Origin of the sequence: Bradyrhizobium sp. SZCCHNRI3043 (assembly GCF_032377735.1) — a bacterium.
In the GTDB taxonomy this organism is placed as follows: domain Bacteria; phylum Pseudomonadota; class Alphaproteobacteria; order Rhizobiales; family Xanthobacteraceae; genus Bradyrhizobium.
In genome coordinates this window covers 578467-635389 of record NZ_JAUHID010000001.1, presented here as the reverse complement: position 1 = coordinate 635389, position 56923 = coordinate 578467, and the positions used below count along the sequence as shown (strand labels likewise).

53 protein-coding genes (2 of these 53 running past the window's edge) are annotated in these 56923 nt (G+C 65.8%); 30 read left to right on the top strand and 23 right to left on the bottom strand.

Annotation, left to right across the window (positions count from 1 at the left end):
• The 5 genes from QX124_RS02980 to QX124_RS02960 all read left to right on the top strand — a co-directional run.
• Positions 1-289: the 3' end of a sugar ABC transporter substrate-binding protein gene (locus QX124_RS02980; RefSeq protein ID WP_315796193.1), read on the top strand. It extends 851 nt beyond the left edge of the window; the window shows 289 of its 1140 coding nt (coding positions 852-1140); its start codon lies off the left edge, out of view; it ends in the stop codon at positions 287-289.
• A 76-nt stretch (positions 290-365) separates the two neighbouring features.
• Entirely contained in the window at positions 366-1907 is a 1542-nt protein-coding gene (locus QX124_RS02975; protein WP_315796191.1) for a sugar ABC transporter ATP-binding protein, read from the top strand.
• A complete protein-coding gene (locus QX124_RS02970; protein WP_315754908.1) occupies positions 1904-2884 on the top strand; it encodes an ABC transporter permease in 981 nt (326 codons plus the stop codon). Before QX124_RS02975 ends, QX124_RS02970 begins: the two co-directional genes overlap by 4 nt.
• Positions 2881-3861, top strand: a complete 981-nt coding sequence (locus QX124_RS02965) for an ABC transporter permease (protein WP_315736679.1) — start codon at positions 2881-2883, stop codon at positions 3859-3861. Before QX124_RS02970 ends, QX124_RS02965 begins: the two co-directional genes overlap by 4 nt.
• A gap of 372 nt (positions 3862-4233) precedes the next feature.
• On the top strand, positions 4234-5289 hold the full coding sequence (locus QX124_RS02960) for a phosphatase PAP2 family protein (RefSeq protein ID WP_315736678.1): 1056 nt from the start codon (positions 4234-4236) through the stop codon (positions 5287-5289).
• 84 nt (positions 5290-5373) lie between these two features.
• On the opposite strand, the gene QX124_RS02955 is transcribed toward QX124_RS02960, so the two are convergent.
• The 7 genes from QX124_RS02955 to QX124_RS02925 all read right to left on the bottom strand — a co-directional run bounded on the left by QX124_RS02955 (position 5374) and on the right by QX124_RS02925 (position 13274).
• A complete protein-coding gene (locus tag QX124_RS02955; RefSeq protein WP_315796189.1) occupies positions 5374-6069 on the bottom strand; it encodes an ABC transporter ATP-binding protein in 696 nt (231 codons plus the stop codon).
• On the bottom strand, positions 6069-6818 hold the full coding sequence (locus QX124_RS02950) for an ABC transporter ATP-binding protein (protein WP_315796187.1): 750 nt from the start codon (positions 6816-6818) through the stop codon (positions 6069-6071). Before QX124_RS02950 ends, QX124_RS02955 begins: the two co-directional genes overlap by 1 nt.
• Positions 6815-8107, bottom strand: coding sequence for a branched-chain amino acid ABC transporter permease (locus QX124_RS02945; protein ID WP_315771339.1), 1293 nt, complete (start codon positions 8105-8107; stop codon positions 6815-6817). The genes QX124_RS02950 and QX124_RS02945 overlap by 4 nt, the downstream gene beginning before the upstream one ends.
• On the bottom strand, positions 8104-9051 hold the full coding sequence (locus QX124_RS02940) for a branched-chain amino acid ABC transporter permease (protein WP_315736674.1): 948 nt from the start codon (positions 9049-9051) through the stop codon (positions 8104-8106). Before QX124_RS02940 ends, QX124_RS02945 begins: the two co-directional genes overlap by 4 nt.
• Positions 9052-9168: 117 nt before the next feature.
• Positions 9169-10401, bottom strand: coding sequence for a branched-chain amino acid ABC transporter substrate-binding protein (locus QX124_RS02935; protein ID WP_315754896.1), 1233 nt, complete (start codon positions 10399-10401; stop codon positions 9169-9171).
• A 244-nt stretch (positions 10402-10645) separates the two neighbouring features.
• Positions 10646-11917: a serine hydrolase domain-containing protein gene (locus QX124_RS02930; RefSeq protein ID WP_315771337.1), complete on the bottom strand. Its 1272-nt coding sequence runs from the start codon at positions 11915-11917 to the stop codon at positions 10646-10648.
• A gap of 136 nt (positions 11918-12053) precedes the next feature.
• Positions 12054-13274, bottom strand: a complete 1221-nt coding sequence (locus tag QX124_RS02925; protein WP_315771335.1) for an ABC transporter substrate-binding protein — start codon at positions 13272-13274, stop codon at positions 12054-12056.
• A gap of 282 nt (positions 13275-13556) precedes the next feature.
• Here QX124_RS02925 and QX124_RS02920 point away from each other — a divergent pair, with 282 nt between their 5' ends.
• Together QX124_RS02920 and QX124_RS02915 are read left to right on the top strand one after the other, a co-directional pair.
• A complete protein-coding gene (locus tag QX124_RS02920; protein WP_315771333.1) occupies positions 13557-14249 on the top strand; it encodes a TetR/AcrR family transcriptional regulator in 693 nt (230 codons plus the stop codon).
• Positions 14250-14300: 51 nt separating this feature from the next.
• On the top strand, positions 14301-16346 hold the full coding sequence (locus QX124_RS02915) for an acetoacetate--CoA ligase (RefSeq protein ID WP_315771330.1): 2046 nt from the start codon (positions 14301-14303) through the stop codon (positions 16344-16346).
• A 21-nt stretch (positions 16347-16367) separates the two neighbouring features.
• On the opposite strand, the gene QX124_RS02910 is transcribed toward QX124_RS02915, so the two are convergent.
• Together QX124_RS02910 and QX124_RS02905 are read right to left on the bottom strand one after the other, a co-directional pair.
• Positions 16368-17273 carry a ribonuclease Z gene (locus QX124_RS02910; RefSeq protein WP_315771329.1) on the bottom strand — a complete coding sequence of 302 codons (906 nt, stop codon included), beginning with the start codon at positions 17271-17273 and terminating at the stop codon, positions 16368-16370.
• Complete coding sequence (locus tag QX124_RS02905) at positions 17266-17577, bottom strand: hypothetical protein (protein ID WP_315771435.1); 312 nt, start codon at positions 17575-17577, stop codon at positions 17266-17268. Before QX124_RS02905 ends, QX124_RS02910 begins: the two co-directional genes overlap by 8 nt.
• Between QX124_RS02905 and dinB the strand changes: the two genes are divergently transcribed.
• From dinB to QX124_RS02810, 19 genes are all read left to right on the top strand, one after another.
• On the top strand, positions 17510-18619 hold the full coding sequence (gene dinB / locus QX124_RS02900) for a DNA polymerase IV (protein WP_315771327.1): 1110 nt from the start codon (positions 17510-17512) through the stop codon (positions 18617-18619). The two genes, QX124_RS02905 and dinB, sit on opposite strands and share 68 nt — an antisense overlap.
• Before the next feature lie 170 nt (positions 18620-18789).
• Positions 18790-19068, top strand: a complete 279-nt coding sequence (locus QX124_RS02895; RefSeq protein ID WP_315736666.1) for a metal/formaldehyde-sensitive transcriptional repressor — start codon at positions 18790-18792, stop codon at positions 19066-19068.
• Positions 19069-19075: 7 nt separating this feature from the next.
• On the top strand, positions 19076-20137 hold the full coding sequence (locus QX124_RS02890) for a nickel/cobalt efflux transporter (RefSeq protein WP_315796182.1): 1062 nt from the start codon (positions 19076-19078) through the stop codon (positions 20135-20137).
• A 181-nt stretch (positions 20138-20318) separates the two neighbouring features.
• Positions 20319-21140: a sulfurtransferase/chromate resistance protein gene (locus tag QX124_RS02885; RefSeq protein WP_315736664.1), complete on the top strand. Its 822-nt coding sequence runs from the start codon at positions 20319-20321 to the stop codon at positions 21138-21140.
• Positions 21137-22528 (top strand): chromate efflux transporter, encoded by a 1392-nt coding sequence (gene chrA / locus QX124_RS02880; protein ID WP_315796180.1) that lies wholly within the window; start codon positions 21137-21139, stop codon positions 22526-22528. The genes QX124_RS02885 and chrA overlap by 4 nt, the downstream gene beginning before the upstream one ends.
• A gap of 51 nt (positions 22529-22579) precedes the next feature.
• The gene (locus QX124_RS02875) at positions 22580-23494 is read left to right on the top strand and encodes a DUF1259 domain-containing protein (protein ID WP_315796178.1); all 915 of its coding nucleotides are present in this window, start codon (positions 22580-22582) and stop codon (positions 23492-23494) included.
• 265 nt (positions 23495-23759) lie between these two features.
• Complete coding sequence (locus QX124_RS02870) at positions 23760-24428, top strand: Crp/Fnr family transcriptional regulator (RefSeq protein WP_315796611.1); 669 nt, start codon at positions 23760-23762, stop codon at positions 24426-24428.
• A gap of 89 nt (positions 24429-24517) precedes the next feature.
• On the top strand, positions 24518-24721 hold the full coding sequence (locus QX124_RS02865) for a DUF2892 domain-containing protein (protein ID WP_315796176.1): 204 nt from the start codon (positions 24518-24520) through the stop codon (positions 24719-24721).
• Between the two features lie 69 nt (positions 24722-24790).
• Positions 24791-25678 carry an MBL fold metallo-hydrolase gene (locus QX124_RS02860; RefSeq protein ID WP_315796174.1) on the top strand — a complete coding sequence of 296 codons (888 nt, stop codon included), beginning with the start codon at positions 24791-24793 and terminating at the stop codon, positions 25676-25678.
• Positions 25679-25830: 152 nt separating this feature from the next.
• Entirely contained in the window at positions 25831-26172 is a 342-nt protein-coding gene (locus QX124_RS02855) for a hypothetical protein (RefSeq protein ID WP_315796172.1), read from the top strand.
• Positions 26173-26350: 178 nt separating this feature from the next.
• A complete protein-coding gene (locus tag QX124_RS02850) occupies positions 26351-28465 on the top strand; it encodes a protein-disulfide reductase DsbD family protein (RefSeq protein WP_315796170.1) in 2115 nt (704 codons plus the stop codon).
• Positions 28462-29100 (top strand): DsbA family protein, encoded by a 639-nt coding sequence (locus QX124_RS02845; protein ID WP_315736657.1) that lies wholly within the window; start codon positions 28462-28464, stop codon positions 29098-29100. The genes QX124_RS02850 and QX124_RS02845 overlap by 4 nt, the downstream gene beginning before the upstream one ends.
• Before the next feature lie 166 nt (positions 29101-29266).
• Positions 29267-30169, top strand: a complete 903-nt coding sequence (locus QX124_RS02840) for a LysR substrate-binding domain-containing protein (protein ID WP_315736656.1) — start codon at positions 29267-29269, stop codon at positions 30167-30169.
• Between the two features lie 134 nt (positions 30170-30303).
• Positions 30304-31248, top strand: coding sequence for a 5-dehydro-4-deoxyglucarate dehydratase (gene kdgD / locus QX124_RS02835; protein WP_315796168.1), 945 nt, complete (start codon positions 30304-30306; stop codon positions 31246-31248).
• Between the two features lie 69 nt (positions 31249-31317).
• A complete protein-coding gene (gene gudD / locus QX124_RS02830; protein WP_315796166.1) occupies positions 31318-32673 on the top strand; it encodes a glucarate dehydratase in 1356 nt (451 codons plus the stop codon).
• A 54-nt stretch (positions 32674-32727) separates the two neighbouring features.
• Positions 32728-34176: an aldehyde dehydrogenase family protein gene (locus QX124_RS02825; RefSeq protein WP_315778942.1), complete on the top strand. Its 1449-nt coding sequence runs from the start codon at positions 32728-32730 to the stop codon at positions 34174-34176.
• 225 nt (positions 34177-34401) lie between these two features.
• Positions 34402-35943, top strand: a complete 1542-nt coding sequence (gene garD / locus QX124_RS02820) for a galactarate dehydratase (protein ID WP_315796164.1) — start codon at positions 34402-34404, stop codon at positions 35941-35943.
• Positions 35944-36117: 174 nt separating this feature from the next.
• The gene (locus QX124_RS02815) at positions 36118-36912 is read left to right on the top strand and encodes a class II aldolase/adducin family protein (RefSeq protein WP_315796162.1); all 795 of its coding nucleotides are present in this window, start codon (positions 36118-36120) and stop codon (positions 36910-36912) included.
• 94 nt (positions 36913-37006) lie between these two features.
• A complete protein-coding gene (locus QX124_RS02810) occupies positions 37007-37585 on the top strand; it encodes a hypothetical protein (protein ID WP_315736650.1) in 579 nt (192 codons plus the stop codon).
• A 166-nt stretch (positions 37586-37751) separates the two neighbouring features.
• Here the strand turns inward: QX124_RS02810 and QX124_RS02805 are convergent, their stop codons facing one another.
• Positions 37752-39200 carry a PLP-dependent aminotransferase family protein gene (locus QX124_RS02805; protein ID WP_315796160.1) on the bottom strand — a complete coding sequence of 483 codons (1449 nt, stop codon included), beginning with the start codon at positions 39198-39200 and terminating at the stop codon, positions 37752-37754.
• A 64-nt stretch (positions 39201-39264) separates the two neighbouring features.
• Here QX124_RS02805 and QX124_RS02800 point away from each other — a divergent pair, with 64 nt between their 5' ends.
• A complete protein-coding gene (locus tag QX124_RS02800; protein WP_315796158.1) occupies positions 39265-39987 on the top strand; it encodes a pyridoxamine 5'-phosphate oxidase family protein in 723 nt (240 codons plus the stop codon).
• A gap of 177 nt (positions 39988-40164) precedes the next feature.
• On the opposite strand, the gene QX124_RS02795 is transcribed toward QX124_RS02800, so the two are convergent.
• The 7 genes from QX124_RS02795 to QX124_RS02765 are packed head-to-tail and all read right to left on the bottom strand — an operon-like array spanning position 40165 to position 46761.
• Complete coding sequence (locus tag QX124_RS02795) at positions 40165-41211, bottom strand: ABC transporter substrate-binding protein (RefSeq protein WP_315796157.1); 1047 nt, start codon at positions 41209-41211, stop codon at positions 40165-40167.
• Entirely contained in the window at positions 41208-42380 is a 1173-nt protein-coding gene (locus QX124_RS02790) for an FAD-dependent oxidoreductase (protein WP_315796155.1), read from the bottom strand. Before QX124_RS02790 ends, QX124_RS02795 begins: the two co-directional genes overlap by 4 nt.
• Entirely contained in the window at positions 42364-43758 is a 1395-nt protein-coding gene (locus QX124_RS02785; RefSeq protein ID WP_315796154.1) for an FAD/NAD(P)-binding oxidoreductase, read from the bottom strand. The genes QX124_RS02790 and QX124_RS02785 overlap by 17 nt, the downstream gene beginning before the upstream one ends.
• Positions 43751-44044, bottom strand: a complete 294-nt coding sequence (locus QX124_RS02780; RefSeq protein WP_315796152.1) for a (2Fe-2S)-binding protein — start codon at positions 44042-44044, stop codon at positions 43751-43753. The genes QX124_RS02785 and QX124_RS02780 overlap by 8 nt, the downstream gene beginning before the upstream one ends.
• A 4-nt stretch (positions 44045-44048) precedes the next feature.
• A complete protein-coding gene (locus QX124_RS02775) occupies positions 44049-44843 on the bottom strand; it encodes an ABC transporter permease (RefSeq protein ID WP_315736643.1) in 795 nt (264 codons plus the stop codon).
• A gap of 5 nt (positions 44844-44848) precedes the next feature.
• A complete protein-coding gene (locus QX124_RS02770) occupies positions 44849-45706 on the bottom strand; it encodes an ABC transporter permease (RefSeq protein WP_315771291.1) in 858 nt (285 codons plus the stop codon).
• Complete coding sequence (locus QX124_RS02765; RefSeq protein ID WP_315796150.1) at positions 45703-46761, bottom strand: ABC transporter ATP-binding protein; 1059 nt, start codon at positions 46759-46761, stop codon at positions 45703-45705. Before QX124_RS02765 ends, QX124_RS02770 begins: the two co-directional genes overlap by 4 nt.
• Positions 46762-46940: 179 nt before the next feature.
• On the opposite strand from QX124_RS02765, the gene QX124_RS02760 reads away from it, so the two are divergent.
• On the top strand, positions 46941-47762 hold the full coding sequence (locus QX124_RS02760; RefSeq protein ID WP_315796148.1) for an IclR family transcriptional regulator: 822 nt from the start codon (positions 46941-46943) through the stop codon (positions 47760-47762).
• A gap of 223 nt (positions 47763-47985) precedes the next feature.
• Here QX124_RS02760 and QX124_RS02755 read toward each other — a convergent pair whose 3' ends face one another.
• From QX124_RS02755 to QX124_RS02730, 6 genes are all read right to left on the bottom strand, one after another.
• Complete coding sequence (locus QX124_RS02755) at positions 47986-48999, bottom strand: CobW family GTP-binding protein (protein WP_315796146.1); 1014 nt, start codon at positions 48997-48999, stop codon at positions 47986-47988.
• A complete protein-coding gene (locus tag QX124_RS02750) occupies positions 48996-50618 on the bottom strand; it encodes an amidohydrolase family protein (RefSeq protein ID WP_315796145.1) in 1623 nt (540 codons plus the stop codon). Before QX124_RS02750 ends, QX124_RS02755 begins: the two co-directional genes overlap by 4 nt.
• A 217-nt stretch (positions 50619-50835) precedes the next feature.
• Complete coding sequence (locus QX124_RS02745) at positions 50836-51666, bottom strand: ABC transporter permease (protein ID WP_315778968.1); 831 nt, start codon at positions 51664-51666, stop codon at positions 50836-50838.
• An 81-nt stretch (positions 51667-51747) separates the two neighbouring features.
• Positions 51748-52779 (bottom strand): PotD/PotF family extracellular solute-binding protein, encoded by a 1032-nt coding sequence (locus QX124_RS02740; RefSeq protein ID WP_315736636.1) that lies wholly within the window; start codon positions 52777-52779, stop codon positions 51748-51750.
• A gap of 31 nt (positions 52780-52810) precedes the next feature.
• Positions 52811-53875: an ABC transporter ATP-binding protein gene (locus QX124_RS02735; protein ID WP_315796142.1), complete on the bottom strand. Its 1065-nt coding sequence runs from the start codon at positions 53873-53875 to the stop codon at positions 52811-52813.
• Positions 53875-54699, bottom strand: coding sequence for an ABC transporter permease (locus QX124_RS02730; protein ID WP_315736634.1), 825 nt, complete (start codon positions 54697-54699; stop codon positions 53875-53877). The genes QX124_RS02735 and QX124_RS02730 overlap by 1 nt, the downstream gene beginning before the upstream one ends.
• Before the next feature lie 460 nt (positions 54700-55159).
• Between QX124_RS02730 and QX124_RS02725 the strand changes: the two genes are divergently transcribed.
• Entirely contained in the window at positions 55160-56050 is an 891-nt protein-coding gene (locus tag QX124_RS02725) for an ABC transporter substrate-binding protein (RefSeq protein WP_315754808.1), read from the top strand.
• Between the two features lie 311 nt (positions 56051-56361).
• Positions 56362-56923 carry the 5' end (the start) of an amino acid ABC transporter permease/ATP-binding protein gene (locus QX124_RS02720; RefSeq protein ID WP_315796141.1) on the top strand. 1064 nt of this gene lie beyond the right edge of the window, so the window shows 562 of its 1626 coding nt (coding positions 1-562); its start codon is at positions 56362-56364; its stop codon lies off the right edge, out of view.

Below are 56923 nucleotides of genomic sequence, written 5' to 3'. Positions count from 1 at the left end.
CAAGTTCTGCGCCGCCAAGGCGTCCGAAGGCCTGAAATGCTCTTCCGCCGGTACCGGCCCTGCGCAGGTCGCGGTCGCGATCAAGGTCGCGCTCGCCGCCCTCGAAGGCAAGGTAGTGCCGCAATCGGTCAAGCTGCCGCTCGCCGTCGTGGAAGATCCGAGCTTCAAGAAGGATCAGGACTACTTCCCGGCACAGTCCGACAACTTCTTCGTCGGCAACTCCTTCCCGACCTGCGGCATCAACTTCACGGCGCAGGAGATCATGGGCCAGTCGAAAGAAAACCAATAGGCCGGTGCGATCGCTGGTCCGCGAGTTCTCTCGCGGCCAGCCCGTCCCTATTGCCCAAACGACTGAGGGAGCAAGCATGATCGCGGCCGAGCCGCTGTTTCGCGCCGAAGGATTGTCCAAGCGCTATGGCGGCGTGATCGCTCTCGACGGTGCGGACCTGGAGGTCCACCCCGGCCGCATCCACGCGATTCTCGGCGAGAACGGCGCCGGCAAGTCGACGCTGATCAAGCTCATGGTCGGCGTGGTCACGCCGGACGAAGGCCGCATGACGCTTGCGGGACGCGAGGTCGCCTTCACCGGTCCTTCCGCGGCAAACGATGCCGGCGTCGTCTGCATCTTCCAGGAGCTGTCGCTGATTCCCGACCTGTCGGTCGCAGACAACATCATGATCTCTCATCCGCCGACGCGATTCGGAATGATCGATCGGCGGGGCCAGCGTCGACTTGCAGAGGAGGCGCTGCACCGCGCCGGCGCCGGCGACATTCATCCGCGTGCGCTGGTGAAGGACCTGCCGCTGTCGCGCCGCCAGATGGTCGAGATCGCGAAAGCGCTGTCGCGGCAGCCCAAGATCCTGATCCTCGACGAGGCAACCTCGGCGCTGACCGCTTCCGACGTGACCAAGGTGTTCAAGGTGCTGAAGCGCCTGCGCAGCGAGGGGCTGGCGCTGCTCTACATCTCCCATCGCATGCACGAGATCGCCGAGCTCGCCGACGACTGCAGCGTGTTCCGCAACGGCCGCCGCATCGCGACTTTCCCGGCCGGTACCAAAACGGATGCCGAAGTGATCGAGCTCATGATCGGCCGTGAGTACAAGCATGCCTTCCCGGAAAAGCCGCCGCGGAAAATCGATGGCCGGCCGCCAGCGCTGCAATGCAAGAGCCTCGGCTGGGGCGACCGGCTGAAGGACATCTCGTTCTCGCTGCAGGCCGGCGAGATCATCGGTCTCGGCGGGCTCGACGGCCAGGGCCAGCGCGAGCTGCTGCTGGCGCTGTTCGGCGTGCTGCGGGACTGTCGCGGCGACATTCTGATCGACGGCAACAAGGTGACGATCGACAGCCCCGTCACCGCCAAGTCGGAGCGCATTGGTCTCGCGCTCATTCCGGAGGACCGCAAGACCGAAGGGCTGATGCTGCCGATGTCGGTGCGCGACAATCTTTCGGCCGCGGCCTTCGACCGGTTCGCGACATTCGGCATCATCGACCGGCAGCGGCAATCGACGCTGATCGACGAGATGATCCGCCTGATCGAGATCAAGACGGCCTCTCCAGATCTCGCCGTCAGCGCGCTCTCCGGCGGCAACCAGCAGAAGGTCGTGATCGCGAAATGGCTGATGAACAAGCCGCGCATCATCCTGCTCAATGATCCGACGCGCGGCATCGATGTCGGCACCAAGCAGGAGATCTACCGGCTGCTGCGCCGGCTTGCCGACGAGGGCGCCGCGATCCTGCTCTATTCGACCGACTATGACGAGCTGATCGGCTGCTGCGACCGCGTGCTGGTGATGTACGATGGCGCGATCAGGCGCGAGCTCGCGGGGGCCGAGATCACCGAACGTGCGCTGGTCAGCAGCGCGCTCAACGTCGACGAGGGCGAGCGAGCGGAAGCGAGTCTGGCATGACCGAGTGGCGGTACTGGCTCTCCGAACAGCGCGGCACCCTGCTCGCGATCGGGATCTTCGTCGCGATGTTCGTGCTCTATGCGACCAATCATCCGGCCGGCTTCAGCGCCAACATGGTGCAGACCGCCGCCAACAAGGCGACGCTGCTGGCCTTCGTCGCCATGGCGCAGGCGATCGTGGTGATCACCGCCGGCATCGATCTGTCCGTCGGCATGATCCTGACTCTGACCAACTGCCTCGCGTCCTGGATCGTGGTCGGAACCGCCACCGAGACGGCGCTCGGCGTGGCCGGCGTGCTCGGCACCGGCATCGTCTGCGGCATGATCAACGGCGCGATCGTGATCTTCGGGCGTCTGCAGCCGATCGTGACCACGATCGCCACGGGCGCGATGTATTACGGGCTCGCGCTGTTCCTGCGACCCAATCCCGGCGGATCCGTCAACGAGACGCTGGCCGATGCCCTGACCGGCAGGCTGTTCGGCGTGCTGCCCACGAGTCTCGTGGTTCTGGCTGTGACGGCGCTGCTGATCTGGGTGCCCTATAGCCGCTCGGTCGTCGGCCGCGCCGCGTTCGCGACCGGCTCCTCCGAGGTCGCAGCCTACATGTCCGGCGCGCCGATCCGCGCGGCCAAGTTTGTCGCCTACACCTTGGCCGGCCTGTTGTCGGCGATCGGCGGCCTGTTCCTGACGTTCTTCTCGTATACCGGCGAGGCCGCCTATGCGAGCGGCAACGCCTACACCCTGTTCTCGATCGCGGCCGTGGTGCTCGGCGGCGTGTCGCTGATGGGCGGGCGCGGCAGCGCGATCGGGGCGATCTTCGGCGCCCTCGCGTTCCGCACCATCGGCGATCTCCTGTTCGTGTTCGATTTCGATCCGCTGTGGCAGCCGCTATTCCAGGGCCTCGTGCTGATGCTCGCGGTCTCGATCGGCGCGTTCGGCCTGGTGCGGGTGCGCAATCGCCTGGAGTGGTTCGGATGAGCGACGCAACGGCATCACAACCGGCCCGTCGGGGGATCGCCATGCTGCGCCGGATCGATCCGGCGGTGGCCGCCTCCTTCGGCTGCATCCTGCTGTTGCTGCTCGTGGGCAGTCTCTATTCGCGCAGCTTCCTGTCGCCGGACTATCTGCTGCAGCAGTTGAAGGTCGCGAGCTTCCTGGGCGTGATCGCCACCGGGATGATGCTGGTGATCCTGCTCGGCCAGATCGATCTGTCGGTGCCGTGGGTCGTCACGACCGGTGCGATGATGGCCTGCGCGGCGGCCGCGCATGGCACGACCGGCGCCATCATCGCGATTCCCTGCGGCATTCTCTGCGGCGCCGCCATCGGTCTGTTGAACGGCATCGGCGTCGCCTATCTGCGCATCCCCTCGATGATCATCACGCTGGCGACCAACGCGGTCGCGCAAGGGCTGATGGTCGCCTACACCGGCGGCTTCGCGCCGCAGGATTCCGCCTCCAAGGCGATGCGCTATCTCGCCACCGGCACCATTGTTCCCGGCGTTCCGAACGCGGTGCTGGTCTGGGCGATCATCGGCGGCGCAGCGATCTGGCTGCTGTCGCGGACCACGTTCGGCCGCGCCATCTACGCCATCGGCAACCGCGAGCGCGCCGCCTATCTCTCAGGGATCGATACACGCCGCATCACCATGCTGGCGTTCGCGCTGTCGGGCGCCCTCTCCGCCTTCGGCGGCGTGCTGCTCGCGGGCTATGCCTCGAAGGCAGCGCAGTCGATGGGCGACGCCTATTTGCTGCCCTCGATCGCCGCCGTCGTGCTCGGCGGCACGCACATTCTCGGCGGCCGCGGCAGCTATCTCGGCACCGTCGCCGGCGTCGTGCTGATCACCCTGCTGCAGTCCATTCTGTCGGTGATGCAGATCAGCGAGGCCGGCCGCCAGCTGATCTACGGCGCCGTGATCATCCTGATGCTCCTGATCTACGGCCGCCAGAAACTGTGATCGCACGCGACATCGCGACGGGGCGATCGGACGGAAGACGGCTGCACGACAGCGACCGCGGCGACCGGCCCTCCCGCAAGCCGGCCTGCGAGCTGCGGCGCATGCGACAGCACTACCACGGGTGGCTTCCCATGATGAATGGTGAAGACCCTTTAAACGAGGGCTGTGTCGACGCGAAAGCGGCTTCGTTTTCCGGACATGAATGCGGTCTCGACACAACCGATACAGGATTCCAGGCTACGTTCAGTTAAGCATCTCATCACGGTATCCCCGTATTTTACCCGCAAAGGTTGATTTGTTGGCCTGATTGGCCGTAACAAGACACCGACGGGAAACAAGTCGAAATCCATTGAAACGTGAGAGCGGACGACAATGTCGGACACCGCCGCCGGTGGTCTATTGCCTGATCTCAGCCGCCGCTGGCTCGCCTGGACAAAGAGCGTCTTGCAACGGGCGCATGACAGCGGGGATGCAGCGACGGCCTGGGCCGTGTTCCGGTTCAACTGGGCTGTCATGACAGCACTTTGGGTGCTGTTCGGACTGTGCCTGATCTTTACGGACTTTCGCATCGAACCAATCGGCTACGTCGTCGTGCTGTCGACATCGGCCGCCTATGGTCTCATCGGCTACGCCAATGCACGGTCGGCCCAGCGTGCCAAACCCTGGATGTTCTCATTCCTGACCGGGATGGCCCAGACCACCCTGGCATCCACCGTGCTGGCGTCACTGTCCTACATTGCGACGGCCGCCAATCTGCCGCTTCAGGACGCCAACCTGCTCGCCCTCGATCGCGCCCTTGGCTTCGACTTTCGCGAGTACTTGTCGTTCGTCAATGACCGTCCGTGGGCCGTCTTGACCCTCGCGTTCGGCTATCGATCCATTTCCTGGACGATCTGCATCATCGTCGTGGCCCTTCCCTTGTTGGGCCACTATCGCCGGTTTGCAGAGTTCAACCTCGCGATCAGCCTGACGCTGGCGCTGACATGCATCATCACCTTGTTTGTTCCTGCACTCGGCGTGTACCACGCGTTGGAGCTGCCGCCGTCCGCCTACGCAAACCTCATCCCGCAGGCCTATTTCGACACGGCGCGCGAGGTGCCCCTGGTTCGCGATGGGACGCTGCGCCTGTTGGACACCAGCCATCTCGCGGGGATCGTGACCTTTCCGAGCTTTCACGCGGCGGCCGCGGTTCTCGACGGCTGGGCGCTGTGGTCGTTGCGCTGGTTGCGACCATTCAATGTCCTGATCCACGGCGCGATGCTGCTCTCGACCCCGATCGGCGGCGGACATTTCCTCGTCGACATGATCGCCGGCATCGCGATCGCGACGGCGTCGATCTGCATCGCGCGCCTCGTTGCCCTGAGGCTGCGCGAGCGCCACGCCGCGTTTCCGCACCGCATGCTGCGACATCCATTGCCTCAGACCTGAACTGATGGATTCGGGCACGGCAGGATGTCTGTTGCACTTCTGCCCGAGCTGCATCGGCGAACGCGTGCCCGCAGTCCGCGCACCTCACACTTCGAGCCACTCCTGCCGGACCGCGGTGTTGGCCTTGAGCTGATCCGGCGTTCCTTCGAACACGACACGGCCATGGCCCATGACGTAGACGCGCTTCGAGATCCGCATGGCGATCGAGAGCTTCTGCTCGACCAGCAGGATCGCGACGCCCGCCGCTGCGATCCGGGCGATCAGATCGCCGACCTGCTGCACGATCAGCGGCGCCAGACCTTCGGTCGGCTCGTCGATCATGATGAGGTCGGGCTCGCCCATCAGCGTCCGGCAGGTGGTCAGCATCTGCTTCTCGCCGCCCGACAAGACGCCGGCCGGCGTATCGGCGCGCGCCGCGAGATTGGGAAACATGTCGAGCATGTCCTGAAGGCGCCACTTCCCCGGCCGCCGCGTGTCCTTGATGCCGAGCACGAGGTTTTGCCGGACGGTGAGGCTCGGGAAGATATCGCGATGTTCGGGCACATAACCGAGCCCAAGGCGCGCGATCTTGTAGCTCGGCAGACCTGCAATGTCCCGGTCCTTGAAGCGGATCGTCCCCTGCGGGCTGACCTCGCCCATGATCGCCTTCACGGTGGTCGAGCGGCCGACGCCGTTGCGGCCGAGCAGGCTCACGACTTCGCCGGCGGCGACGTCGAGGTCGACGCCCTGCAGAATATGGCTCTTGCCGTAGTAAGCGTGGAGGTTCCTGACTTCGAGCATCAGTGGGCCTCCTCGCCGAGATAGGCTTCCTTCACCTTCGGGTCGCGACGGATCTCCTCCGGCGTGCCCGACGCGATGATGTGGCCGTAGACCAGCACCGAGATGCGATCGGCGAGGCCGAACACGACGCTCATGTCGTGCTCGACGATCACCAGCGTCCGTCCCTCGGTGAGCCGGCGGATCAACGACACGGCGCGCTCGGTTTCCGCGTGGCTCATTCCGGCCGTCGGCTCGTCGAGCATGACGACCGTCGCACCGCTCGCAATGGTGACCCCGATCTCCAGCTCGCGCTGCTCGGCATAGGTCAACAATCCCGCGGGAATGTCACGCCGATGCGTGAGATGGATGTCGTCGAGAATCTGGGCGGTCCGCTCCCGCACTTCCGGGAGACTGTCGACGTTCTTCCAGAACGCGTAGCGATGCCCGGTCGCCCACAGCACGGCGCACCGGACGTTCTCCCACACGGTCATGCGGGCGAACACGTTGGTGACCTGGAACGAGCGCGACAGGCCGCGCCGATTGATCTCGAACGGCCGCAGGCCCGAGATGACCTCGCCGTTCAGCCTCACCTCGCCGGAGGTCGGCCTGATGTGTCCGCTGATCAGGTTGAACGTCGTGGACTTGCCGGCCCCGTTCGGGCCGATGATGGCGTGGCGCTCGCCCTTGGTGACGCTGAGATTGAGGTCGCGGATCACGCCGACATTGCCGAAGCGCTTTTCGACGGCACGAACTTCGATCGCTGCGGTCATGCCAGATACCCCCGGTCACGCGCCACGGTGGCGGCCCTGTCCCAGGCTTCGGCGATCCGCTGCCACGTCCACCGCCCGACGACGAAGCCGGCGACCACCAGAATCGCGGCGGCGCCCCATGTCGCCGGCGATTGCGGATTCAACGCCATGCCGAACAGGTTGATGGCGTCACCACCCGAATAGCGCGCGACCGTCTCGATGGTCAGGATGACGCCGTAGGCGAGCGCCGCGGTCGGCACGATGGCCACGAGATAGGAGGGGATCACCATTCCGAGCGTTCCGGCACGGACCAGCGGCCGGTGCATCATCAGCAGACCGGCAATGCCCCCGGGTGAGAACATGACGATGCCGATGAAGATGATGCCGAAATAGAGCTGCCATACGCTGGTGAGGCTCGTCAGCCCGAGCTGGAGATAGGTCACCAGGATCGCGCCGAGGATCGGACCGAAGAAGTAGGCCGTCCCGCCGATGAAGGTCGCGAACAACACGAGGCCCGACTGGATTGCACCGAGATAGGCGGAATTCGCGATCTCGAAGCTGATCGCCGCGAGTCCGCCCGCGATGCCGGCGAAGAACCCGGCAAAACAATAAGCGAGATAGCGGACGACGTGCGGATCATAGCCGATGAACTGGACCCGTTCGGGATTGTCGCGCACCGCATTGCTGATCCGTCCCAGGGGCGTCCGGGTCAGCGCATACATCGCGATTGCTGACAGCACCAGCCAGAACGCGATCAGGTAATAGACCTGCAGCTGCGGGCCGAAGGTCCAGCCGAACATGCGTGGCAGAGCGGTGCGGTCGGTGGTGATGCCGGCTTCGCCGCCGAACACCGAGCGCAGGATCAGCGACGACGACGCCACGAGCTCGCCGATGCCGAGCGAGATCATCGCAAACACCGTGCCGGCGCGCTTGGTCATGACCCAGCCGAGGACGATCGCGAAGGCGAGGCCGCCCAGCCCGCCGAACAGCGGAATGAAGGGCAGCGGAATCGGCCAGCCATGCGCCACCACCGCGTTCATCATGTGACAGGCCGCGAAGCCGCCGAGGCCGTAATGAACCGCGTGGCCGAACGACAGCAATCCGGTCTGACCGAGAAGGACGTTGTAGGAGAGCGCGAACACGATCGCGATCCCGATCAGGCTGAACGAGGTCAGCGATCCGCCCGAATTGAAGAGCAGCGGCAGCACGATCAGCACGGCCACGCCGATCAGCCAGACGGCGTAGAAGCGGAGACGGGAGCCGGCGGGCTTTGCCGCGAGATGAGACGCGGAGGTGACTGCTGCGGTCATGATTCGCGAGTCCCCATCAGGCCCACGGGGCGCACGATCAGGACGAGCACCAGCAGCAGGTAGGGAACGATCGGCGCGACCTGCGCGATCGTCACGTTCCAGATGTCGGTGAGCACCGATGGCCCTGCGGAGGGATCGAGAGGTCCGAAGGCGCTCGCCAGCGAGCCGTTCAACGCGACGGCGAAGGTCTGCACCAAGCCGATCACCAGCGAGGCGATGAAGGCGCCCGGCAGCGAGCCGAGGCCGCCGAACACGATCACCACGAACAGGATCGGCCCGAGCGCGGCGGCCATGTCGGATTGCGTGACCAAGGCGGGACCGGCGATGACGCCGGCAAGGCCGGCCAGCGCGCTGCCGACCCCGAACACCACCATGAACACGCGTCCGACATTGTGGCCGAGATGGCCCACCATGTGGGGATGGGTCAACGCCGCCTGCACGATCAGGCCGACCCGGGTGCGCTTGAGCACGATCAGGAGCACCACGAAGATCGTCACCGATACCGCCAGCATGAAAAGCTTGTACGCCGGATAGTTGGTCGAGAAGATCGTGAACGCGGGAAAGTCCAGCAGCGCCGGCACGCGATAGTCGAGCGGGGTCCTGCCCCATATCATCGAGACGATCTCCTCGATGGCGAATGCGAGGCCGAAGGTCAGCAGCAACTCGGCGACGTGGCCATGCTTGTGCGTGTTGCGCAGACCATAGCGCTCGACCGCCATGCCGATGGCCCCGACCAGCAGCGGCGCGAGCAGCAGGGCCGGCCAGAAGCCGACCCACTTCGTGAGCTGGAAGCCGAAGAAGGCGCCGAGCATGTAGAAGCTGGCGTGAGCAAAATTGAGCACCCCCATCATGCTGAAGATGACGGTCAGCCCGCTCGACAGCAGGAACAGCAGCATGCCGAACAGCACGCCGTTGAGGGTCGAAATGACGATGAGTTCAAGCACGGCGCACTCGCGAATGTCCCGGGCTTCAATGCCCTGCCGCTCATTCTCTGACGGACCGACGCACGGCCGGCGCCACTTCCCGCACGCTGACCTCGTGCGGGAAGCCGGCGCGGATCGTTACGGACGCGCCATCTTGCACGTCGTCGACACCATGGCCTGGGGCGTATCGACCCTGGAGACCAGGTGCCATCCCCAGCCGGTGTTCTCCTCGTCGAACGTCTCGTTCGCCGCGAGCTTGCCGAAGGACGAGACGTAGATCGGCTGCAAGAACTGATGATCATCCTTGCGCATGAAGCCGGTGCCGCCATCCAGCACCTCGAGCTTGAGGTCCTCGAGCGCGGCCGCGACCTTCACCGGGTCGATGGAGTTGGCCTTCTCGGCCGCCGCCTTGAACATGCGCATCTCGTTGACCGCGCGCGGGTACCACAGCGACATGTTGACCTTGGCGCGGAACGCCTTCTCGTAGTCCATCGCGGCCTGATGGCCCGAATTGGCGAAGCCTTCGGTCAGTTGGAAGACCTGATGATCCAGACCCGTCTGCTTGATGGCGGTCGGGCCGCCGGCGCCGCCCGCATAATAGGTGTACCAGTTGACCTTCAGGCCGGCATCGGCGGCGGCCTTGAGCAGCAGCGCGATGTCCTGGCCCCAATTGCCGGTGATGACGCTGTCGGCGCCGGACGCCTTGATCTTGGCAATGTAGGGCGAGAAGTCCGTGATCTTCAGCAGCGGATGCAGCTCGTCGCCGACGATCTGGACATCGGGCCGCTTCGCCGCGAGCATCTTGCGCGCGTCGCTGCGGACCGACTGGCCGAAAGAATAGTCCTGATTGATCAGATACACCTTTTTGATGGAAGGGATGTCCTTCATGTAGTTGGTGAGCGCCTCCATCTTGATGTCCGAGCTGGCGTCCCAGCGGAAATGCCAGTAGCTGCATTTCTCGTTGGTCATGCTCGGATCGACGGCGGCATAGTTGAAGTACAGCACTTCCTTGCCGGGATTGCGCGTGTTGTGCTTGTTGACGAAATCCTCCAGCGCGAGCCCGACGGACGATCCGTTGCCTTGCGTGATATAGCGGACGCCGGCGTCGATCGCCTTCTGGGCCTGGACCAGGCTCTCTTGCGGATTGGTCTTATTGTCGAACGGCACGATCTCGACCTTATGGCCGAGAATGCCGCCCTTGGCGTTGAGCTCGTCGGCCAGATACTGGAACGTCTTCAGGCCCCCCTCGCCGATACTGGCGCCGCCGCCGGACAGCGGATCGATATAGCCGATCTTGACGGTGTCCTCGGCTTGCGCGGCGTGACCGAGCATCGGGACGATCAGGGCAATGGCCAAAGTTAGCTTGCGCATAGTCTTGTTTCCTCGCGGGCTGTCGACTTCAGTCGATCGATGCGCATGATCGCGCAATTTGAAGAAGCACTGAGCAGAATAACGGCCGGATGACAAGCTCGGCATGACATGAACGCATGTTGCCGCTCCGGCAATGTGAGGACAGGCGGCTCGCCGCTGATCGGACGTTTCATTCGGCGGAATGTTGGCGTCCACATCCTGGACGAATCCGCCCGACACGCGGGGGTGACAAGCGCTGCCCCGGTCATGTCGCTTGTTCCACAATGTGGGACAACGCGGCGTAGGTTCCACGCTGATAGACGGGAAGAGCACGGCGGCCGGCAGCGCCGCGCCCGGTGGCAATCGTGGCCCCTGTCCCCGCCGAGACCGGCACTTGATGCTGAATCAGATAGATCATGATCAGGTCATTGACGGGATCGGCCTGCCACCAGGTGCCGAAGATGCCCGGCCAGGTCATCGAGCCCGGTGCGCCACAGGCATAGGGATTGCCGGTGGAATCCTCGGCGATCGCAAGTCCGAGCCCAAATCCGGAGGTCTGCCACAGCGGCATGCCGGCGAAGGGAATCTCGCGCTGCGCGTCAATCAGCCGGTTGGTACGCATCAGGTTGACGGTTTCGGGTCGCAACAGCCTGACGCCGTCCAACTCGCCTCCTCTCAGCAGCATGCGCGCGAACCGATGATAATCGGGCGCGGACGAGATCAACCCGCCGCCGCCCGGCGTATAGGCCGGCGGCTCGTCATACATGACCGGCTCGACCTTCACGAGCCGCCCCGCCGTCTCGTCATATCCATACAGGCTCGCCAGACGATCTCGCCTGGCGTGCGGCAGCCAGAAATCGCTATCGACCATGCCGAGCGGCGTGAAGATGCGCTCCTGCAGCACCTGCCGGAACGGCTTGCCTTCGACCCGGCCGATCAGGAAGCCGAGCACGTCGGTCGAATGACCGTAGTGGAAGCGGTCGCCGGGCTGATACGCCAGCGGCACCGTGCCAAGCGCAGCGAGCCATTCGTCGGGCGTGGACCGGTTCATCGCGGGATCACCGAGCGCGCGCTCATAGGCGAGCTTGAGCGGGCCTTCCGAGAAGAACGCATAGGCGATACCCGAACGGTGCGTGAGCAGGTCCTCGACGGTGATCGCGCGCCGGGCGGGCACGGCATCGTCGAGCGGGCCGGCGGCGTCACGCAGGACCCGCAGATCGGCCAGCTCTGGAATCCACCGGGAGATCGGGTCCGCCAAGGCGATCATGCCTTCCTCGACCAGCATCATCGCCGCCACCGAGGTGATCGGCTTGGTCATCGACGCGATCCGGAACAACGTATCCGGGCGCATCGGGCTCTTGGTTTCGACATCGCGCCAGCCGATCGTCTCGGCATGAACGATCTCGCCGCCGCGCGAGGTGAGAGACACGATGCCGGCGAGTTCGCCGCGATCGACGAATGCGGCGAGTTCCGGGCCGATCGCCGCAAGCGCCGCAGGATCGAAGCCGCGACGGCGGCAGACGGCTTCACTGGTCATGAGCGGGCGCTCCGATGGACAGGGGTCAGCTTTCGGCCACCGGCCTTCGCCGCGGCACCGTGACGGCAAAGCAGAGGCCACGGGATGGCCGGGCGCACAAGCAGCGCCCGATCAGGCCGTGGCCCGGTGAGAAGCTTCAGTCCGCCTTGAAGTCGTCGGTCAGGATCGGCCCCGATATGATCCAGCGCTGACCATCGAATTTCATCATCTGGAATTGCTTGCTGATGCGGTAGTCATCGGGGGTCGTCGTCACCGACATTCCCGGCAACCCGAGATCGGGAACGAAGCCCTTGATGTTGGTCGCCTGCTTCATGATGTTGGCGCGCGTCAGCTCGTCGCCGCATTGCCTGAGAATGTGGACGAGCAGAGCGGCCGTCGAGTAGCCATAGGTCGCAAAGCCGCTGTTGGCGTCCTCGCCGGGCGCGTATTTCGCCATGAACGCCTTGTAGCGTTTCATGCCCTCGTCATCGGCCCATTGCGGATCGAGCGGATCCTTGCCGTAGGCGACCGAGATAATGTCCTTGGCATGCTCGAGCCCCGCAGGCACGAGCACCTGACCGACCGCCGTCGCGTTGACCTCCAGGATGTGGACGGGCTTCCAGCCGAGCTCGGCGGCCTTCCTGATCGATTGCGCCGCGAATTTCGGCGTCGACATGTTGTAGAAGAGGTCGGCGCCCGACGCCTTCAGCGTCACCAACTGGGAATCGACCGTCGGGTCGGACAGCTCGTAGGACAGCTCCTTCACGATCATGCCGGCCTTGGCGCCGAGCCCGTCCTTCAGGCCCTTGACGTAGTCTTTGCCGAGGTCGTCGTTCTGATAGAGGATGCCGATCTTCGCGTTCGGATAGGTCTCCAGGATGTATCTTGCGTAGATGTGCGCTTCCGACTGGTAGTTCGGGTTGGCGGAGATCGTCCACGGAAAGTTCTTGGGATCGGTGAAGCGGGACGCTCCGCTTCCCGCCAGAAGCTGCGGAACGCCCTTGCTGTTCAGATATTTCTGGACCGCGGCATTCGGCGGCGTGCCGATGATCTGGAACGTGGTCAGCACCTCGTCGCTTTCGACCAGCTTGCGCACCTGCTCGACCGTCTTCGGCGGGCTATAGGCGTCATCGTATTGAATGAGGTTGATCTTGCGACCGTTGACGCCGCCCTGCTCGTTGATCATGCGGATATAGGCCGCCTCCGCCTTGCCGATGGCACCGAAAGCGGAAGCCGGCCCGCTGAGTGGATTGGTCTGGCCGATCTTGATCTCGGTGTCGGTCGCGCCGACGTCGTATTTCTTTTCAGCGGATGCCGGGGCTGAAAGGCCCACGCCGAGCATCAGCAGGGCAGCCGCCGTCGACTTGATCCGTGTCATGTGTCCTCCGTGAGCGGCTGATCCATGGCCAGCCGATTGTTTTTGATGATGTCCGCGCACGACGAGACTGGCGACGCGCTGCCCGCCGCCCGATCGTCGACCGCCTTCCATCAGGTCTCCGAGACCTACCGTCCGGCCGGCCGCCGGTCAAGTTCATTCATTTAGCACTAAATGAAAATGTTGGAAGCCCGAAGTCCTGCTTGACCGGGCGCGCCCACCCCCTCATCGTCAAAACACCAACGGTGCCGTTCCTGTGTGCGCCGATCAGGGACCACGGAGAGCATGCCAGCAGAGCCGAAACCCGAAGGGCGCCGCACGCGCGCGGAACAGCGCGCGACGACGGTGAAGCTGATCCTCGACACCAGCGAGGAGCTGTTCGCGCAGCTCGGCTATTTCGGCGTGACGATCAAGGATGTGGCGGACAAGATGGGCATCCATCCTGCGCTGATCCATTACTACTTCGAGGGCAAGAGGGCGTTGTTCGATGCCGTGTTCGAACGCCGCATGGAATACGCGGTCACGGTGCGCACGGCCGGGCTGGATGCCTACGAGGCCAAGGTCGGAGATCGTCCGACCGTTGAAGGCGCGCTGCGTGCCTATTATGACGGCGCGTTCGACGTCTACGTCAACGAAGAGGACAACTGGCGACACTTCGGCCGTATCTTCGCGCAGGTCGCCAACGCGCCGGGCTATGGCGTGGAGATGATGGACACCTATCTCGATCCGCTGGTGCTGCGTCTCATCGGGCTGCTGCAGAAGGCGTTGCCCGACGCCAAGCCTGAGGACCTGTTCTGGAGCTTCCAGTTCACCTCCGGCGCCTACTCGCTGATCCTGTCACGGACCGGCCGGATCGACCGCCTGTCCGGCGGCCTGTGCAAGTCCGACGATTTCGCCGCGGTCCGCGAGCGGTTCGTGACCTTCATGGCCGGGGGCTTCAACGCGCTCTACAAGCGGCGGAAGCAGAAGTCGAAATGAGCGCCTCTTGGCGTCTCCTGGCCGTACCATGCAAACAAGCCGGAACGAATGATGACAGCTCCCTATGTCCCGCAAATGGCCCTCTATCGCCAATGGCTGAGGGACAATCGCGGCCTCCACTTCGAGAACTTCGAGCAGATGCGGCAATGGTCCATCCGCGACCTCGACGGATTCTGGCGCAGCATCTGGGACTATCATGACCTGCAGTCGCCGACCGCGTTTTCGACCGTCCTCGGCAAGCGCACGATGCCGGGAGCGGTCTGGTTTCCGGGCGCTTCGGTCAACTACGCCCAGCAGGTCTTTCGTCACGTCGACGCCGCCGATGCGGCGGGCCTGCCTGCGATCATCAGCAGTCACGAGGACGGCAGGCTCACGGAGACGACCTGGCCCGAGCTTCGGCGAAAGGCAGCCGCCCTGGCGCTGCATCTGCGCGAGCAAGGCGTGGCGCCCGGCGACAGGGTCGCCGCCTATCTGCCCAATATACCCGAAGCCATCATCGCGTTTCTCGCTTCGGCGAGCATTGGCGCGATCTGGAGCGTTTGCGCGCCCGACATGGCCGCGCCCGCCGTGATCGACCGGTTCAAGCAGATCGAACCCAAGGTGCTGATCGCCTGCGATGCGGTCACCTATGCCGGCCGCCGGCACGATCGCCGCGGTGTCGTCGAGGAGCTGCGCCGGTCGTTGCCGACACTCGGTCACGTCATCCTGCGCAGTGACGATGCCGGCGCGCAGGTGAGCGACGGGGTTCGTCTCTCGGACGTTCTGGCAAGAACAAGCCCTGGCGTCGATGCCTTCGAACCGGAGCGGCTTCCGTTCGATCATCCGCTCTGGATCGTCTATTCGAGCGGCACCACCGGGCTGCCGAAGCCGATCGTGCATGGTCACGGCGGAATCATCATCGTCACACTCGCCCTGCTCGGACTGCACAACGACATCGGCTGCTCGTATCAGCCAAATTCGTTCGGCGAGCGCTATCACTGGTACAGCTCGACCGGCTGGATCATGTGGAACAACCAGGTCGGCGCGCTTCTGAACGGGACCACGTGCTGCATCTTCGACGGCAGCCCCGCCGGACCGAAGGATCGTCCGGACTGGACCACGCTGTGGCGATTCGTGGCGAATTCGAAATCCACCTTCTTCGGTGCGGGCGCGGCGTTCTTCGCGAGCTGCGTCAAGGCGGACATCAACCTGGCCGACGCGGGCGATCTGTCCCATCTGCGTTGCCTCGGGTCCACCGGCTCGCCGCTCAGCGCCGACACGCAGGCCTGGTTCGATCAGCGGTTCGCGGCGCTGTCGCAGGTCAATGGCTGCCGGGCGCAGGCGCAAATGTGGTGGGCCAACATCTCGGGCGGCACCGACTTCGCCGGCGCCTTCATCGGCGGCAATCGCGAATTGCCGCAGGTGCCCGGAACAATGCAGTGCCGCGTCCTCGGCGCAGCGGTCGAGGCCTTCAACGACCAGGGCAAGCCTGTCATCGGCGAGGTCGGAGAGCTCGTCTGCACCGCGCCGATGCCGTCGATGCCGCTGCGGTTCTGGAACGACGCGGGGAATGTGCGCTATCTCGCAAGCTATTTCGACGCCTTCGAGACGCGCGAGGGCGGGCCGGTCTGGCGGCACGGCGACTGGCTCAAGGTCGATCCGGACGGCTCCTGCGTGATCTATGGTCGTAGCGACGCGACCATCAATCGCCACGGGCTGCGCATGGGGACGAGCGAATTGTACTCGGCCATCGAAGCGCTGCCGGAGATCCTCGATTCGCTGGTCGTCGATCTCGAATATCTCGGCCGAGACAGCTACATGCCGCTGTTCGTGGTCCTGCGCGACGGCGTCGCGCTCGATGCGGCGATGAAGCGGAAGATCAACATGGCGGTGGAAAGCAGCCTGTCGCGACGCTTCGTGCCTGACGACATCTTCGTGGTTGCCGAGATCCCGCGCACGCTGTCCGGCAAGAAGCAGGAGCTCCCGATCAAGAAGCTCCTGCTCGGGCAGCCGCTCGACAAGGTTATCAACCGCGATGCGATGGCCAATCCCGGTTGCCTCGACTGGTACATCGCGTTCGCCCAGAGCCGTTTGCAGAGCGGCTCGGGTGCGACGTAGCAGACGTGCCCGAACGAGCCGCTAGACCACCATCCGGTCGAAATCGATCGCGACTCGGCTGTCAGGAAAGATCTCCCGCGCCTCGGCGAGGATCTCCTCGTCGGGATAGCGGCCGGAGATGTGGTTCAGGACGAGCTGCCTGACGTTGCTCGACGCCGCGAGCCCGGCGGCCTCCGCGGCCGTCAGGTGGCCGTAGTCGCGAGCCATGGCAGAATCGCGCCGGAGGAAGGTCGCCTCGATCACGAGCATGTCCGCGTCGCGGACGTGCTCGTGCAGACCCTCGGTCGTTTCCGCATCGCCGACGATGACGAGCTTCTTCGGTCCCTGCGGAGGCCCCAGAACATCCTCGGGATCGATGGTTCGGCCATCCTCCAGCGTGACCGGCCGGCCCTCCGCCAAGGCCTTCCGCACGGGCCCATCGGGCACGGCGAGCGCTGCCAGACGCTCTGGCAGCAGATGGCGGCGCGCTCGACTCACAAATTCGAAGCCGAAGCTGTCGGTGTCGCGGTGCCGGACGGGAAAGCAGTTGATCGTAAACTCACCGGCGTTGAGAACCTCCCCGCGCCTGAGCGGTACGAACTCAAGCTGGATCGGCGCGCGGCCCTCGCCCCACAGCCCCGCGAGCATTCGGACCACCACATCGAGCGTGCCGGGGCTGCCGTGGACGCGCATGATGTCAGCGCTCCTGCGCAGCCGCAGGGTGGAAAACAGTCCGGGAATGCCGAGGACATGGTCGAAATGGCCGTGGGTGAGCAGGATCCGATCGAGCCGCCGAAAGCCTGCCCCACCGCGGAGCAGCTGACGCTGGATCCCCTCGCCGCAATCGACGAGAATGCGATGCCGGCCTGCTCGAACGAGAAGGCCGGGATGATTGCGGTCCGCGGACGGAACGCTCGCCGAGGTCCCCAGGAACGTGAGCTCAAACATCACAGCCGGGCCAGGCGAATTTCGGTCGCGGCGGCGTGACCCGTTTTGACAACGGGTCCCGGCTGCGCTGCTTCGTTTCAATCACCGTAGGCCATCCTTTTTTCTGAGCGCTTTTCCCCAGCCGCCGTTTGATGGCCTGACGGGCAGATCTCATCGCAACGCCGCCGTCAAAGGGACGTCGCAGGCAGCGCTCGGGCCGGGCAGACTTCATCGCCACGCTCTGATAGAGCTTGGCGATGCCAAGCTCCGGTCCGGAACAGGATGCCGCGCCGCCGGCCATTCGCAAGATCATCCACATCGACATGGATGCATTCTATGCGTCGGTCGAGCAGCGGGACAATCCCGAGCTGCGCGGCAAACCCGTGGCCGTCGGCGGATCGCGCGAGCGCGGCGTCGTGGCAGCCGCAAGCTACGAGGCTCGGGCGTTCGGCGTGCGCTCGGCCATGCCGTCGGTGACGGCAAAGCGCCAGTGCCCGGACCTGATCTTCGTCAAGCCGCGCTTCGAGGTCTACAAGGCCATCAGCCAGCAGATCCGCGCCATCTTCGCCGAGCACACGCCGATCATCGAACCTCTGTCGCTGGACGAGGCCTATCTGGACGTCACCGAAAACCTGCGAGGCATTCCGCTGGCGCGCGACATCGCGTTGCAGATCCGGGCCAAGATCAAGGCCGAAACCGGACTCAATGCCTCCGCGGGAATCTCCTACAACAAGTTCCTCGCCAAGCTGGCCTCGGACCATCGCAAGCCCAATGGGCAATACGTCATTTCGCCGGAGATGGGTCCGGTCTTCGTGGAGGGGCTGCCGGTCGGCAGGTTTCACGGCATCGGCCCGGCGACCGCTGCGAAATTCAACGCGCTCGGAATTCATACCGGCCTCGACATCCGCAATCAGACCCTGCCCTTCCTCCAGCAGCACTTCGGCAAAGCGGGCAACCACTACTATTGGATCTCGCGCGGAATCGACAATCGCCCGGTCCGAGCCAATCGCATCCGAAAATCCGTCGGCGCCGAAAACACCTTCTCGACGGACCTGACGGAATTCGAGCCGATGCTGGCGGAGCTGCAGCCCCTGATCGACAAGGTCTGGCAGCATTGTGAAACCAGCGGCAACCGAGGCCGGACGGTCACGCTGAAGGTCAAGTTCGCCGACTTCGACATCATGACGCGCAGCAGGTCCGTCGCCCACGCGGTCGGGAGTCGCGAGGATCTGGCCCGGTTGTCCGTTGCTCTCCTGCAGAGCGAGATGCCGTTGCCCAAGCCGGTGCGGCTCCTCGGCGTTTCGCTGTCATCCTTGCAGCAGCAGAATGACGCCGGGGCGGACGCGCAGCTGCCCTTGCTGATCTGAGGCGGGCTGGACGGTCCGATCATGCGTCGAGGGCGGCGGACGCACGTCGCGCGCAACGTCGTCCATGTCGAGCCGGGCTGGCTCGAGAAGCGCTCCTGCCACGGGCGAAAGACCGGTCGGGGTCCCGGAGTCCTGTTGACCTCTGTAGGGTACCCCCCTATCTTATAGAGATGTCGCACACGATCAAACACAAGTCGAAGCTGCTTGCGCGCGTCCGGCGCATCAAAGGACAGATCGATGCCGTGGAACGGGCGCTGGACGCGGAGCTGGGCTGCGCCGACGTCCTCATGCTGGTGGCGTCGGTCAGGGGCGCCATCGGAGGCCTGACCACCGAGCTGCTGGAGGATCACATCCGCCACCATGTCGTCGATCCGGCGCACGAAAAGGACCCTGAAAAGGCCAAGGGCGCCGCGGACCTCATCGAAGTGGTTCGAACCTATCTGAAATGACACTCGCATGACCGACCTGTCTCACCTTCTGCAACAAAGCAGCGCGAACGCGTGGCTGTTCGTCCCCAGCGCCATCGTTCTAGGCGCGCTGCACGGGCTCGAGCCGGGTCACTCCAAGACCATGATGGCTGCGTTCATCGTCGCGATTCGAGGAACCGTTTTTCAGGCCGTGCTGCTCGGCCTGTCGGCAACCCTCTCCCACACCGCGATCGTGTGGGTGATCGCGCTGGCCGGGCTTCACTTTGGCCAGGAACTCTCCGGGGCGCGGAGCGAAGCCTATCTGCAACTGATCTCGGCCGTCGTCATCATCGGCATCGCCGTGTGGATGGTCTGGCGCACGTGGCGGGATAAGAATGAACATCACGGTCATCATCATCACGACGCGCCGACATCCGTCGTGCTGACCGGACGTACGTTGTTGCTCGAGATCTTCGAAGACGGCGTGCCGCCACGCTGGCGAGTCCGGACCGAGTCCGGCGCGCTCCCTCCGGCCGGCGAACTCCAGCTTACGACCATTCGCGGAGATGGCGACGCGCAGAGCTTCAGCTTCCGCGCCGCAAGCGATTACCTGGAGAGCATCGAGGAGATTCCCGAGCCGCACGCGTTCAAGGCACGGCTTGCGCTTGCGGGTGACACTGCCGAGATCCTGTTCGAGGAACACGGGCACGATCACATAGACCTCGGCGATGAGGACGATGCCCACGCACGCGCCCATGCGGACGACATTCGAAAGCGCTTTGCGGGACGCACGGTCACGACCGCGCAGATCGTCGCCTTCGGTCTCACAGGCGGGTTGATCCCCTGCCCCGCCGCCATCACCGTCTTGCTGCTCTGCATCCAATTGAAGCAGTTCGCCCTCGGCTTCATTCTGGTGCTGTGCTTCGGCATCGGTCTGGCGATCACGATGGTCTCGGTTGGCGTCGTGGCGGCCCTTAGCCTGCGGCACGTCGAGCGGCACTGGAGCGGGCTCAGTCGCTTCGCCCACCGTGCGCCCTACGTCTCGGCGGCTCTGATCGTGCTCGTCGGGGTCTATACGGGGTGGCTGGGTCTGCACGAATTCATCACGTGAGGCCCGCGATCCGGGATCCAGCCGGACAGGGAGAGATCAGCGCGTTACCTCCGCGGCGTTCCCGGCCCATCCGGCAGTTGACAGCCGAGCCATCGAGCGCTTTATTTCGCTTACGGGGATGTGCGATCTCCCCGCGAGGCGACATGCCCAAGAATCGCGTCCTGGTCACCAAGGGCGCAACATGTCATCATCATACACCTCGATATCATCCGAAAAATTGTCTCGACTGATCGGCACGGCGACCTCGCCACGGCTCGTCGACGTGCGTGTCGACGAGGATTTCGCCGCCGACCCACGCCTCATCCCCGGCGCCGTCAGGCGCTCCCATCTCGACGTCCAGCAATGGGCACCGAGCTTCACCGGCCAATCGGTTGTCGTGATCTGCCAGAAAGGCAAGAAGCTGAGCGAAGGCACCGCGGCCTGGCTCCGGTGCAGCAACGTCGCAGCCGAGGTCCTCGAGGGCGGGCACGTCGGCTGGACAGAGGCACAACTCCCGACCGTGCCAGCCGACAGAATTCCGAGCAGGGACGACCGCGGCCGCACCGTCTGGGTCACGCGATCACGCCCCAAGATCGACCGCATCGCCTGTCCATGGCTGATCCGTCGCTTCGTCGACCCCGCCGCGGTCTTCCTGTTCGTGACGCCGGCCGAAGTCGAAGCCGTCGCCGAGCGTTTCCAAGCCACTCCCTTCGACATCGAGAATGTCTTCTGGAGCCACCGCGGCGAGCTTTGCACCTTCGACGTCATGGTCGAGGAGCTCGGTCTGCGGACACCACCCTTGGAACGACTCGCCACGCTGGTGCGTGCCGCGGATACGGCGCGACTTGATCTCTCGCCCGAGGCTCCTGGCCTCCTTGCCGCTTCACTCGGCCTGTCGCGAATGTATGACGACGATCTGGAGCAGCTGAGCGCCGGCCTGCTGCTCTATGATGCCTTCTACCGCTGGTGCCGCGACGCCACGAAGGAGGCGCACAACTGGCCGACCAGCAAGGTGAAGTCATGACGGACGTCGCAGCATCCCGGAAGCCGGTCGCGGCGGAGCACGCCCACGGCATCTCCTTCAATGAGGCGCTTCTCGTCTGGATCCGGGTGGCCGTGCTGAGCTTCGGCGGCCCCGCCGGTCAGATCGCGGTCATGCATCGCATCCTCGTCGAGGAGAAGAACTGGATCTCGGAGAGCCGCTTCCTGCACGCCCTGAACTACTGCATGCTGTTGCCCGGCCCGGAGGCGCAACAGCTTGCGACCTATATCGGCTGGCTGCTGCACCGGACCACGGGCGGCATCGTCGCAGGAACGCTCTTCGTTCTGCCCGGCATCTTCGCCATCATGGGCCTCAGCTACATCTATGCAGCCTATGGCAATGTCGGCGTCGTCGAAGCCTTGTTCTTCGGCCTCAAGGCGGCCGTGCTGGCGATCGTGATCCAGGCCGTCGTCCGCGTCGGCAAGCGTGCGCTGCGCAATCGGATCATGATCGGACTGGCGGCCGCAGCCTTCGTCGCGATCTTCTTCTTCGGGGCGCCGTTTCCGATCATCGTCATTGCCGCCGGAGTCATCGGCTTCGTCGGTGCCCGCCTCGGCCGGCCGGAGTTCGCACCCCTCGAGCACGGCGGCAAGAGCGCCGGCGCGATCGACAGCATGCTCGGAGAGGCCGTGCCGGATCACGTCCGTCCGAACGCTGCGCGCACGCTGCGCGTGGCGGCCGTCTGGCTCGCGATCTGGCTCGTCCCCGTCTTCGCACTGCTGATCCTGCTCGGGCCGAACGACGTCTTCGGCCAGATCGCGATCTTCTTCAGCAAGATGGCGATGGTGACGTTCGGCGGCGCCTACGCCGTGCTCGCCTACGTCGCGCAACAGGCCGCGGAGTACTATCACTGGGTTGCTCCGCGCGAGATGCTCGACGGCCTCGGCATGGCGGAGACGACTCCCGGTCCCCTGATCATGGTCGTCCAGTTCGTGGGCTTCATGGCCGCGTTCCGCGGCGCCAGCGGGCTGTCTCCCATGCTCGCCGGCACGCTGGGCGGACTGCTGGCCACGTGGGTGACGTTCGCGCCGTGCTTTCTCTGGATCTTCGTCGGCGCGCCCTACATCGAGGCGTTGCGGGGAAACAAGGCGCTCGGCGGCGCGCTCTCGGCCATCACCGCCGCCGTCGTGGGCGTGATTCTCAATCTGTCGATCTGGTTCGCGCTGCACACCCTCTTCCGCGAGACCTTTCCGATCCAGGGATTTGGACTGTCATTCGACGTGCCCCGGCCGATGAGCATCGACCTGCCGGCCGTTGTCCTGTCGGTTGCGGCCGCTACGGCCATTTTCCGCTTCAACGTGGGAATGCTCGTCGTGCTCGCCGCCTCGTGCATCGCGGGCATCCTGATGCGCTTTGCGGGCGTCATCTGAGAGCACGCTGCGACGGAACATGGGGCAGTGACAGACCAAAAGGAGCGAACGATGAGAAGCACGATCTGGAGTCTGTTGGGCCTCGGCGCCTGCCTCCTCGCACACGGCGCCGGACCGATCGTCTCGACGGCGCGCGCACAGGACACCGATTGGCAGAAGGTCGACGAGACATTGGGCCGGAAACCATCCGTGGCGGGAGACGTCCGCCGGTACGGCTTCCCGCGCACCGATCTCGCGGTGACCCTGGACGGCGTAACCATCAGGCCGGCGCTCGCGCTCGGCGGCTGGGTCGCGTTCAAGCCGGCGCATGGCGGCACCATGATCATGGGCGATCTCGTCCTGCTGGAATCAGAGGTCAATCCGGTAATGGCGAAGATGATCGCCGGCGGGCTCGAAATCAGCGCCGTGCACAACCATCTGCTCCGCGCGAGCCCAGCAACGTTCTACATGCATGTCGCCGGTCACGGCGATCCGGTCAAACTCGCGTCCGCCATCCGCGACGCCCTCGCCGACAGCAAGACACCGTTGACGATTGCGGCGTCGCCGACCACGCCGCCGCCGGCCATCGATCTCGATACGACACAGCTCGATCAGATCCTGGCGGTCAAAGGACAAGCCAATGGCGGGGTCTATCAGTTCAACGTGCCGCGACGCGATCCAATTATCGAGGGCGGACTATCCTTGTCTCCCGTCGCGGCGATGGGCGTCGCGACGGGCATCAACTTCCAGCCGACCGGCGCGGGCAAGGCCGCTGTCACCGGTGACTTCGTGCTGAGCGGGGAGGAGGTGAACCCCGTGATCCGGACGCTCCGTGCCCACGGCATCGAGGTCACGGCGCTGCATAGCCACATGCTGGACGAACACCCCCGCCTCTTCTTCATGCACTTCTGGGCGAACGATGATGCGATCAAGCTCGCCAAGGGTTTGCGGGCGGCGCTCGACAAGACGGCAAGCACCAAGAGCTAAGAGCAAAGAGCGAGGAAAGGCGCGGTCCGAGAGTGCGCGGGCCTTGCTCTGCCGGCAGGTGCGGCAACCTGTTGGTCTGGCCCGCCTGCAACGGCCACGCATGCGTGAGACGCCGATCGGTTGCAAGGCAACGCGCTGCCGGAGTCCATGCGAGCTCCCTCATGGTGCCGAAGATTAGGGACGGGGGGCAGATCCCGTCCCTCGACCCACGCGCGATCCTATGGCAAGTCTGGACGACGCCGATGTGGCGCAGCCGGATGTCGTGATGTCGTCGGAGCAGGACTGGACGAGCGCTTTCCCGCCGTTGCGACAACTGCCGGAGGAGATCTTCGCGCAGTTGCGCGAGGCCAGCCTCATTGTCGAGCTTCCGGAAGGCAGCCGGATTTTCGGCCCCGGCCAGGCGCCGGACTCCTTCCTGCTGCTGCTGGACGGGACCATCCGGGTGCAGCAGACGTCCGAGGCCGGCCGCGAGATCGTGCTCTACCGCGTCCAGGCGGGCGAAAGCTGCGCGCTGACCACGGCCTGCCTGATGGGTTACGAGGAATACCAGGCCGAGGGCATCGCGGAGACCCGGATCCGCGCCGTGGCGATCCCGCGCGCGCTGTTCGACCGGCTGATCGCCAGCTCGCGCGAATTCCGTCAGTTTGTCTTCACCGCGTTCAGCCGCCGCGTCACCAATCTCTTCCGCATCATCGAGGAGGTTGCGTTCGAGCGGATCGATGTGCGGCTCGCCCAGAAGCTTCTCGAGCTTGCCGGGGCAAAGCAGCAGATCGTTGCAACGCATCAGGATCTCGCCAACGAGCTCGGCAGCGCACGCGAGGTCATCAGCCGCCAGCTCAATGAATTCGCGAGGCGCGGCTGGTTGCGAATGGCTCGCGGAATCGTCGAGATCACCGACAGACCGGCGCTTGTCCAGCTGGCCCAGCATGGCTAGGAACCGGCGTCTCTTGGTGACTTAGTTACATACGCGCGCCGTATCCCGCTCTATCGTCTGCATCATCGCAAGCCAAAGGGGAGCGCGACATGACACAGAACATTGGCAAGATCGACCGACTGCTCAGGATCGTCGCCGGACTGGCGATCCTCAGTCTCACGGTCGTAGGGCCGCAGACCTTGTGGGGCCTTCTGGGCCTGATCCCGGTCGGCACCGCACTGATCGGCTGGTGCCCGCCCTACGCGATGCTCGGCATCAATACCTGCGGAACGAAATCCAGTCCGATGTCTTAGACCGCGCAGGACAACAAACGCGGCGTGGGCGGCGATGCCGCCCCGGAGCCAAATCGTGGAGCAGCAGCCATGTCCTATCCAATCGATCTCCGCGTGCAGCCGAAGGTGGCCGGATTTTTCGATCCTGACACCAGCACGATCAGCTACGTAGTGAAGGACCCGTCATCGCCGTGCTGCGCGATCGTCGATCCCGTCCTCGACATCGACTACGCGGCCGGCCGCATCAGCACCCGCTCCGCCGCCATGCTGATCGACTACGTGAAGATCAACGGCCTCCGGCCAGAGTGGCTGATCGAAACGCATGCGCATGCCGATCATCTCTCCGCCGCGCCCTACATCCAGGACAGGCTCGGCGGCAAGATCGGCATCGGCGAGCATATCCTGACCGTGCAGGAGACCTTCGGCAAGGTCTTCAACGAGGGCACGGAGTTTCGCCGCGACGGCAGCCAATTCGACCGGCTGTTCAAGGATGGCGACACCTATCAGGTGGGACAGATGACGGCCCTCGTGATGCACACGCCGGGTCACACGCCCGCCTGTGCCACACACGTGATGGGCGATGCAGCTTTCGTCGGCGACACCCTGTTCATGCCGGACGGGGGAACGGCGCGGGCCGACTTTCCAGGCGGCAATGCGCGCACGCTGTTTCGCTCGATCCGGAAGATCCTTGAAACGCTGCCGCGCGAGACCCGGCTGTTCATGTGTCACGACTATGCCCCCAACGGCCGCGCGGTGCGCTGGGAAACGACCGTCGGCGAGGAGCGGCTCCGCAACATCCACGCGCGAGACGGGATGACCGAGGACGAGTTCGTTGCGCTTCGCGAGGCCCGCGACAAGACGCTCGGCATGCCGCGCCTGATCATTCCATCGCTTCAGGTCAATATCCGCGCCGGACATCTGCCTCCCGCGGATGCGACGGGAAAGACATTCCTGAAGGTACCGATCAACGTGCTTTGAGAACCACTCGCTTTGCTCACGCGATACCGGCCTGGGCCGCAAGTTCGCGGCGTCACGAAGATGTCAGTTGCCAAGAGCGGCCGGTCTGCGCGACCAGTCCAAGCTGGAGCAGATGATCCAAGATGAGGCATGCTGATTTCGAGATGCCCGCGATGACACGCCGCCTGATGGCGGCGCTGGTCGCGCTCGTCTTGAGTCTGGCGCCTCTGCTCGGAACGTTCGAGGTTGCCACGGCAGACACCGGTGCCGGTGCCCCTCAATGGTCCCGAACGACCACGAGCGCGCCCAAGCCGTGCAGGAAGGCCGTCCTTCCGGGCATGATCAACACCTGTCCGTTTGCCGCGGCTGGTCTGACCGCCGTCCCGGCGAACGACAATCCTGCGGCACAGCCGGTTGCCGCCTCCCGGACGCTGTCCTGGCGCCCCTATGACGAGGCGCTGACGACGCAATGCTACGGGTCCTCGCCCTACCGTCCTCCCTGTCGCCACGCCTGACCGTTCCGTGCTCATCGGCTCACGGGCAGCGTAACGCCGTGACTTGAGCGAACGAATATCCAACATCGATCGCGGGTCACGCGGATCGGCTCGTGGTGCCCGTCTCTAGGCGTGCCTTGCGCCGGATCGCGCGGCGCAACGGCCACCGCAATGTGCGATCAGCGCGCGGGAGATCATCATGTCCATCCGTCATCTTGGCCGGCTCGTATTGCTGCTCGGCCTGCTCCATCTTGCGGCGACGACCGCCGCCGCGGGTCAGTTGCGGCCGCAGGCGAACGTCGACACGCGCCTGCTGGTCGGCGACATCACGCGAGCAGACGACCGCCCGGCCACGGCGTGGGCGGGACTGGATGTCAGGCTGGATGCAGGCTGGCACACCTATTGGCGCTCGCCCGGCGACGCCGGCGCACCACCGCAATTCGACTGGAGCGGCTCGCGCAACGTCGCCGATGTCACCGTCGAATGGCCGGCGCCGAGCCGCTTCAGCGAGCAGGATATCGACACGTTCGGCTATGCCGAGCACGTGCTGTTTCCGTTGCGCGTGCGGCTCGAGGATGGAGCGGCGCCCACACATCTCACGCTGAAGGCCGTGCTGTTCGTCTGCTCGGTCATCTGCACCCAGCAGGAGGCCGATCTCGAGGCCGACATCCCCGCCGTTACGCACCGGCCGAACGACCAGGCGCTGATCGACGAATGGCGGCAGAGCGTCCCGCGGGCGAGTTCGCCCGGACTTTCCATCACGGCGCTGCGCATCGATCGGCAACCAAAGCCGCAACTGCTGCTCGAAGCGCATGCGACGCCGCCACTGCACGCGCCCGACGTCTTCCTTGATGGGGACGACGCCGTGTCCGGCGGCCGTCCCCAGGTGAGCACGATGTCGGACGGCGGCGTACGGATCGCCGTGCCGGTGCAAGGCCTCGATCGGGCCGGTCCGGTGCAACGCCTGCGGGTCACCCTGGTCGATGGCGACCGATCGATAGAAGCCATGCTTCCGGTGGATGTCGATCAAGCTGCTCACGCTTCTGCGGCCAAAGCAGCCACACCGGCACCGCGTCCTTCGGCGGCATCGATATGGGCCATTCTCGGCGTGGCCCTGCTCGGCGGCTTCATCCTCAACTTCATGCCCTGCGTGTTTCCGGTGCTGTCGCTGAAGCTCGTTTCGCTGGTCGATCACGATCCCGCACACGCGCCCTCGCCGCGTCGGGCATTCCTGGCGACGGCGGCCGGCATCGTCGCCTCGTTCGTGACCCTTGCCATCATCCTGTCCGCGCTCAAGGCCGCGGGCGCCGAAGTCGGCTGGGGCCTGCAGTTTCAGCAGCCGGCTTTCCTCATCGCGATGATCATCGTGCTCGCAGCATTCGGCGCCAACCTGCTCGGCCTGTTCGAGATCAGCCTGCCGTGGTGGATCGCCGGCCGCCTCGGCAACGCTGCGAGCCGCAGGACGATGGCAGGTCATGCCATCAACGGCTTCGTCATGACGCTGCTGGCCACGCCGTGCTCGGCGCCATTCGTCGGCACCGCCGTCGCTTTTGCGCTGTCGCAGGCCGCGCCGCAGATCCTGCTGGTGTTCACCACGCTTGGGCTCGGCATGGCTGCGCCGTATCTGTCTCTCGCCGCGGCGCCGGGCCTTGCCGCACTCTTCCCGCGGCCCGGCCGCTGGATGCTGAAGCTGCGCGCCGTCGCAGCGGCCGCGATGGCGGCGACCGCGCTCTGGTTGCTGATCGTGCTCGCCGACATCAGTGGCCCCCCGACTGCGGTCATCCTCGCCGCTGCGCTGCTCGTCCCTGCGCTGATCACGGCGGCGCTCCGTTTCCCGTTGCGGCGAACGATCGCTGGAGCCAGCCTCGCCATCGCGACAGGTCTGGCGCTGACGGCAGCAACCTACATCAAGGCGCCGGACGGCAGGGACCGGGTGGCCGAGATCGCCTGGCAGCCGCTGGCTCCGGCCGAGATCGCGGCACAGGTGCGTGCCGGCCATACGGTCTTCGTCGACATCGGCGCCAGCTGGTGCGTCACCTGCAAGGTCAACGAAAAGCTCGTGCTCGACAGCACGGCCGTGCGCAGCCGACTCGCGTCGGGTGTCGTTTCCCTCAAGGCGGACTGGACCTCGCCCAGCGACGCGATCGCGACCTACCTCCGATCCTTCGGCCGCTACGGCCTGCCGTTCAACATCGTGTACGGCCCCGGAGCTCCCAACGGCATCCTGCTCCCCGAACTGCTGACGCCGCAGACCGTGCTGGATGCCATCGACACCGCATCGACCATCCCTCATCAGGAGAACGACAAGTCATGAACATGAAGGCCTTTACCGCATCGATCGCCATGCTGCTGCTGTTGACTGCGGCCATCCTGCCGCTCCAGGCCCGCGCCGAGGACGACGACACCGACATTCTGAGCGAAGCGCGCATCCTGCACGATCCCGCCATCCCCGCTGTCGGAAACGCCGATGGCGACATCACGATCGTCGAGTATTTCGACTATCAGTGTCCGTATTGCCGCAAGATCAGCCCGGAGCTCGCCAAGGTGGTTCGCGACGACGGTCACGTCCGTCTCGTCTTCAAGGATTGGCCGATCTTCGGCGGCGCCTCGATCTACGCGGCGCGTCTCACCCTGGCGGCGAGATATCAGGACAAGTTCGCCGAGGCCCATGAGGCGCTGATCTCGCTCAATGAGAAGCTGTCGGAGGCCAAGGTCGATGCGGCGCTCAGCGGCGCCGGAATCGACCTCGCCCGCGCCAAGGCCGACCTCGCGGCCAAGCGCGCCGACATCGACGCCGTGCTTGCGCGCAATCACGAGCAGGCCACGGGCCTCGGCTTCCGCGGCACGCCGGCCTTCATCATCGGCCATTTCCGCATCCCCGGCGTCCCCAATGCACAGGCTTTCAAGCAGGCCATTGCGGATGCCCGCGCCGCTGCGTCCGGCAAGTGAGCCGGCGCATGACGGGGGGGTCAAGCAGTGGCCCTGCCTGACGCCAACCGCCGAGTTTGGCGCGTCTGCCAAAGCCGCGGCCGGAGATCCCGCCAATATTCCCACTGCCCCCAATCGATGCTACCAAACTCGCACCACCGGCCCTATCCATGCCGAGGAAGCATCGATGTTCGACCTCAACCAGCTGCGCTGCTTCGTCACCGTGGCCGAGGAGCTGCATTTCGGCCGCGCCGCCGTGAGGCTCAACATGACGCAGCCGCCGCTCTCCAGGCAGATCCAGGTGCTGGAGCACATTATCGATGCGGTCCTGCTCGAGCGCACCAGCCGCTCGGTGAAGCTCACGCCGGCCGGGCGCAGCTTCCTGCCGGAGGCGCGGCGCATCCTGAAGATGGCGGAGAGCGCCGCCCAGGTGGCGCAGCGCATCGCCAGCGGCAAGAGCGGGTCGCTGAAGATCGGCTTCACCGCGGCCGCGGCCTACGGCTTCCTGCCCGACCTCGTCGCCGCCTGCCGAACAGAGCTGCCCGAAGCTGATCTGTCGCTGAAGGAGATGGTCTCGGGCGACCAGATCGAGGCGCTCGCCTCCGGCCAGATCGATGCCGGCCTGCTGCGGCCGCCGATCGCACGGCCCGAATTCGCCACCCGCCGCGTCGTCGCCGAGCCGCTCTGCGCCGCGCTGCCGCGCCGGCATCGGCTGGCCTCGGCCGAGACCGTGTCGATCCGTGATTTCGACGGCCAGAACTTCATCATGTATTCGCAGACCGAGGCGCGCTATTTCCACGATCTCCTGGTGTCGCAGTTCATGCGCGCAGAGGTGCTGCCGCGCTACGTGCAGCACCTGAGCCAGATCCACTCGATCCTGGCGATGGTGCGCGCCGGCCTCGGGCTTGCGATCGTGCCCGAAGCTGCCTCCAGCTTGAAGATCGCTGATGTCCGGCTGCGGCCGCTGAAGCTGCGCAACCCGACGCCGGCCGAGCTGTTCCTGGTCTGGCGGCGCGATCACGACAATCCCCTGCTGCCGGCGCTGGTCGAGCTGGCCGGCAATCTCGCCGTGCAGCAGGCGGAGGATTGATGCCGGCTCAGCATCAATCGATACCGTGATTGGCTTGGACCGGCATTGAACTTGGTCCTACGACAGCGCCCAGAGAATGCGCTCTGGCGCCCGTGCCGCGCCATTCCGTAAGACATTCGTGAAGGACCCGCACGATGAGCAAGATGACCCCGACGGAAATGGCTGCGAAGATCGGCAGCGGCCTGCTCTCCTTCCCCGTGACGCCATTCAAGGCCGACTATTCGTTCGACGAGGCCACCTATCGCGCCAACATGGACTGGCTTTGCGGCTATGAGGTCGCAGGCCTGTTCGCCGCCGGCGGCACCGGCGAGTTCTTCTCGCTCACCCCTGCGGAGGTGCCTGAGGTCGTCGAGGTCGCGGTGCACGAGACCCGCGGCCGGGTGCCCGTGCTGGCGGGTACCGGCTACGGCACCGCGATCGCGCGCGAGATCGCCATTGGCGCCGAGAAGGCCGGCGCGGACGGCCTGTTGCTGCTGCCGCCCTATCTGACCCATGCCGAGCAGGACGGCCTCGCCGCCCATGTCGAGGCGGTCTGCAAGTCGGTGAAGATCGGCGTGATCGTCTACAACCGCGACAACGCCATCCTGCAGCCTGACACTTTGGCGCGGCTGTGCGAGCGCTGCCCGAACCTGGTCGGCTACAAGGACGGCATCGGCGACATCGAGCTGATGACCCGGGTCTACACCAGGATGGGCGACCGCCTGACCTATATCGGCGGCCTGCCGACCGCCGAGACATTCGCCTTGCCCTATCTCGACATGGGCGTGACCACCTACTCCTCGGCCGTGTTCAACTTCGTGCCGGAGTTTGCCACCAACTTCTATGCCGCAGTGCGCAAGCGCGACCACGCCGCGATCCATGCCGGGCTGAAGGATTTCATTTTGCCGCTGATCGCGATACGCAACCGCAAGAAGGGCTACGCGGTCTCGATCATCAAGGCCGGCATGAAGGTGATCGGCCGCGATTCCGGCCCGGTCCGCCTGCCGCTGACCGATCTGACTGCGGAGGAGATGGCAGAGCTGACGGCGCTGGTGAAGGCGCTGCCAGCAGCGATGCCGTCGCGACAGGCCGCGGAGTAAGACTGCTACGCGCCGCCTCTCCATGAGGGGAAGCGAAGCAGCAAGAAGAGACGACGAGGGAGGAGCATGATGAGTCACGCAGCCACCAAGACCGGGATCTCCGGCGCGCCGGTCGTCACCGGCATGGAGGTCATTCCGGTCGCCGGCCGTGACAGCATGCTCCTCAATCTCAGCGGCGCGCATGGGCCGTTCTTCACCCGCAACCTCGTCATCCTCACCGACAATTCCGGCCACACCGGCGTCGGCGAGGTGCCGGGCGGCGAGAAGATCCGGCAGACGCTGGAGGACGCGAAGAGCCTGATCGTGGGCAAAAGCATCGGCGCCTGCAACACCATCCTGGCCGCGATGCGCACCGCTTTCGCCGATCGCGACGCCGGCGGCCGTGGCAAGCAGACGTTCGACCTGCGGGTGATGATCCACGCCGTGACTGCGGTGGAGTCGGCGCTGCTCGACCTGCTCGGCCAGCATCTCAGCCTGCCCGTGGCGGCGCTGCTCGGCGAAGGCCAGCAGCGCACATCGGTCGAGGCGCTTGGCTATCTGTTCTTCGTGGGCGACCGCAAGAAGACGGACCTGCCCTACGCGACCGGCGAGGGCGAAAAGGACGGCTGGTTCGCCCTGCGTCATCAGGAGGCGATGACGCCTGAAGCCGTCGTGCGGCTGGCCGAGGCGACGCACGACGCCTATGGCTTCGCCGATTTCAAGCTCAAGGGCGGCGTGCTCCAAGGCGAGGCCGAGATCGAGGCGGTGACCGCGATCGCCAAGCGCTTTCCGCAGGCGCGGGTCACGCTCGATCCCAACGGCGCCTGGTCGCTCGATGAGGCGATCCGGCTGTGCAAGGACATGCACGGCATCCTCGCTTATGCCGAGGACCCCTGCGGCGCCGAGGCCGGCTTCTCCGGCCGCGAGATCATGGCCGAGTTCCGTCGCGCGACGGGCTTGCCGACCGCGACCAACATGATCGCCACCGATTGGCGGCAGCTCAGCCATGCGCTGCGGCTCGGCGCGGTCGACATCCCCCTGGCCGATCCCCATTTCTGGACCATGCAGGGCTCGGTCCGCGTCGCCCAGACCTGCAAGGACAATAGCCTGACCTGGGGTTCGCACTCCAACAACCATTTCGACATTTCGCTGGCGATGTTCACCCATGTGGCCGCCGCCGCACCGGGCAAGGTCACCGCGATCGACACCCACTGGATCTGGCAGGACGGCCAGGCGCTGACCAAGGCGCCACTGCAGATCAAGGGCGGCAGGATTGCCGTGCCCGAGCAACCCGGGCTCGGCATCGAGGTTGACCGCGGCGCCATCGAAAAGGCCAATGCGCTGTACAAGAGCCACGGGCTCGGCGCACGCGACGACGCCGTCGCAATGCAGTATCTGATCCCCGGCTGGACCTTCGACGACAAGCGCCCCTGTCTCGTGCGATGACGGAGGCGATCGGTTAGATTGTCCGAGCAATCGCGCAAAAGTCTGGAGAACAACATGAACGCGATCCTCAAGAATTTCATTGCCGGCGAGTGGGTCGACGGCAGCGGGGTGACCCGCAACATCAACCCGTCCAACACCAACGACGTCGTCGGCGAATATGCCAAGGCCGACCGCGCGCAGACCGAGAAGGCGATCGCCGCCGCCAAGGCCGCTTTTCCGGCGTGGTCGCGCTCGACCCCGCAGGAGCGCTATGACGCGCTCAACAAGATCTCGGCGGAGATCCTGTCGCGCAAGGAAGAGCTCGGCCGCCTCTTGGCGCGCGAGGAAGGCAAGACGCTGCCGGAGGGCATCGGCGAGGTGGCGCGTGCGGGGCAGATCTTTGCGTTCTTTGCCGGCGAGGCGCTGCGCCTGACCGGCGAGAAGGGCGCCTCGGTACGTCCGGGCCTCGACGTCGAGATCACCCGCGAGGCGGTCGGCGTCGTCGGCATGATCACGCCCTGGAATTTCCCGATCGCGATCCCCGCCTGGAAGATCGCGCCCGCGCTCTGCTACGGCAACACGGTGGTGTTCAAGCCGGCCGAGCTGGTGCCCGGCTCGGCGCATGCGCTCTCCGAGATCATCGCGCGCTCCGGCCTTCCCGCCGGCGTGTTCAACCTCGTCGTCGGCTCCGGCTCGGTGGTCGGCCAGACGCTGCTCGAGCACCCCGACGTCGCCGCGATCTCCTTCACCGGCTCGGTCGGCACGGGGCGCAAGATCGCGCAGACCTGCGTGCTGTCGAACCCGATGAAGAAGTTCCAGCTCGAGATGGGCGGCAAGAACCCGCTCGTCGTGCTCGACGACGCCGACGTCAAGGTCGCGGTCGAGGCCGCCGCCAACGGCTCCTACTTCTCGACCGGCCAGCGCTGCACCGCGTCTTCGCGCCTGATCGTCACCGAGGGCATCCACGACAAATTCGTTGCCGCGCTGACCGAGCGGCTGAAGGGCCTGGTCGTGGATGACGCCGTCAAGCAGGGCACCCATATCGGCCCGGTGGTCGACGGCAATCAGCTCGAGCAGGACCAGCGCTATCTCAAGATCGGCCAGGACGAAGGTGCCAAGCTGACCTGGGGCGGCGAGCTCCTGAACCGGGAGACGCCCGGCTTCTACATGCAGCCGGCGCTGTTCACCGAGGCCACCAACACCATGCGCATCGCCCGCGAGGAGATCTTCGGGCCGGTTGCCTGCGTGATCCGTGCGAAGAACTACGACGAGGCGCTGGCAATCGCCAACGACACCGAGTTCGGTCTCGCGGCGGGCGTCTGCACCACCAGCCTCAAATACGCCTCGCACTTCAAGCGCAACAGCGAGGCCGGCATGGTGATGGTCAACCTGCCGACCGCCGGCGTCGACTATCACGTGCCGTTCGGCGGCCGGAAGGGCTCGAGCTACGGCGCCCGCGAGCAGGGCTCCTACGCGCGCGAATTCTACACGACGGTCAAGACGGCCTACACCTATCCGGTGTGAGACCTCGCCCGTCGTGAGCGCCGTCATGGCGAGGCGCGAAGCGACGAAGCAATCCAGACCTTCTGTTCGGCCCTGGATTGCTTCGCTTCGCTCGCAATGACGGAAACCAAGACCTGTAGGGTGGGCAAAGGCGCGAAGCGCCGTGCCCACCGACGGCTCGAAGACGAACGAAAGACGGTGGGCACGCTTCGCTTTGCCCACCCTACGGAGCAGCACGGAGCGAGCATGAACCAGCAGGTCGTCGCCAACCAAGAGCCCCGCATCATCAAGCTCAACGCACGCGACAACGTCGCGATCGTGGTGAACGATTTCGGCCTGCCTGCCGGCACCAAATTTCCCGATGGCCTGACGCTGAGGAGCTTCGTCCCGCAGGGCCACAAGACCGCACTGGTCGACATCGCCGAGGGCGCGCCGATCGTCCGCTACGGCGAGATCATCGGCTATGCGAAGTCGCCGATCGCATCCGGCGAATGGGTGGACGAGGCTCGCATCGACATGCCTGAGGCCCCTGCCCTCGATCAGCTCGAAATCTCCACCGCGGTGCCGGCGCCGCTGCCGCCGCTCGAAGGCTACACCTTCGAAGGCTATCGCAATCGCGACGGCTCGGTCGGCACCCGCAACGTGCTGGGCATCTCGACCTCGGTGCAATGCGTCAAGGGCACGCTGGAATTCGCGATCAAGCGCATCAAGAGCGAGCTGCTGCCGAAGTACCCAAATGTCGATGACGTCGTCGCGCTGACCCACGCCTATGGCTGCGGTGTCGCAATCACGGCGCCGGACGCCGTGGTGCCGATCCGCACCTTGCAGAACCTCGCGCTGAACCCGAATTTCGGCGGCGAGATCCTGGTCGTCGGCCTCGGCTGCGAGAAGCTCGCGCCGGAACGGCTGCTGCCGGAGGGCACGGAAGACTCGATCGTCCGCATGCAGGACGAGGCCTTCGACGGCTTCGGCGCCATCGTCGACGCCATCATGACCCAGGCCGACCGGCGCCTCGCGCAGCTCAACAAGCGCACGCGCGAGACCTGCCCGGCGTCCGATCTCGTGATCGGCCTGCAATGCGGCGGCAGCGACGCGTTCTCCGGCGTCACCGCCAACCCTGCGGTCGGCTTCGCCGCCGACCTGCTGGTGCGCGCCGGCGCGACCGTGATGTTCTCCGAGGTGACGGAGGTTCGCGACGCCATCCAGCTCTTGACCCGGCGCGCGATCAACGAGGACGTCGGCCGCGCGCTCATCCGCGAGATGGACTGGTACGACTCTTATCTGGCCCGCGGCGGCGCCGATCGCAGCGCCAACACGACGCCGGGCAACAAGAAGGGCGGGCTCGCCAACATCGTCGAGAAATCGCTGGGCTCGATCGTCAAGTCCGGCTCCGGTCCGATCCATGGTGTGCTGGCGCCGGGCGAGAAGGCCAAGCAGAAGGGCATGCTGTTCGCAGCCACGCCCGCCTCCGACTTCATCTGCGGCACCCTGCAGCTCGCCTCCGGCATGACGCTCCAGGTGTTCACCACCGGCCGCGGCACGCCCTACGGCCTCGCCGCCGCGCCCGTGATCAAGGTCGCGACCCGCAGCGAACTGGCGCGGCGCTGGAAGGACCTGATCGACTTCGACGCCGGCCGCATCGCCACCGGCGAGATGACGATCGAGGAAACCGGCTGGGAGTTGTTCAAGCTGATCCTCGACGTCGCGAGCGGCCGCATCAAGCCGTGGTCGGATCGCTGGGGCATCCACAACGATCTGACGCTGTTCAATCCGGCGCCGGTGACCTGAGGGAGCGCTCACCCTGCCATGCCAGTTGCCTCGCTCAAACCTCTCCCCGTCATTGCGAGCGAAGCGAAGCAATCCAGGGTCCCGACCACCATCCTGGATTGCTTCGCTTCGCTCGCAATGACGCGTATGTTGAAGCAACGAACCTAGACAACGAAGGCCGGGAGGAAGAGCCAGATGTCCAGCTTCAGCCGCTTCGCCGCGATTGCCGTCACCGCCCTCCTCCTCTCCGCCGCCCCCTCTCGCGCCGAAGACTCCATCCCCGGCGTTCCCCGCGAGCTGCTCGAGGACATCGCGACCGGCAGCCGCGTGCTCGCCGATCTCGGCGTCGTCGATGCCTTCGGCCATGTCAGTGCGCGGCATCCCACCAATCCGCGCCACTTCCTGATGGCGCGCTCGATCGCGCCGGCGCAGGTCACGGCCAATGACATCATGGAGTTCGACGAGAACGGCGAACCGGTCGATGCGAAGAACCGCGCCGTCTTCCTCGAACGCTTCATCCATGCCGAGATCTACAAGGCCCGCCCGGACGTCAACGCGGTGGTACACACGCATTCGCCCGGCGTCGTCCCCTTCAGCGTCAGCCGTACACCCTTGAAGCCGCTCTATCACAATGCGGCCTTTCTCGGCGACGGCGCCCCGGTGTGGGACATCGGCAAGGAGTTCGGCGCGACCGACATGCTGGTGCGCAACAACGCCATCCGCAGGTCGCTCGCATCCGCGCTCGGCGACAAGTCCGTGGTGCTGATGCGCGGCCATGGTGACGTCACCGTCGGTCCGGCGGTCCAGGCCGCCGTGTTCCGCGCCTACTACACCGATGTGAATGCGAAGCTTCAGGCCCAGGCACTCGGGCTCGGCTCCGATGTGACGTATCTCAGCGCCGAGGAGGCCGCCAAGGCCGATGGCGTCAACATGGTGATCATGGATCGTGCCTGGGTGTTGTGGAAGCAGAAGGTGCAGATTGGCAAATAGCGTCCGGCGACACCGACCTCATTTTGCCGCAAAGTTGACACATCTGTTGATCGAACCTTAATTCCTGATTCTCCCATCGGGCCTGACGCCGCGGATGTCCCTGCATTTTCCTCGCATTGTCGCCGTCGCGCTCGGCCTCTGCCTCGGCTCGTCCTGTCTGGCCCAGGCGCCGATGACGGCTGCCAGCACGTCTGAGAACAAGCCCGACATCGACCTCTATGCGCTGATGTCCGGCTCCTGCCGCACCGCGAAGGTCGATGGCCACGAATTTTCGTGCAAGACGGTGGCGTTCTTTCACAGCGAGAAGGGGCGGGCTCATTTCACCGTCGCGCTCGACGATCCGGCCGACGAGAGCCACATCATCGCATTCTCCGGCGTCAATGGCCGCAGGTCGATTCAGAACGTCTACGAGCTGCCGATCGACCGCATGCTGCTGAATTCCAAGCATCGTCCGAAGGTCGATGGCATTCCGGTGCCGGCGACGAAGAGCTCGGCCGGCGTGTGCCGTCAGGTCGGCAATTTCGCGATGCTCAAGGTCACGAGCGTGACCTGCTCCGCCAAGGACGACGGCGGCCGCGCCTATGAGCTGCAGTTCGTCTCCGACGGCACACCCATCACCTTGCGCCGGGTGCGCCAGACGATGACGAACGCCGAGCACAATCCCTACGAATGAACGCACCGCGGGTGCGACAATGCCCATCCGGGCCGCCTGACACGCATCTGTTCCAAACCACATCTCGCACAGCCATGAACATGAGGGCGCATTCTCGCGGCAGATGATGCCCGAGGCTTGCGATCCGTCTCGCCCGGCTCGGCCACACATACAGCATCGATGATGCTCAGCGCGGGCGCGCGGCAGCGCCCAGGATGTCCTGTGTGGCGCGACCGAGCCGCCTGGCGGCATCGGCGAGATCCTTCGCCGCAAAGCCCGAATAGCCCAGGATGAATCCGTCGGGCGCGCGCTGCACGATCCGCGCATCCGACAACAGCCGGCATTCGATGCCGGCCCGGTCGCGGATCAGTTTCGCTGCGCCCTTCGGCGCTGCGGGCGGCAAGGTCGCCAGCAGATGCAACCCTTGCGACGGCGCGGCCAGTTGCAGGCTTCCCTTGCCATGCCTGGCGAGCGCCTCGGCGACGACATCGCGCGCCTGGCGGTAGCGCGGGCGCAGCCGCCGCATGTGGGCCGCGAGCACGCCGTCGGCCATCAGGTCGGCCAGAGCGTCCTGCATGAAGGCCGGCGGAAACCGGTCCTGCGCCGCGCGCGCTGCGACGACCCGCGCGACCAGCGCCGGCGGCACCACGAGGTAGCCGAGCCGCAGTCCCGCGAACAGCGTCTTGCCGAAGGTGCCGAGATAGATCACGCGCTCACCGCCGATTCCGGCCAGCGCCGTCAGCGGCGGGCCGGCAAAGCGGTATTCGCTGTCGTAGTCGTCCTCGAAGATGTAGGCGTCCGCCCTGCGCGCCCAGTCGAGCAGCGCGATGCGCCGCGCCATGCTCATCGCAACGCCGGTCGGAAACTGATGCGATGGCGTCACGTAGGCGGCCTTGGCCGCCGTGTGCGCCGCCTCGCCCGAGCTCACCATGATGCCTTCATCATCGACGGGCACCGGGACCAGCTTCGCGCCGGTCGTGCTCAACGTATGGCGCGAGGCGACATAGCCGGGATCCTCGAACCAGACGGGATCGCCCGGCGCAAGCAACGCGTCGATGCACAGCCGCAGGCCATGCTGGGTGCCGCTCACGATCAGGATGCAGCTTGGGTCGCAGCGTACGCCGCGATTGGCGGCAAGGTAGTGCGCGACCTGGGTGCGCAGATGCAGGCTGCCGCGCGGATCGCCATAGCCGAGCTCGTCGGGCGCGGCGTGGGCGATGCGGCGCCGGCTGGCTGCGGCGAGCCGCCTCAAGAGCGCGGGATCGACCAGCGTGTAGCCGAGCGCGAACGGCCGGCGCGGCGGAATGCGAACATCCAGCTCGGCGACCGGCGCGGCGACCTGCGGTGCGGGCAGCCGGGCGGCGACATAGGTGCCGGCGCCGTGGCGCGCCTCGACCAGGCCATCCGACAGCAGCGCCTCATAGGCTGTGACGATCGCGTTGCGGCGGACGCCGAGCTGCTCGGCAAGCCCTCGCGTCGAAGGCAGACGAAGGCCGGGCAGGAGCAGGCCATCGACGATGCCGGTCCGCAGCGCACCGTGCACCTGCTGCGACTGGCTGCGGATGGTGCGGTCGAGGTGGATCGGCAGCGCCAGCACGTCGTCGCGGCGCCGCGAAGTGGTTGCTTGCTTTCGCATCGAAGTGGAACTCCCGGCAACCACTTTGCCATGGCATGACGTCGGCGGAAACAGGAGACTGACGATGTCCGAGCAACAGATGCCGAGCTATCCCGTCGACGACACCAACCGGGTCAAGCGGCGGCATCAGCGCGCCCACTACGATCATGCGACCGTCCATGCCCTGCTCGACTCCGCAACGCTGTGCCACGTCTCCTATGTCATCGACGGTCAGCCCTATTGCACGCCGACGCTGTATTGGCGCGAGGGAACGACGCTGTATTGGCATGGCTCGAGCGCCAGCCGCATGTTGCGCAGCCTGTCCGAGGGACAGCCGGCCTGTCTCACCGTCACCCATCTCGACGGCCTGGTGCTGGCGCGCAGCGCCTTCCATCACTCCGCCGACTACCGCTCGGTGATGGCGTTCGGCCATGCCCGGCTGATCGAGGATCAGGCCGAGAAGGCGCGCGCGCTGGTGATGATGGTCGATCGCCTGTTTCCCGGCCGCACTGCAAGCCTGCGCCCGACCACGGAGCAGGAGCTCAAGGCCACGTCAGTTGTGACCATGGAGATCGAAAAGGCATCGGCGAAGATCCGAGCGGCCGGCGTCATCGATGATGAGGAGGATTATGCGCTTCCGATCTACGCCGAGCGCATTCCGGTGCACACCCTGATCGGGCCGCCGGAGCCCGATGGCCGATTGCTGCCGGGCGTCACCCGTCCCGCGACGCTGTCAGGTTTCAGCGCAGGACGGCGGCTCGATGAGACGCTGACGGAGGCCTATGCGACGAGCTATCCGGCGCCCTAGTTCACGCACGGCAATGTAGGGTGGGCAAAGGCGCGCCCACTCGTTGCTTTTGCGACGTGCTGCCTGACCGCGCCGTGCCCACCATTTCACCGCGACGCGTGGCGAGTACGGTGGGCACGTCGCTTCGCACGATGCTTTGCATCGCGCGGAGCGCCTTTGCCCACCCTACGACTCTTCTCACCGCTCGATCATCCTGTTCCAGCGCGTATTCCACTCCGGGCGCCTGGCGTTGATGACGTCCCAGTCGAGCGTGACGGCGCTCTTCATGTAGCCGTGGAAGGTCGCGAGCTTCTGCTCGGCTGCCGGAGTCGTGGCTTTCGCGGTGGTGTTGGACGGCACGATGTTGCCGGCCGCCAGCGCCTTGGCCTGCGCTTCCGGCGACAGCAGATAGGCGGCGAGCTTCTGCGCCAGTTCGGCTTCGGAGTTGTTGGCGATGACGCATTCGGCGACCATCAGCACGACCGAGCCTTCCTTCGGCTGAGCATACTCCACCGGAATGCCCTTCTCCTTCAATGTCGACACCGCAGTCGGCGTCAGCGGGAAGATCGCGGCTTCGCCCGTCTGCACCATCTCGGAGATCTTGGCCGAGTTCGGGATGTATTCGAGCACGTTCTTGCCGATCGTGTCGGGAAACGCCTTGAAGCCAGGCTCGACATTGGCCTCGTTGCCGCCCTTGATGCGGTTGAACATCAGGAAGGCGTGCAGGCCGAAGGTCGAGACCGAGGCCGACTGGAACACGACCTTGTCCTTGAATTTGGGATCGGCGAGATCGAGCCAGGAGGTCGGCGCCGCCCAGCCCTTCTCGTCGAACAGCTTCTTGTTGTAGGCAAGGCCAGTCATGCCGATGTCGATGCCGGCGGCGATGTCGTCCTTGAGACGCGCGAACGGCTCGAGCTGCGCCAGGCCATCGCTCGGCTTCAGCTTCTCGCACAGCCCGAGACCGGCGGCGCGGATCATCACGCCGTCGTCGAGAAACATCACATGCATCTGCGGCCTGTCCTTGGCCGCGATTGCCTTGGCGAGGATCTCCGAGGAGGTGCCGGGCACGACGACGATCTTGACGTCGTTGGCCTTCTCGAACTCCGGGAACACCGCCTGCGTGTAGGTGCGCTCGAAATTGCCGCCGTTCATGCCGACATAGAGCGTCTTGGTTTCGGCGTGCGCGGAGGCGGTTGCAAGCACGAGTGCGAGGGCTGAGCCGAGCGCGGCGCGAGCATCGATCATGGCGAGGTCTCCTTCGATCCTGTCGTCATTGCTGCTTGAGATGCATCGCCCGGCTGCGATGCGGGTGAGAAACGGGTGATGGCGAAAGGGGCGATCGGCGTCGAGGTCTCGCCGTCGCGCACCAGCTCGGCCAGCACCTCGCCGACCCCCGGCGCGATCTGGAAGCCGGCGCCAGAGAAGCCGAAGGCGTGGATCAGTCCCGGCGTCGTCGCGCTCGGGCCGATCACCGGGTTGCGGTCGGGCATCGTCGCCTCGGTGCCGCTCCAGAACCGGATCGCCTGGGCATGGCGCAGCGGACCGAACAGCGCGCTGGCGCGCTGCATGATGGCAAGCACTCCGTCGCTGCGCGGGCGCGAATAGTCTGGATCGGACAGCGGCGCAGCGCGCTCGCCGCCGACCACGACATTGCCGCGCGCAGCCTGTCGCGCATAGATGCCGCCGCCCTCGATGCCGATGTTGACGCCGAGAAATGGATCGAGCGGCTCGGTCACGATCATCGACGGATAGGTGCGCTCCAGCGGCACCGGCTCGTCGAACGCGCGCGCCAAGCCGTCGGCCCAGGCACCGGCGCTGTTGATGACCGTACGCGTCTTGATGGCAACGTCGCCGGCCTCGACCACGAATCCCTCGAACGTCCTGGTGGCGCCCGTGACCTCCGTGTTCTCCAGCACCTCGGCGCCGGCGCGACGCGCCGCTGCGGCGAAAGCGGTGGCGACCAGCCGGGGATTGGCGTGGCCGTCGCCGGGGCAGAACGAGCCGCCGACGACGTCACCCCCGATGCCGAAGCGCTCGCGCAGTTGATTGTGGTCGATCAGCTCGAGATCGAGTCCGAATGGCGCGACATCCGTGGCATATCGCTCGAGGCTCGCCATGTCGGCCGCGCTGCGCGCGAGCTTGAGATGGCCAGAGCGCAGGAACTCGCCATCGATGCCGATGAGCTGCGCGAGCTGCGGCCAGATCGCATGCGCGCGCTGCGACAGCGGCAGTTGCTCGGGCGGGCGGCCCTGGCGGCGCACGCCGCCATAGTTCACGCCGCTCGCCTGCGCGCCACAGAAGCCCTTGTCGAGCAGCGTGACGGAGAAGCCCATGCCGCGCAGCGCCAGCGCGGCGGAGCTGCCGACCAGCCCGCCGCCGACGATCGCGACATCGCAGTCAATGCGCCGGGTCATGCGGCCTCTCGTCGAGGGATAGGCTCACGGCCAGCGGGATCGGCTTGATCGGCGCCTGCGCGCGCAGCCGGCCGACAGCGCCGATGTCGCGGCGCGTCTGCGCAGCCAAGAGCTCCGCGGCGGCCGCGCCGCACATGCGGCCCTGGCAGCGGCCCATGCCGATGCGCGTCACCGCCTTCAGACGATTGATCTCGGTGAGCGAGAAATCCCTGATCGCGCGCCGCGCCTCGCCGGCATCGATCTCCTCGCAGCGGCACAGCAGCGTGTCATCGGCGATGTCGCCCGCCCAATGCGATGGATAGGGAAAAGCGGCTTCGAGCACGTCGCGCAGCCGGTCGATCCTCGCAAGCGCATGTTCGAGGACGGCGGCGCGCATGGCATCATGCGGCTGGCCGCGATCCTCCAACAATGCCAGCGCGGCCCGCTCGCCGGCGGCTTCAGCGGCATCGGCGCCGGTAATGCCGGCGCCGTCGCCGGCGAGGTACACGCCCGCGATGCTGCTGCGGCCACTGACGTCGCGAACCGGACGATGCGCGCGGTCGCGCGCATCGAAGCGAAAGGCGCAGCCGGCGAGATCAGCAGCCTGAGTCTCCGAGCGCAGACCGAGGCCGTAGCCGACGCCGTCGCAGGTGATCGCGTGTTCGCGCCCACCGGCCCGATAGACGATGCGCGCCACCCTGCCCTCGCCCTCGATCCGGAGCCGGGAGACGCCGAACCGCACGCAAGTGCCGCGCAGCGTCAACTCCACCGCCATGCGCAACCCACGCAGCACGATGCCCGGCGCGAGCGGCAATGCGCGCAGCAGATTGAGCTTCGCAGACAAGGGCGCCGCGTCGAGCACGGCAGCGACGTCGACGCCGGCCTTCATGTATTGCCAGGCCACCAGATAGAGCAGCGGGCCGGAGCCGGCGAACACCACGCGCCGCCCGATCGCGCAGCCCTGCGCCTTGAGCGCGATCTGCGCGCCGCCGAGCGTGAACACGCCGGGCAGGGTCCAGCCGGGGATCGGCAGCACGCGATCGGTCGCGCCGGTCGCGAGGATGAGCCCGTCATAGCAGACCCGCTGGCTGATACCCCCACGCAAGATGTCGGCCGCGCCGTCGCGCAGATTCCACAGCAGCTGATCCGGTCGATAGTCGATGCCGGCGCCGAGCGCCGCAAAGTCGTGATGCAGCCGCGCGGCCTTCGGAGCCTCCGAGCCGTAGCGCGCGCGGTCATCGCGGCCGTCGGGGCTCAGCGGCTGGCGATAGATCTGGCCGCCACAGGCGTGGCCCTCGTCGATCACGACCGGCCGCAGGCCGGCGGCGACGAATGTCATCGCGGCGCGGATGCCGGCCGGACCGGCGCCGACGATCAGGGGCGGCGCGCGCTCAGCCATGGCTGCGTCCCCGCTGCGTGACGATGTGCATGCCCGCGGTGAGCGGCGTCGTGCAGGCGCGCAGCCGCTCGCCGCTTGCGAGCTGCACCCAGCAGTCCTGGCAGGCGCCCATCTGGCAGAAGCCGGCGCGCCGCGCGGCGGAGAACTCGCTGTGGCGCAGCCATTCGACGTGACAGAGCACCGCCGTCAGAACGGTGTCGCCGGCGCGGCCGTCGCAGGGCACGCCATCGATCGTGAAGGAGATGACGGCGCTGTCGGTGCGGACCAGGCGATGCAGCAGCGGCATGGTGTCAGCCCTGCCCGACGAGGATCTTGTCGAGACCGAAGATGCGGTCGAGCAGCAGCATCGCCGCCGCCGTCACCGCGATCATCAGTGCCGATACCGCCGCCATCATCGGATCGATGGACTCGGTCGCGTACATGTACATGCGCACCGGCAGGGTGACGGTGGCGGGCGAGGTGATGAAGATCGACATCGTGAGCTCATCGAAGGAGTTGATGAAGGCGAGCAGCCAGCCGCCGGTGATGCCGGGCAGGATCATCGGCACGGTGATGCGGCGAAATACGATCCAGCGCGAGGCGCCCAAGGTCACGGCCGCCTGCTCGGCGCTGCGGTCGAGGCCGGACAGTGCCGCCAGCACCAGCCGGAGCACATAGGGCGTGACCACGACGATGTGGCCTGCGGTGAGCCAGAGCAGGCTGCCGGTGGCACCGACGAGCGCGAACAATCTGAGCAGCGCCACGCCGAGCACGAGATGCGGGATCATCAAGGGCGACAGGAACAGCGCGTTCAGCGCCGCGCGGCCGCGGAACTCGTAACGATCGAGCGCGAGGCCGGCGGCGACCGCGAGCACGACCGCGATCGTCGCGGCTGTCGCTGCGACCCACAGGCTGTTGAGAAAGGAGGCAACGAAATCCGGATGCGCGAACACGGCCGCGAACCAGCGCAGTGAAAATTGCGTGGTCGGCAGGGTGAGTGTGTTCGCCGGCGTGAAGGCGACGAGGCAGATCACGATGAGCGGCGCCAGAACGAAGCCGACGACGAGCGCGTGAAAGACAAGCGCTATGGGACCATTGTGGCGCATGCCGCTCACCCCAGCGTCCGCCTGGCGCGCGCCTCGACCAAGCGCTGGTAGACAAGCATGATGACGAGGTTGATGACGAGCACCAGGATCGCGATGGCCGCGCCGAGCGGCCAGTTCAGCTCGTGCATGTATTCGTCATAGACCAGCGTCGCCGCCATCTTCAGCCGACGGCCGCCGAGCAGCGCGGGGATTGCGAACGCGGACGCTGATAGTCCGAACACGACGAGGCACCCCGACAGCAGCCCCATCGTCACCTGTGGCAACACCACCCGGCGCAGCGCCGTGAAGCGCGAGGCGCCGAGCGTCCAGGCGGCGGCCTCGACCATCGGATCAAGCTTCTGCAGCGAGGTCCAGACCGGAATCACCATGAAGGGCAGCATCACATGCACGAGCGCGATGACGATGGCGGTCTCGGTGTAGAGGATCCTGACGGTGCCGAGGCCAACCGCGCGGAAAGCCTCGTTCACGAGGCCGGTGGGGCCGAGCAGCATGCTCCAGCCGAAGGCACGCACCACGACCGAGACCAGCAGCGGGCCGATGATCGCGAGCAGGAACGCCGAGCGCCAGGGCTCGCGCATGCGCGCCAGGATGTAGGCCTCGGGCGCGCCGATCGCTGCGCAGACCAAGGTCGTCAGCGCCGCAAGCCGCAGGGTGCGCCAGAAGATATTGAGGAAGTAGCTGTCGGAGAGGATGGCGATGTAGTGCGTCAGCGTGGTCTCGTCCTTGACGCCGGTCGCGGCGTCATAGACGTGGAGCGACAGGATCAGCGTGAGCGCGAGCGGCACGACGACCAATGCGGCGAACAGCAGCGCGCCCGGCGCCGCCAATAACCATGGTGTCGCACTGGCGCGCCCGCTGCTCATGCCGGTGACGCTCCGTCCGGCTTGGACGCGTGCGCGCTGGCGCTGCTCCAGGCGAGCCCGACCTGATCGCCCTCGCGCGCCGGCTCCCCGCCTGCATTGGGCAGGGAGACGCCGATCACCCCGGCCGGGGTCTCCACGGTGAAGAACCAGGCGCTGCCGAGGAAGAAACGCGCCTTGATGCGGCCGTCGAGCACGCCGGCGCCGGGAGCGGCCAGACCGATCTTCTCCGGCCGGATCGCCAGCACGGCAGCCGCGCCCTCGGCGAGACCAGCGCCCTCGCAAGGAAGCAGCGCATGGCCGCCGATCTCGACGCCATTGTTGCGCCAGATGCCGGACAGTCGGTTCATCTTGCCGACGAAGGAGGAGATGAAGGGCGTCGCGGGGCTCTCATAGAGACGATAGGGCGCATCGACCTGCATGATGCGCCCGTGCTCCATCACCACGACGCGGTCGCTCATCGACAGTGCCTCGCTCTGGTCGTGGGTCACCATGATCGTGGTGGTGCCGATGCGCTGCTGGATGCCGCGCAGCTCGAACTGCATCTCCTCGCGCAGCTTGGCGTCGAGATTGGACAAGGGCTCGTCGAGCAGCAGCACCGGCGGATCGATCACCAGCGCCCGCGCCACCGCGACGCGCTGGCGCTGGCCGCCGGAGAGCTGGCGCGGATAGCGGTCGGCGAGGGCTGCGAGCTGCACCAGCGCCAGCGCCTGTGTGACGCGGCTCGCGCGCTCGGTCCTGGCCACCTTGCGCATCTCCAGACCGAACGAGACGTTCTGCGCCACCGTCATGTGCGGAAACAGCGCGTAGCTCTGGAACACGATGCCGAGGCCGCGGCGATCGGGCTTCTCGTGGGTGATGTCGCGGCCATCGAGCGTGATGCGCCCCGACGTCGGCTCGACCAAGCCGGCGATCATCTGGAGCGTCGTGGTCTTGCCGCAGCCGGACGGACCGAGCAGCGAGATGAACTCGCCCTTGGCGACGCTGAGACTGACATCGCTGACCGCAGCGACATCGCCGTAGAGCCTCGTCAGACCGTCCAGCGTCAGGAAACCCATGCGTCCTCGCGCGGGAGGCTCCCTTCGCCATCGGCAGGGATCGCCGCCCTGGGGCTCTTTCATGCCGGGGAGCGAACCAGATGGTCAATCGTGAATTCCGATATCCTGAATTTATCTCTTTCAAATTTTGATATATGAAATCTTATCTTCAAACTGCGCGCTCCCATTCAATCAAACAGATGACTGCATCCGACACCGACTCTGCCTCCAGCCTTCGCCGGGCCCTGAAGCTGCTGCGCATTCTCGCCGAGGGCGTCCCCGACGGGCTGCGGCTGAAGGACATCGCCGAGGTCGCGGGCTGCAGCCAGCCGACCGCGCACCGCATGCTGCAGGACCTCGCCGCGGAGGGTTTCGCCGAGCAGGCGGCCGGAAAGCGCTATCGCCTCGCGCTGGAATTCTACGTGCTCGCCGCGCGCGCCGGCCAGGCCAGCGGCCTGCGCGAGGCCGCGCGGCCGGCTTTGCTGCGGCTGTCGGCGACCCTGAGCGACACGATCTTCCTGCTGGTGCGCAACGGCTTCGATGCGGTCTGCCTCGACCGCGTCGAGGGTCCGTTTCCGATCCGCTCCTTCACCGGCGACATCGGCGGCAAGGTGCCGCTCGGACTCGGCCAGGGCAGCCTCGCCATTCTCGCCAACCTGCCCGAGGACGAGCAGGAGGCGGTGATCCGCTTCAACATCCCGCGCCTGCTCGATCGCGGCTTCCTCGACGAAGCCTCGCTGCGCAGTGCGCTGGCGCAGGCGCGCGCGCAGGGCTGGGTCAACACCAGCACCGGGCTCATTCCCGGCATGGCCGGCGTCGGCGTGCCTGTGCTGGACGCGCAGGGCCGCGCCGTCGCGGCGCTCAGTGTCGGCACGCTGGCCGAACGGCTGAACGCCGATCGCCTGCCGCATGTGGTCAAGATCCTGCAGGGCGAGGCGCAGGCGCTGGCCGGCAAGCTCAACCCGTTCGACGTGGCTCTGCGCTATCCGTCACGCAGTCTGAGCACGATCGGGGGAAGTTGACCTTCTGCATCACAACCACCGTCATTCCGGGGCAAGGCCGAGAGGCCTTGAACCCGGAATCTCGATGTTGTCTTGCATCCACTCTCAACAATTTCGAGATTCCGGGTTCAATCGCCAACGCGGAGCCGCTTCGCACCTTCGCATTGACGATTGCCCCGGAATGACGGTGGAAGCGTAACGAGTCCGCCCCCTAGCGCAGCAGAGATAATCCTACCTTCGCGGCCTACGTCACCCATTCGGCACGGATGCCGCCCGGCCCGGCCGCCGCGCTCTCGGGTTCGCGCCAGGAGAACGCGAACAGGCCCGACGGCTCGACCTGTTCGAGCTCATTGCGGACAATGTCGCGCGCGATCACGACGATGAAGGGCGCCGGCAGTTTTTCGGCCGTCAATTGCCGCGGCGGCGCGAACATCGTGCCGACGCTTTCGACCAGCAGCGGGCGCGGCGCCTCCTGGACCTTCACGAGACCCTTGATGCGCAGCAGCCGCTCGCCGAGCGCGCCGGCGACATTGTCGAGCCAACCGGCGAGATCGGCATAGGCGATCTCAGCGCGCGGGCGGACGAGGCAGAGCGCGAGGCGCGGATGCGCGGTTGCCAGATCGGGCGCGACCTCGCGTAGCGGCAACGCGGCTACGAGGGGTGCGAAGGCGGCCGAGACGATGGCTGCGCGATCAGCGCCGGCAACGACTTCCGCCACCGGGTTGAGCTGCGCGATCGCAACCGGCGCCTCAGTCAGCGCCTGCGGCGCAAGATCGGCCTTGGTCGCGACGATGCGATGCGCCGCCGCCCATTGCGCCGCAGCTTCCTCGAATGTCGCGACGGCGAGCCCTCGCGTCAGGTCGTAGGTTGCGACGACCGCGACGCGCATGCGGTGCTCGGCCAGCGTCGCGAGCTGGCGCAGCACCGGGCCGGGCATCGCCAGGCCCGACGTCTCCAGGATGATCCGGCACAGGGGCGGCAGGCCGGCGGGGCGGGGCGCCATGATCAGGCGGTCGATGGTGAAGGCGAGATCGCTGCCGACCTGGCAGCACACGCAGCCATTCGACAGCATCGCCATCGGGACGTCGTCGCCGCTCTCGCGCAGCAGCACGCCGTCGAGCCCGATTTCGCCGGCCTCGTTGACGATCACGGCGGTGTCCGAGCCGGTCTCCACGCTCAGCACGTCGCGCAGCAGCGAGGTCTTGCCCGAGCCGAGGAAGCCGGTCAGGACGAAGAAGTCGATTGCACCGGCGCTCATGGCGCCGCGGCGTCCTTGTCTTTATCCTTGGCGGCGTATTTCTCCGGCACGTCGCTCTCCCAGCTCGCCTTCACCAACTCGCGGACGTCGGCCAGCAATTCCTCGGTATCGTAGATGATGCCGTCCTTGATCGTGTATTTCAGGCCGCGATGCCACTCAACCGCGTTGGTGGCGTCGTTGAAGCGCATCGCGCCGGTGCCGTAGAGCAGCTTGAAATCGGTCAGCGGATTGTGGTCGTGCACAAGGATGTCGGCGCGCATGCCGATGTCGATGGTGCCGATCTCGTTCTCGAGGCCGCACAGCGCCGCGCCCTGCGAGGTCGCCGAGCGGATCACCTCGAGCGGATGGAAGCCGGCCTCCTGCAACAGCTCGAGCTCGCGGACATAGCCGAAACCGAAGATCTGGTAGATGAAGCCGGAATCCGAGCCGGTGCAGACCCGGCCGCCGCGGTTCTTGTATTCGTTGATGAAGGCCATCCAGAGCCGGTAGTTCTCCTTCCACTCGATCTCGTTCTGGGTCGACCAGCGATACCAGTAGGAGCCGTGGCCGCCGCGCTGCGGCGTGAAGTAGTCCCACATCGACTTCCAGGTGTACTCCTTGTGCCAATAGGCCTGGCGCGCGCGCATCAGATCGCGGTTGGCGTCGTAGATCGTAAACGTCGGCACGAAGGTGAAGCCGATCTCCAGGAACTGCTCCAGCACCTCGTTCCACTTGGCCGAGCCGGGCTCGGCGCCCTGCCTGAACATCTGGCCCGACACCGAGAAGCGGAAATATTCGTCGGTGTAGTTGTAGTCGAGCGGGAAGTTCTGGATCACGCGATCCTCGAACAGCGCCTCCGGCAGGCCGTAATAATGCTCTGCGCTGGTGAGGCCCCAGCGCGCCGTGGTCAGGGCGTTCATGCGCGACACCGCCATCTGGGCATGGTGACAGCCGGTGCGCAGGCCGAGCGTCTTGCACTCGTCGAGCGCGGCCTCCATGATTGCCGGCGGCGCGCCGAAGAACTTGATGCCGTCGGCGCCGCGCTCCTTCACCGCACGCAGCCAGCTCCGGCCCTGCTCCGGGGTGTAGATCGTCTTGACCATGTCGTTGACGGCCGGGAAATAGGCATAGGCGAGCAGCCGCGGCGAAGCGATGGTGTTGTCAGCCGCACGCTGCTTCTGGTCGAGCATCCACGACAGGCCGTTCATCGAGCCCATCTCGCGCACCGTGGTGACGCCGTGCGCAAGCCAGAGCTTGTAGACATAGTCGACCGGTGGCACCCAGCCATTGGCGGAGTGATAGGCGACGCCGGCATGGGCGTGGCAGTCGACGAAGCCCGGCGTCACCCATTTGCCGCGGCAGTCGATCTCGTGACCGGCGGGCTCGCCGGCGTTGCCGGCATAACCGTAGCCGACGACCTTCTTGATGCTGACGATGCGGCCATCCTCGACGATGATGTCGACCGGCCCGATCGGCGGCGCGCCGGTGCCGTCGATCACAATGGCGCTGCGCAGCGCCAGCCGCTTGAACGGCCCGATGCCGCGATCGCGCGACGTGGCCTTCGGCACGATCGGCGCCGCGCCCTTGTTCCGGATGAAGGAGAGCTCATCGCCCGGCAGCATCGTGGCTTGGTCGGTCATGAAGGCGTTTCCTCATTTTCGAAGCGTAGGGTGGGCAAAGCGTAGCGTGCCCACCGTCCGTCCTTCTCTTGCAAGATGGTGGGCACGGCGCTCCGCGCCTTTGCCCACCCTACGAATGGTTTTTCCGTCATTGCGAGCGCAGCGAAGCAATCCAGGGGCGACGAAGGAAGTCTGGATTGCTTCGTCGCTGCGCTCCTCGCAATGACGCCCAACGCCCTTATCCCGTCCTGTACCGCCGCGCGAACGCCACGCTGCCGAACACAGTGAAGGCCATGGTCACCGCGAGCAGCATGAAGGCGAGCGCAGCGCCCATCGGCCAGTTGTTGCCGCGCACGAACTGGTCGTACACGGCAGGCGCCATCATCTTGAATCGCGGGCCGCCGAGAAGCACCGCCGTTGCATAGGTGTTCATGCACAACACGAACACCAGGATCGAGCCGGCGGCCACGCCGGGGCCGGACAGCGGCAGGATCACCCGCCAGAACACCCGCGCGCCCGAGGCGCCGAGATTGGCGGCGGCATATTCCAGGTCGCGGGGAATGCTTTCGATGACCGCCGAGAGCGTCAGGATCATGTAGGGCAGCACCACGGCGATGATACCGATGATCACGGCCTTGGTCGTGTACATGATCTCGAGCGGCGCGGAGATCAGGCCAAGCTTCATCAGGCTCGTATTCACGAGCCCGTCGCGGGCGAACAGCGCCATCCAGCCGGCCGAGCGCACCACGTTGCCGACCAGCAGCGGAAACAGGGTCGCGATCACGACCAGGCTCTTCCAGCGACTCTCCATGCGGCCGAGCCAATACGCCGCCGGAAAGGCGAGAATCAGCGTGAGCAAGGTACACAGCAGCGCGATGCCCAGCGTGGCCAGGATGATCTGCTGGTAGTACGGATCGGTCGCCGCCTTGATGTAGTTGTCCGGCGACAGCGCCTGCACCATCAATTGGGTCGGGCTGAACTGGTTGAGCGATATCCGGAACATCAGGATCATCGGCCCGATCAGCAGCGCCAGGACCAGCAGACAGGCGGGGACGACCAACAGCGCCATCGCGCGAGCTCCGATTGCAGATGAGCGGCGCATCAGCCGCATGCTCCTGCGGCCTGCGCCGCAGGAGCGGGAGTTCAAGGCTTACGCCTTGAACTCCTTGTTCCAGAAGTCGAGCGTGCGCTGCGAGCGCCCTGCGGCATAGGCATAGTCCGGCTTCAGCAGGCGGGCGCGCTCAGCCTCGGTCAGGCTGACCTGCTTGGCGAGGTCCTCCGGCAGCACGGCGTCGGTGACGGTCGGGACGTAGCCCATCTTGTCGGCGAAGCCGCCTTGCGCCTTGGCGTCCAGCATCGCGTCGAGATAGGCGAAGCCGCCGGCCTTGTTCTTGGCGTTCTTCGGCACCGAGGCCTGAAACACGATCGCCGGGGTGCCCTCCTTCGGCACGACGTGGGCGAGCGGGATGCCGGACTTCTTCCACATGAAGCCGCGGGCGAGCCACATCGTGGTCAGCCACACCTCCTCCGACTTCAGCGCCGCCGCCAGCGCCTCGTTGGACGGATAGATCTTCACGTCGAGCGAGCGCCATTCCATCAGCTTCTTCTCGGCCGGATCGAGATTGCTGACGCCGCCACCGCCGGCGAGCGCCGCCGCCAGCGTGTTGTTGGGATAGAGGATGTCGGCGAGACCGATGCGGCCGCGCCATTTCGGATCCCACAGATCCGCGAAGGATTGCGGCGGCGTCTTCACCTGGTTGGTGTTGTAGAGGATCACCTGCGCCGAATAGATGTGCGGGATCGCGATCTCGCTCCGGAGCTCCGGGAACACCTTGTCCAGCCGCTTCACCTGCGCCGCATCGACCTTCTCGAACACATCCGATTGCGACACGATGTAGGCGTCGTTGTCGGACAGGCAGGCGACGTCCATCGAGCCGCGCCGGCTCTGCCGCTCGGCCAGCAGCTTGGTCTTGCGCGGATCGGCATTGGCGACGTCCTGCACGATCTCAAAACCCCTGGGCGTCATGATCGGCTTGTCGATGATATCGGAGAGCAACTGGCCGTAGTCGCCGCCCCAGGTGCCGACCACGACCTGTCCGCCCTCGGCGCGCGCAGAGGGCATGCCGGACGCCAGCGCGGCGACGCCGGCACTGGCAGAGAGAAAGTGACGTCGCGAAATCATAGGAGAACCTCTTGCTGTGAATGGATGGTGTTTACGAAGCAGTCTGCGGCACGAGACGCGGGACCTTGCGGTCCCATTCCAGGGACACTGGATCGTTCGGTTTGAGTGTTGCCAGCGGCTCGCTCGCGTCGGGCGTCGGCCTGACGGCCACCAGCGTCTCGTCGCCGATCGCCACCACATATTCGCTCTGCGCGCCCATATAGGTGATCGCCAGCACGCGGCCGCGCACCTCGCCGGACTCACCGGCCACCACTGCAATGCGTTCAGGCCGCAGCGCGAAAGCATCGGCATCGCCCCGCTCGCCGCTGGCGACATCGACCGGTAGCAGCAGGCCGCCGTTGGTGCGGAACTGGCTCTCGTTCGCCCGCCGGCCCGCCACGATGTTGCAACGGCCGACGAAGTCGGCGACGAACGCATCCTTCGGCGAGTCGTACAGCTCCTGCGGCGTGCCGATCTGGCGGACACGGCCGCCCTCCATCACCACGAGGCGGTCGGCCATGGTCAGCGCCTCCTCGCGGTCATGCGTCACCATCAGAGTGGTCAGGCCGAGCCGCTGCTGCAGCGCGCGGATCTCGAGCCGCACCTCGGCGCGCAGCTTGGCGTCGAGATTCGACAAGGGCTCGTCGAGCAGGAAGATGCGCGGATTGATCACCAGCGCGCGCGCCAGCGCGACGCGCTGCTGCTGCCCGCCGGACAATTGCCGCGGCAGCCGGTCGGCGAGATGCGACAGCCGTACCAGCTTGAGCGCGTCGGCGACCTTGATCTTTCGCTCGACCGCGTTGAGGCCGCGCATCTCCAGGCCGAAGCCGACATTGTCGGCCGCGCTCATGTGCGGAAACAGCGCATAGGACTGGAACACCATGCCGGTGGCACGCTTGTAGGCCGGCAGATGCGTGACGTCCTCGCGGTCGAACAGCACGCGGCCGCTCGTGGGCGGCAGGAAGCCCGCGACCATGCGCAAGGTCGTCGTCTTGCCGCAACCGGAGGGCCCGAGCAGCGCGACCAGCTCGCCTTCGTTGACCGAGAGATCCAATCCTTCCACGCCGATGGAGGTGCCGAAGCGCTTGGTCAGCTTCTCGAGCGTGAGCTGCGCCATCACACCACCCGCGACAATTTGACGAAGCGATCGGTCACCACCATCAGCAGTCCGACCAGCGCGATCTGCACGGTGGCGACGGCGGCGAGCGTCGGATCGATGCGGAATTCGAGATAGTTCAGCATGGCAACAGGCAGCGTAATGCGGCCGGGACCGACCAGCAGCATCGACAGATCGAGATTCTCGAAACTCTGGATGAAGGAGAACATCGCCGCCGCAACGATCCCTGAGCGCATCATCGGCAGGGTGATGCGGCGGAACACCGTGAACGGGCTCGCACCAAGATTGGCGGCCGCCTCCTCGGCGGCGCGGTCGAGCCCCTGCAGGCTGGCGACGACGAGCCGCACCGTCCAGGGAATCGCGAGCAGCGTATGCGCGGCCACGAGCCCTTCCGTCGTCGCCTTGATGTCGCGGTCGAGCAGATCCTCGGCGAGCACGTAGAACATGTAGAGGCCGGAGCCGGCGACCACGCCGGGCACCGCCAGCGGCGCCAATAGGAACGAGCTCAGCGCCTGCCGGCCGCGGAACTCGCCGCGCACGATGGCCAGCGCCGCGGCGGTGCCGAGCGGCACGCCGATCGCCGTCGCGAGCAGCGCGACCTGGAAGCTCGTCACGAGACCGCGCAGGAATTCCGGCTTGCTCAGCGCGTTGGCGTACCACTTCAGCGACAGGCCAGGCGGCGGGAAGCTCACGATCTCCTGCGCGAAGAAGCTGGTCACCACGATCATGATCACGGGCGCGAAGATGATTGCGTAGGCGACGACGATCAGTGTCCGCACTGCGAATTGGCCGAGTGATGGTTGTCCCGTAAAACGGAACAGCATTGCAGACACCTCAACAAACAGATCAGCAACTTGTGCGGCGGCATCGTAGTCGGCAGCTCCGCTGCCGCCAAGCCTGCGACACGAGTTATCGCAATGCACATACGCATGGGCGGAGCGACGCAGCGACGCCACGATCCTGACGCGTGACGTGGCGCCATCTCCATCTTGGCGCTAGCGCCATGCGCACCTGCCCCGTCGCCGGCGTGACCGATTTTCGACTTTCGGAATCTTCGAGGACCGCACAGGCGGTCTTGACGCGTGCGCGCCGGTCCGTCGCGGCGGCGCAGATTTGAGCAATGCGTGCTCAATTCTTGCACCGGCACGATCCAATATTTTGTGCGCCTACGGACAAGTCATCCGCGCAGGCTCGCACCTAAGCTTGCCGTCGAGCTTGGACCGGGGCGACGGCACCAATGCACCGCCGGACCAGCGCGACACATCGTTCGAAGGAGCTGGCAACATGCAGACGAGGCTATTCACTGGAGCGCGGCGCGCGTGGCTTGCCGCGCTCTGCGCCATCATTGCGACGGGACTTCTCGCGCCGATCGACGCACAGGCGGCGACGCCCGCAGGGTGCGCGGCGCTCAAGGAGAAATATCCAGACTGGAAGGGTAAGACGCTCGTCAACGCCATCAATCCGCATACACCGGGCTACGAATCGATCGACCCGAAGGATCCGAGCAAATATGTCGGCTTCGACATCGACCTCGGCGAAGCCATCGGCGACTGCCTCGGCTTCAAGCTGACCTACAAGCCGGTGACGTTCGCCGCGCTGCTGACGACGCTGGCGAGCGGCCAGGCCGACATCGTCATCTCCGACATCTATGCCACCAAGGAGCGCGCCAAGGCCGCCGACTTCATCACCTACTCCAAGGTGTTCGACGGCGTGCTGGTCGCGAAGGGCAATCCGAAGGGCATCAACGGGATCAACATGACGATGTGCGGCGCGGCGGCGGCCGAGAACACCGGCTATGTCGAGGTGCCGCTGATCCAGGACCTCGCGCCGAAGTGCAAGGCCGAAGGCAAGCCGGAGCCGACGCTGCAGCTCTACGACAACAACGCCAATTGCATCCAGGCCATCCTCGCCGGTCGCGCCGACACCTATGTCAACGACGTCAACACGGTGGACCAGGCGGTGAAGGCTTATCCGGACAAGCTGGAGAAGGCGATCGCGGTGACCATCCCCTATTCGGTCGGCATCGCCGTGCCGAAGGACAAGCCGAAATTCCGCGACGCCGTGCTCGCCGCCCTGATCGAGGTGCAGAAGGAAGGCATCCATCAGGAGCTGCTGAAGAAGTGGCAGCTCGATCCCGCGAACTTCAAGGAGCCAGATATTTTGACGGCGGACTAGGACTAAGAGCACCGCGGCCGCGCTAGAATCACAGCTGCAGCCACAAAGACGGTCCACTCCCCTCCCCCTTGCGGGGAGGGGTTGGGGGTGGGGGTCCACAAGCGAGAATCTTTGCTGGGCACCCCCACCCCCAACCCTTCCCCACAAGGGGGGAGGGAGCGCACCAGTTCCCTCGGTGACACACGCGTGAGCCAACTTCGTAGGGTGGGCAAAGCGCAGCGTGCCCACCAACGCTGTTCCGAAACACCACGGTGGGCACGGCGCTTCGCGCCTTTGCCCGCCCTACGGCACTCATCAGGCTGCAATCACCGATGTCCCTCTTCCTGCACTATCTCAGCATGCCGTATCTGCTCATGGGCATCGAGCTCACGCTGCAGGTCACCGCGCTCGGCCTGATCGGCGGACTGGTCCTCGGCCTCATCCTCGCCGGCATGCAGCTCAGCCGGTTCTGGCTGCTGGCCGCGATTGCGCGCGGCTATACCGTGATCTTCCGCGGCACGCCACTGATCCTGCAGATGGTGTTCGCCTACGACGCGCTGCCGCATATCGGCATCAAGCTGCCGGCGGTGCTGGCGGCGGGCCTCGCGCTCGCCTGCAACGAGGCGCCGTTCATCGCCGAGATGCTGCGCTCCGGCGTGCTCGGCGTCGATCGCGGCCAGCTCCTGGCGGGCCAGGCGCTCGGCATGACGCCATCAGTGCTGATGCGCCGGATCATCGCGCCGCAGGCGATCCGCACGATGATCCCGGCCTTCGGCAACGAGGCGGTGAGCGCGCTGAAGAACTCCTCGCTCGCCTCCGTCATCGCCGTGCAGGAATTGACCTTGCGCTCGACGCAGCTCGCCTCCTCCACCTTCGACTTCTTCTCGATCTTCT

Bases quoted from the DNA above. Each gene is read 5' to 3' on its own strand.
- QX124_RS02975 (WP_315796191.1), top strand. From the start codon at position 366: ATGATCGCGGCCGAGCCGCTGTTTCGCGCCGAAGGATTGTCCAAGCGC.
- QX124_RS02970 (WP_315754908.1), top strand. From the start codon at position 1,904: ATGACCGAGTGGCGGTACTGGCTCTCCGAACAGCGCGGCACCCTGCTC.
- QX124_RS02965 (WP_315736679.1), top strand. From the start codon at position 2,881: ATGAGCGACGCAACGGCATCACAACCGGCCCGTCGGGGGATCGCCATG.
- QX124_RS02960 (WP_315736678.1), top strand. From the start codon at position 4,234: ATGTCGGACACCGCCGCCGGTGGTCTATTGCCTGATCTCAGCCGCCGC.
- QX124_RS02955 (WP_315796189.1), bottom strand. From the start codon at position 6,069: ATGCTCGAAGTCAGGAACCTCCACGCTTACTACGGCAAGAGCCATATT.
- QX124_RS02950 (WP_315796187.1), bottom strand. From the start codon at position 6,818: ATGACCGCAGCGATCGAAGTTCGTGCCGTCGAAAAGCGCTTCGGCAAT.
- QX124_RS02945 (WP_315771339.1), bottom strand. From the start codon at position 8,107: ATGACCGCAGCAGTCACCTCCGCGTCTCATCTCGCGGCAAAGCCCGCC.
- QX124_RS02935 (WP_315754896.1), bottom strand. From the start codon at position 10,401: ATGCGCAAGCTAACTTTGGCCATTGCCCTGATCGTCCCGATGCTCGGT.
- QX124_RS02930 (WP_315771337.1), bottom strand. From the start codon at position 11,917: ATGACCAGTGAAGCCGTCTGCCGCCGTCGCGGCTTCGATCCTGCGGCG.
- QX124_RS02925 (WP_315771335.1), bottom strand. From the start codon at position 13,274: ATGACACGGATCAAGTCGACGGCGGCTGCCCTGCTGATGCTCGGCGTG.
- QX124_RS02920 (WP_315771333.1), top strand. From the start codon at position 13,557: ATGCCAGCAGAGCCGAAACCCGAAGGGCGCCGCACGCGCGCGGAACAG.
- QX124_RS02915 (WP_315771330.1), top strand. From the start codon at position 14,301: ATGACAGCTCCCTATGTCCCGCAAATGGCCCTCTATCGCCAATGGCTG.
- QX124_RS02910 (WP_315771329.1), bottom strand. From the start codon at position 17,273: ATGTTTGAGCTCACGTTCCTGGGGACCTCGGCGAGCGTTCCGTCCGCG.
- dinB (WP_315771327.1), top strand. From the start codon at position 17,510: ATGCCAAGCTCCGGTCCGGAACAGGATGCCGCGCCGCCGGCCATTCGC.
- QX124_RS02905 (WP_315771435.1), bottom strand. From the start codon at position 17,577: ATGTCGATGTGGATGATCTTGCGAATGGCCGGCGGCGCGGCATCCTGT.
- QX124_RS02895 (WP_315736666.1), top strand. From the start codon at position 18,790: ATGTCGCACACGATCAAACACAAGTCGAAGCTGCTTGCGCGCGTCCGG.
- QX124_RS02890 (WP_315796182.1), top strand. From the start codon at position 19,076: ATGACCGACCTGTCTCACCTTCTGCAACAAAGCAGCGCGAACGCGTGG.
- QX124_RS02885 (WP_315736664.1), top strand. From the start codon at position 20,319: ATGTCATCATCATACACCTCGATATCATCCGAAAAATTGTCTCGACTG.
- chrA (WP_315796180.1), top strand. From the start codon at position 21,137: ATGACGGACGTCGCAGCATCCCGGAAGCCGGTCGCGGCGGAGCACGCC.
- QX124_RS02875 (WP_315796178.1), top strand. From the start codon at position 22,580: ATGAGAAGCACGATCTGGAGTCTGTTGGGCCTCGGCGCCTGCCTCCTC.
- QX124_RS02870 (WP_315796611.1), top strand. From the start codon at position 23,760: ATGTCGTCGGAGCAGGACTGGACGAGCGCTTTCCCGCCGTTGCGACAA.
- QX124_RS02865 (WP_315796176.1), top strand. From the start codon at position 24,518: ATGACACAGAACATTGGCAAGATCGACCGACTGCTCAGGATCGTCGCC.
- QX124_RS02860 (WP_315796174.1), top strand. From the start codon at position 24,791: ATGTCCTATCCAATCGATCTCCGCGTGCAGCCGAAGGTGGCCGGATTT.
- QX124_RS02855 (WP_315796172.1), top strand. From the start codon at position 25,831: ATGACACGCCGCCTGATGGCGGCGCTGGTCGCGCTCGTCTTGAGTCTG.
- QX124_RS02850 (WP_315796170.1), top strand. From the start codon at position 26,351: ATGTCCATCCGTCATCTTGGCCGGCTCGTATTGCTGCTCGGCCTGCTC.
- QX124_RS02845 (WP_315736657.1), top strand. From the start codon at position 28,462: ATGAACATGAAGGCCTTTACCGCATCGATCGCCATGCTGCTGCTGTTG.
- QX124_RS02840 (WP_315736656.1), top strand. From the start codon at position 29,267: ATGTTCGACCTCAACCAGCTGCGCTGCTTCGTCACCGTGGCCGAGGAG.
- kdgD (WP_315796168.1), top strand. From the start codon at position 30,304: ATGAGCAAGATGACCCCGACGGAAATGGCTGCGAAGATCGGCAGCGGC.
- gudD (WP_315796166.1), top strand. From the start codon at position 31,318: ATGAGTCACGCAGCCACCAAGACCGGGATCTCCGGCGCGCCGGTCGTC.
- QX124_RS02825 (WP_315778942.1), top strand. From the start codon at position 32,728: ATGAACGCGATCCTCAAGAATTTCATTGCCGGCGAGTGGGTCGACGGC.
- garD (WP_315796164.1), top strand. From the start codon at position 34,402: ATGAACCAGCAGGTCGTCGCCAACCAAGAGCCCCGCATCATCAAGCTC.
- QX124_RS02815 (WP_315796162.1), top strand. From the start codon at position 36,118: ATGTCCAGCTTCAGCCGCTTCGCCGCGATTGCCGTCACCGCCCTCCTC.
- QX124_RS02810 (WP_315736650.1), top strand. From the start codon at position 37,007: ATGTCCCTGCATTTTCCTCGCATTGTCGCCGTCGCGCTCGGCCTCTGC.
- QX124_RS02805 (WP_315796160.1), bottom strand. From the start codon at position 39,200: ATGCGAAAGCAAGCAACCACTTCGCGGCGCCGCGACGACGTGCTGGCG.
- QX124_RS02800 (WP_315796158.1), top strand. From the start codon at position 39,265: ATGTCCGAGCAACAGATGCCGAGCTATCCCGTCGACGACACCAACCGG.
- QX124_RS02795 (WP_315796157.1), bottom strand. From the start codon at position 41,211: ATGATCGATGCTCGCGCCGCGCTCGGCTCAGCCCTCGCACTCGTGCTT.
- QX124_RS02790 (WP_315796155.1), bottom strand. From the start codon at position 42,380: ATGACCCGGCGCATTGACTGCGATGTCGCGATCGTCGGCGGCGGGCTG.
- QX124_RS02785 (WP_315796154.1), bottom strand. From the start codon at position 43,758: ATGGCTGAGCGCGCGCCGCCCCTGATCGTCGGCGCCGGTCCGGCCGGC.
- QX124_RS02780 (WP_315796152.1), bottom strand. From the start codon at position 44,044: ATGCCGCTGCTGCATCGCCTGGTCCGCACCGACAGCGCCGTCATCTCC.
- QX124_RS02775 (WP_315736643.1), bottom strand. From the start codon at position 44,843: ATGCGCCACAATGGTCCCATAGCGCTTGTCTTTCACGCGCTCGTCGTC.
- QX124_RS02770 (WP_315771291.1), bottom strand. From the start codon at position 45,706: ATGAGCAGCGGGCGCGCCAGTGCGACACCATGGTTATTGGCGGCGCCG.
- QX124_RS02765 (WP_315796150.1), bottom strand. From the start codon at position 46,761: ATGGGTTTCCTGACGCTGGACGGTCTGACGAGGCTCTACGGCGATGTC.
- QX124_RS02760 (WP_315796148.1), top strand. From the start codon at position 46,941: ATGACTGCATCCGACACCGACTCTGCCTCCAGCCTTCGCCGGGCCCTG.
- QX124_RS02755 (WP_315796146.1), bottom strand. From the start codon at position 48,999: ATGAGCGCCGGTGCAATCGACTTCTTCGTCCTGACCGGCTTCCTCGGC.
- QX124_RS02750 (WP_315796145.1), bottom strand. From the start codon at position 50,618: ATGACCGACCAAGCCACGATGCTGCCGGGCGATGAGCTCTCCTTCATC.
- QX124_RS02745 (WP_315778968.1), bottom strand. From the start codon at position 51,666: ATGGCGCTGTTGGTCGTCCCCGCCTGTCTGCTGGTCCTGGCGCTGCTG.
- QX124_RS02740 (WP_315736636.1), bottom strand. From the start codon at position 52,779: ATGATTTCGCGACGTCACTTTCTCTCTGCCAGTGCCGGCGTCGCCGCG.
- QX124_RS02735 (WP_315796142.1), bottom strand. From the start codon at position 53,875: ATGGCGCAGCTCACGCTCGAGAAGCTGACCAAGCGCTTCGGCACCTCC.
- QX124_RS02730 (WP_315736634.1), bottom strand. From the start codon at position 54,699: ATGCTGTTCCGTTTTACGGGACAACCATCACTCGGCCAATTCGCAGTG.
- QX124_RS02725 (WP_315754808.1), top strand. From the start codon at position 55,160: ATGCAGACGAGGCTATTCACTGGAGCGCGGCGCGCGTGGCTTGCCGCG.